Source organism: Vibrio sp. St2, from assembly GCF_947311885.1.
In the GTDB taxonomy this organism is placed as follows: domain Bacteria; phylum Pseudomonadota; class Gammaproteobacteria; order Enterobacterales; family Vibrionaceae; genus Vibrio; species Vibrio coralliilyticus.
On the sequence record NZ_CAMZNA010000004.1, the window covers coordinates 230,685 to 288,355 of the forward strand.

A 57,671-nucleotide genomic window follows, 5' to 3' on the forward strand; every position below is an offset into this window, starting at 1 on the left:
GCGCTACTTGCTGCTGGCTTTGCCTGCTTTTTATTAGTTGAGCCTTACATAAACTCAATTGTGATGGCGTTTATCATTTCTCTGCTAATGTTTCCTATCCATGAATGGATCGAAAACCGCATGCCGAATCATAGAAACATCGCGTCGTTGCTGTCTTGTACCTTACTCACTGTCATCATAGTGCTGCCCCTTCTTTTTGTTTTCGCCGCCATTGTCCAACAAGGTTCAGCATTCTCACAAAACGTCTACCAGTGGGTAACCCACGGTGGCATCCAAGCCCTGTTCGAACATCCATGGGTAGTAAAAGGCTTGTCTATCATTAATACCTACTTACCTTTTGATGAGATTCAACCTCAGGAAATCGGTCAGAAAGTGGCTCAGTTCGCCACCTCATTTGGCTCGAACTTAGTCGGTATCAGTGCAAAAATTCTTGGCGATGCGACGAACTTCCTACTCAACTTCTTCCTGATGTTGTTTGTTTTGTTCTTCTTACTTCGTGATCACGACAAAATCATTGCCGCGATTCGTCATATCCTGCCACTGTCTCGCAGCCAAGAAGACAAATTGCTGGATGAAGTTGAGCAAGTGTCCAAATCTGCCGTAATGGGCTCATTTCTAACCGCAATCGCGCAAGGTCTTGCTGGCGGTATCGGTATGTGGCTCGCTGGTTTCCCAGGGCTGTTCTGGGGTACGATGATGGGCTTCGCCTCCTTTATTCCTGTGGTCGGCACCGCATTGATTTGGATACCTGCGGCGGCCTACCTATTCTTGACTGGAGATACTACATGGGCGATTTTCCTGACCATCTGGAGTGTCGCTGTCGTTGGGTCAATTGATAACCTGCTCAGACCACTGTTAATGCAAGGCAGTGCAGGAATGAACACTCTAATGATCTTCTTCTCTCTATTAGGCGGCCTTCACCTGTTTGGCTTAATTGGCCTGATCTACGGCCCTTTGATCTTCGCCATCACTATGGTGCTGTTTAATATTTATGAAGAAGAGTTTCAGGACTTCCTCGACGAGCAAGATCAAAACTAAGATCTAAGGAACAGGAAAACTTCAAGAATGCGGGGGATTATGCGAAAATCCCCCGTCTTTTTTCAGCTAGAGTCCATTATGTCTGCCTATATTGCACCGAGCCAAATTGCACAACGACAACTCGCCTACTTTAAAGGTAAACATGTTCTTGTCGCTGGGGAGTCAGAAGACCTGTTCCCAGTAGAGCTCAGCAAACACTGTGAATCTGTCACCGTGTTTACCACCAACTATGGTTACTACCGTCAGTTAGAGTCTAACCCCCAAGTAACAACTGTGTTTGGCGCTGAGTTTACTGAGCAGACTCAAGCCGACATGATTCTACTGTACTGGCCAAAAGCAAAAGCCGAAGCCGAGTTTTTGCTGGCTATGTTGTTGGCCAAACTAGGCCCAGAGACTGAAGTTGTCGTTGTCGGTGAAAATCGCTCAGGTGTAAAAAGCATTGAAAAGATGTTTAAACCCTACGGGCCAATCAATAAGTTCGACTCCGCAAGACGTTGTTCTTTTTACTGGGGACAATGCCTTGAGCAACCTGCAGACTTTAATCTTAATGATTGGTTTAAGCACTATCAGGTCAGCTACCAAGGGCATGAACTGACGATCAAAAGCTTACCTGGGGTATTCAGTCATGGTCAGTTCGATATCGGTAGTCAATTGCTGCTAGATACTCTACCTGCTCTCTCAGGTAAAGTATTAGATTTTGGCTGTGGGGCTGGAGTAATTGGTTCTGTCATGGCGACGCTCAATGCTGAGATTAAACTCGAAATGTGCGATATCAGCGCACTGGCGGTCGAATCCAGCAAAGCAACCTTAGCAGCCAACGGTCTAAAAGGACGAGTATTTGCTTCAGACATTTATTCTGATACCAGCCAAGACTATCACTTTATTATCAGTAACCCACCTTTTCATGCGGGTTTACATACCAGCTACAGTGCGACCGAAACATTGTTAGCCGAAGCACCAAAACACCAAAGCTCGGGTGGTCAGCTACTTATCGTTGCCAATAGCTTTCTGAAGTATCCACCTATCATTCAGCAAGCATTTGGTAATTGTGAGACGCTAAATAAGACCAATAAGTTCGCAATATACTACGCAAAAAAATAGTCATTCAGCCCGATATAGTGCTTCATATCGGGCTCTGCTTCTCTCCTTCCGCAAAAATTGCGCATTCATCCACGCTTTAACTCAGACTTACTTGTCAAAGTAAAAAAACTCGTTAATTTTGTCATTCTAGGATAGTCACGTTTTTTACTGGGCATGTTATTGCCTGCCCTCATTACGAAAAGTCTAGTTAGCTCATGTTTAAGTTGTACCGAAAACAAAGATTTAAGCGCCTGCAACACACTTTAATGCTGGCATTTCTTGTATTGAGTATTACGCCACTCACGATCATCGCGATCTTTTTCCTCCAGTCTCATACCAAAGATTTACAGGAGCAAAGTACTTCACACCTAATCTCCGTACGAGACAGTAAACAGCAACAAGTCACTGACTACATGTACGCCAAAGAATCGGAAGTGATGGGCTTTGTTCGCTCTGAACTGGCTTATGCCAGTGGCGGGCGTTTCTACGGCTTAGTCAATGCGTTTCGCAGCTTAGGACTGGATATGGCTCAGGCGCGCGAGTACGCTCAGCGGCGCTACATTCCTGGCTCAGGCGATCAAATCAAAACCTCAATACTGCCTCAGTCCAATGTTTATACCGGTACGGAGCGATATCGACTGCTGCATAAACGCTATCACAGAGCCTATTTGGAACTGCTCAAACGTTCTGACTTTGACGACGCTTTGCTGGTTGATTTAGAAGGTAACGTCACCTACTCCATCTTTAAACACGACAACTACGGCACCAATCTGCTGACTGGCCGCTTTCGTGATACCAATCTAGGCAGAACCTTCCACAAGCTGAAAACTCAGGTTACTGAAAAGCGTAAATCCAATGAAGATTACACACCGGTGATCATTTCAGACTTTGAGATGGACAGAGGTAAACCTGTCGCTTGGCTCGGTGCTCCCATCGTTCAGCAAGGTTATCTTCACAGCTATGCCATGTTCCGTTTACCAAATAATGGCATCACTAAGCTAATAGCAGATACCAACAACGCTTCAGCAATGAAAACCTTGCTGGTCGGCGCTGACCATAAATCAAGAACCATGGCTTATGAGCAAAAAGACATCGATAAGAGCCGCGAAGTTGTTGATTTAGCATTGGAAGGAAAAACCGATGTTGGAACATACACAAACACGCTAGGAGAGGCGACCATCGCGGCTTACAGTCCGATTTCGTTTAAAGGTGTCGACTGGGCCATTGTGGTAGAAGTGCCAGAAAAAGAAGCTTTTGCACGCGTCCACCAACTCGAAACTCTGTTCGTATTTGCCATGCTATGTGCAATTGTACTGGTGGTTGCCGCGTCCCATTACTTGTCTAATTTTATTACCGCGCCTTTGTTGAAGCTGACGTGGGCGGCAGAAAAAGTCTCGGCTGGCGATCTCGATACAGACATCATCAATACAGAGCGAAAAGATGAGATAGGCCGACTGGCCATCAGCTTTGAGCGCATGCAACGCTCCATTCGCGACAAAATACTGCTCATAAAACAGCAAAATGAAGAGCTGGAAAGCAACCTAAAACTGATCCAAAAGCAAAATGACGAGCTGCAATTGGCGAACAAACTCAAAGATGAGTTCCTCGCCACCACCTCTCATGAATTGCGAACTCCACTCCATGGCATGGTAGGTATCGCAGAAGCACTAATCTCCGGAGCCAATGGGCCAATTACCGCGGATCACAAGTACCAGCTCGATATCATCATCAGTAGCGGCCAGCGCTTGGCCACCTTGGTTGATGACCTGCTTGATTACCACAAAATGCGTTACGGTAATCTCGATATTGAAACCCGAGCAGTGGACATCTCCGGTGCAACACGCTTGGTGCTCGAACTGTCTACTCACTTAGTGGGTAACAAACCCATTCGCATCATTAATCAGGTTCCTAACGATCCGCTATGGGTATGCGCCGACCCTCAACGCTTAGAGCAGGTGCTATACAACCTCGTTGGTAACGCCATCAAATACACCAGTGAAGGCAAAATCGTCATTTCCGCCACTCAGGTCGATGATAACATCCGCGTTCAGGTGGTAGATACTGGTCAGGGGATCCCTGCTGAGCAGCTTGAACACATTTTTGAACCCCTGATTCAGGCTGGCAGTGATAGTAGCCGTTATCGTCAAGGGGCCGGCCTTGGTCTATCTATCAGCCGTCAGTTGATTGATTTGATGCAAGGCACGCTCTACGTCAGCAGCCAACCTATGGTTGGTACGACCTTTAGCTTCACTTTGCCAATCGCCTCAACCGAGCAGATAGGCCTCGCAAGCCATATCGAAGGCGCGCATTTCATTGCTCCAGAAAACAATGACCTAGAAATAATCGAAGGCTCAAATTTACCGGAAAATCCAGACGGGCCATTGCTGTTAGTGGTCGATGATGAACCGGTCAATCTGCGTGTCTTAGACAGCTTCCTTCGCCTCGAAGGCTACCGAGTACGCACCGCGAAAAATGGCGAAGAAGCCGTTGAATCCGTTATTCATGAAAAACCAGAACTGATGCTACTCGATATCATGATGCCGGGAATGAGCGGCTACCAGGTGTGTGAAGTCTTGCGCAAAGACTATGACCATGCTCAGCTCCCCGTCATCATGCTCACAGCATTGAATCAGCCCGATGACCGAGTTCGAGGTTTCGAAGCCGGAGCCAATGACTACCTTTCAAAACCTTTTAACAAACAAGAGCTCGCCGCACGGATTACGGCGCATCTCACCGCGAGCAAAGCTGAACAGCGTCGGATTGAAAACCAGCAGCTACAAACTGAACTTAAACAGCGTGCCATGGTTGAAGCCAGTTTACTGGAAACTCAGGGGCGTTTATTAGAGCAATTAGAGTCAGCCCCAGAAGCGATTATCTGTGTACGTGACGACAATAAAATCCGCTTCACCAATGATGCTGCGTCTCGCCTATTTAAACGCACCACAGAACAATTACGCCGTTCTAATGCGGATGAATTGATTGCACCAAAATTCCTTAACGTAGAGCAACCACACTACTGTGGCGTCATTGATGTTTATGTCGAAGATGTCCGCCAGCACTTGTCCGCAGACATTCTCAAACTTCCAGAAGGCTCTGGACTCAAATCCATGTACATCTTTAACGTGGGGGGCAGTGTCAATGCCGCGCGGATCAATAACCTAGAAACCGCGGTTGAAGCCCTTTCCAGCTACGCGTTTGAAGGGGATAAGGCCAAGTTGCAAGAGTTAAAAGAGTTAGGTGGAGAGTTTACGCGTTTAGCCGATCGGGCTACCACTGACAGCAAATCCAAGCAAGAAGTCATGCGTGAAGTCTTAGTCGATGCAATGACAAGTGCGCTAACTTATTGGGAAAGCGTTACTGGTCAAAGCAAGTTTGCTTTCGCAGAGCAAAGCGGGTTATGGCGTGTGTACCTCGACCGTAGCACCTTACAGACTCGGACTCTGGACAAATACCTGCGAGTCGAAACGTTACCAAAAACACCGCGCTGGCGAACGGTACTGAGTTCTCTTGAGTACATCCTTGAACACTGTAAAGAGATGAGCCCAGAGCGCACTCATATTGAGAGCCTACGCGATAAGCTGCAACACCTCCTAACCAACTAAGTAGTCTCCATATTCCATATAAACCCGCTTTAAGCGGGTTTTATTTTGTCTCTCGCTACCTTTCTATAAATGGCTCTGTCCCATCAATAACCTGCTGCACTTTTTAGCCTTATAAAGTTTTTACACAATAGAAAACAACCTAATTTGGGCTCCACTAAGGCGGTCTAATTACATCGGGAAAGCCACTTAAAAACCGACTATTTAGCGTTATCTAGAAGAAAAGAACTCACTTTGCGAACACAATCACAACAAGACGGCAGAATTAATTTTCCGCAAGAAAATAACCTTGATAAAGACTAGTGATAATGATCTCATATAGCTAACAGTTTCTAAATGCTACTAATATAATTGGCCAACAAAGTAAGTAAACACTAACAAATAATAAGGCATAGCTATGGTAGTGCGAGTGAGTTCAAGTTTAGGAATAGCTCGATTGTTGATTAAAAAAAGGGCTAATTAACGTTATTGACGTCAATAAGGTACCTTTTAACGTTTTTGACGAGATAGGCAATTGCCAAATTTAACGTAAAGGTGTTTTCTTAACTTGCCTAAGGCCTACAGGCCACTCAATTCCCCTGCTCCTCCGGCATGGTGAAATAATACTTGAGGTAGGTTTTAGGGAGTGTCTATCAGTTGATGACATTCAATTCCATAAGTGAAATGAAAGCAAATAGTAAGGAACAGCTATGCTTGCCAACATTAAAAGAACAACACTAGCAACAGCAATTATTGCTGCAGCGACAACAGGATTTACTTCTGTCGCTACCGCCGCTGAACGCAGTGAACTAACAGTACACCCTAAAGAATTCACCACTTTTGTACGTAACTTTAACCCGTATTTAGGTGCCACTAACCTTCACACAACAACAGACTTCTTATACGAGCCTCTTGTTGTGTTTAACGAAATGCATGGTAACACTCCTGTATTCCGTTTGGCTGAAAGCTTCAAAATGTCTGATGACTTAATGAGCGTTACTTTCGATATTCGTAAAGGCGTGAAATGGTCAGATGGCGAAACCTTTGATGCTAATGACGTTGTTTACTCTTTTAACCTAGTAAAAGAGAAGCCAGAACTGGACCAAAGTGGTATCAACTCTTGGGTGGCTGGTGTTGAAAAACTGAACGACTACCAAGTCAAATTCCGCCTAACGGAAGCGAACTCTAACGTTCCTTACGAAATTGCTAAGGTGCCAGTTGTTCCTGAGCATATTTGGAAGGATGTTAAAAACCCAGCGACCTTCACTAACGAAAACCCTGTAGGTTCCGGCCCGTTCACTGAAATCGATACCTTTACAGCGCAACTGTACATTCAGTGTCGTAACCCGAACTACTGGGATGCAGACAACTTAGAAGTAGATTGTCTTCGTGTGCCTCAAATCGCGAACAACGATCAGTTCCTAGGTAAAGTGGTTAACGGCGAAATGGATTGGACGTCATCTTTCATTCCAGATATTGACCGTACATATGCGGCTTCAAGCCCTAGCCACCAATACTGGTATCCGCCAGCGGGTACTCAGGCATTCGTCATCAACTTCAAGAACCCAGATGCAGCTAAGCATGAAGCGTTGAACAATGTTGATTTCCGTCGCGCGTTCTCTATGGCACTGGATCGTCAAACCATCATTGATATTGCTTACTACGGTGGCGGTACAGTGAACGACTTTGCTTCAGGTCTTGGCTACGCATTTGAAGCTTGGTCTGACGAAGATGTTCACAACAAGTACAAAGCGTACAACACCTACAATGTTGAAGGTGCAAAAGAGCTGCTAAACAAAGCGGGCTTCAAAGATGTCAATAAAGATGGCTTTGTAGACACGCCATCAGGTAAATCATTTGAGCTTCTGATTCAATCACCAAACGGTTGGACAGACTTCAACAATACTGTTCAGCTAGCGGTAGAACAGCTCGCTGAAGTGGGCATCAAAGCCAAAGCTCGTACACCAGATTTCTCTGTGTATAACCAAGCAATGCTGGAAGGTAGCTACGATGTCTCGTACACCAACTACTTCCACGGCGCGGATCCATACACTTACTGGAACAGTGCTTACAACTCAGCATTGCAATCTGGTGATGGCATGCCTCGCTTTGCCATGCACTTCTACAAAAATGACCAGCTAGATGGCCTACTTAACAGCTTCTACAAAACAGCTGATAAAAACGAGCAGCTAGAAATTGCTCATGGCATCCAGCAAATCATTGCCGCAGATCAAGTGACTGTACCTGTGATGTCTGGTGCTTACATGTACCAATACAACACAACTCGCTTCACTGGTTGGTGGAATGAAGAAAATCCGAAGGGCCGTCCAAACATTTGGGCTGGTATCCCTGAGCGTCTACTTCACGTTCTGGACCTAAAACCAGTTAAGTAAGCGTTCTATCTATGCGGCGTACATTCCGTACGCCGCTTTATCCCCAAAAGCTTTGACCTATTAAAGTGTGGCGCCAGTCGTCAGGGGATTGTTCGCTCTCAATTTTGACTTTCGCTAGGAGCGACCTGAAACCAGAAACAGGGAAAATCTGGGTGAGTAAGGTGTAAGTTATGGGTTATTTTTTAAGACGTTTGTCATTTTACTTTGTCGCACTTTTAGTTGCCGCGACACTTAATTTTATTATTCCGCGTGCAATGCCGGGTGATCCGGTCACCATGATGTTTGCTAACGCATCTGTCCAGGTGACGCCTGAGCGCATTGCCGCCATGAAAGAACTACTGGGCTTTGTCGATGGTGGACTCTTTGTCCAGTACATCGCCTACATGAAGAATATACTCAGTTGGGAACTGGGCACCTCAATCCAGTTTTACCCACTCGCTGTTAATGACTTGCTAGGCAGTGCCTTTGGCTGGTCACTGTTCCTTGCGGGTACAGCGGTCATTCTGTCTTTCTCGATCGGCTCTATTCTAGGTATCTACGCAGCTTGGAAGCGCGGTAGCAAATACGACGCATTCATTACACCGGGCATGCTCATCATCCAAGCCGTGCCGCAAGTCGTTATTGCCATGATTGCCATGTTCATTTTCGCGATTGGCTTGAAATGGTTCCCGACTGGCTACGCTTATACCGCTGGTACATCTCCAGATTGGACGAGCTGGGCATTCATTAAAGATGTGGCTTATCACGCCGTCCTACCTCTTTTTTGTGCGTCTGTAGTTCAGATCGGAGGCTTCCTTGTCAACATGCGTAACAACATGATCAACCTACTCGCAGAAGACTACATCACAATGGCCAAGGGCAAAGGCTTAAGTGAAAACCGTGTGGTCTTCAATTACGCAGCACGAAATGCCTTACTACCTAGTGTAACCGCCTTATCCATGGCACTAGGTATGGCGATTGGTGGTCAGCTGATCATCGAAATCATCTTCAACTACCCAGGTTTAGGCTCAGTACTTTTCAATGCAATTAAAGCTCGTGACTATCAAGTTCTTCAGGGCCAGCTACTGATCATGACGCTGTTCATGCTGTTCTTTAACTTATTGGCTGACATGCTTTATGTCGTGCTTGACCCTCGCCTACGTAAGGGAGGCAAATAATCATGAAGGGATTCATCAAACTCATCATAGGTAATCCAATCGCTTTGATTGGTAGCATCATCATCGGCATCTTTTTGTTTATTGCACTTGCAGCACCTCTGCTCACTAAACACGCACCGGACAAGCGTACAGGTAACCCACACGAGTACCCAGCGTTCATCGTGAAATCAGCACAAGCGAACCCAGACGGTTGGGTAGCAGAAAACCTAGCGACAGACCGTCGCACGCTGTTGATGTCGAAAAATGCCGATCACACACTTGGCACCACCCGCATGGGACGCGATGTCTGGTCACAATTTGTCCATGGTGCTCGAGTATCACTTGCCGTCGGTTTTGGTGCCGGTATTACCGTGTGTTTCCTTGCGACTGTGATCGGTATTTCCGCAGGTTACTTCGGTGGTCGTGTCGATGATTTTTTAACTGCAGCTATGAATATCATGCTGGTCATTCCACAGTACCCTTTACTATTCGTACTAGCCGCTTTCATTGGCGAAGCTGGGCCATTAACCATCGCGCTGATCATTGGCCTGACTGCCTGGGCCTGGGGCGCTCGGGTAATTCGCTCACAAACTTTAGCTCTACGTGAGAAAGAGTTCGTTAAAGCCGCAGAAGTACTCGGAGAATCGTCTTGGCGCATCATATTTGTCGAAATCCTGCCTAACCTAATCCCAATTGTTGGCGCAAGTTTCATTGGTTCAGTGATGTACGCCATCATGATGGAAGCGACGATTTCCTTCCTTGGATTAGGTGACCCTAACACTGTCAGCTGGGGCATCATGCTCTACAACGTTCAGACCTCCTCCTCAATGCTAATTGGCGCTTGGTGGGAACTGTTTGCACCATGTGCCGCCCTTATCCTACTCGTTACTGGATTGGCATTACTTAACTTCGCTGTAGACGAAATTGCTAACCCGCAGCTGCGCTCGCACAAAGGGATGAAGCGTTGGAAAAAGCTAGCCCAGCAAGACAAAAAAGAACGTGAGCCAGAACTGGCACCACAAAATGCACTTTGGAGCGGAGATAAATAATCATGACAGCACCACTCATTTCTATCCGTAACTTATGTGTTGATTACATCACAGCCGCAGGCGACGTGCGCGCCTGTAACAATGTCAGCTTTGATATCGCTCCGGGAGAAGTCTTTGGCTTAGCGGGCGAATCAGGCTGCGGAAAATCAACAGTCGCGTTCTCGTTAATGCGACTGCACAAGCCGCCAGCATTTATTACCGGTGGAGAAGTCATCTTCAATGGCGAGAACATCCTCAATTACAGCGATGAAAGAATGCAAGCCTTTCGCTGGAGTGAGATGTCAATGGTGTTTCAGAGTGCAATGAATGCGCTGAACCCAGTGTTGCCAATGGAAGAGCAATTTTGCGATGTGATTATGCGTCATACTAACATGACGCGTGAGCAAGCACGTAAACGCGCAGAAGGGTTACTGGAGATTGTAGACATTCACCCGAGCCGTTTGACTGACTACCCTCACCAGTTCTCCGGTGGTATGCGCCAGCGCTTGGTCATCGCCATTGCCCTCGCACTGAATCCTAAAATGATCATTATGGACGAGCCAACCACTGCTTTAGATGTTGTGGTACAACGCGAGATACTTCAGAAGATCTACGCTCTGAAAGAAGAATTTGGTTTCTCTATCTTGTTCATTACTCACGATCTATCACTGATGGTCGAATTCTCAGATCGCATCGGCATTATGTACTCCGGTGAATTGATCGAAGTCGCGCCATCGAAGCAAATTTTAGAAAGCCCTTACCACCCGTACACCAAAGGGCTGGGAAGCTCTTTCCCTCCACTCACTGGTCCAAAAACGAAGTTGACTGGTATTCCTGGCAACCCACTCAACCTGCTGGAAATTCCACAAGGTTGTCGATTCCAAGCACGATGCGATCGTGTCCACGAAGCCTGTACCAAGATACCAACTCAACTGAAACAAATAGAGCCAAGTCGTTTCTCAAACTGCCACCTATATGGTGAGCCAATAGCCCAAGCCAAACTCTAGCGCTGGAAGACAAAAACATAACGATTACTGGAGACAATGATGAGCAAAGAATTTGGTGAACTACTAGTGGAAGGGAAAAATCTAGTTAAAGACTTCCCGATTAACAGTAATGCGCTGCAGCAACCCATGATGCGCGCGATAAACGACGTATCTTTTAAAATGTACAAAAGCCGTGGCCTGTCAGTGGTTGGTGAATCAGGCTCAGGCAAATCGACCACTGCCAAGATGATCGCAAAGATGTATGCCCCAACCAGCGGCACCATTGAATACAAAGGGCGTGATATCCAGACCATTGGCTCTCGTTCTGATCTGATGGCCTATCGCGAAGGCGTGCAAATGGTCTGGCAAGACCCATTTGGATCTCTAAACCCAACCCATAATATTTTCCATCATATTGCCCGCCCATTACTGATCCATAAAAAGGTCAAACCGGGAAATAAGAAGGAATTGGAAGAGCGTGTCTACGACTTGCTGGAACAGGTGGGGCTTATTCCTCCTAAGGAAACCGCGCAAAAATTCCCGCATCAACTTTCCGGCGGCCAGCGCCAAAGGGTTAACCTAGCGCGTAATATTGCCGTGGGTGCAGAGGTCGTGCTCGCTGATGAGCCGACGTCCATGTTGGATGTCTCGATTCGAGCTGGCGTTCTCAACCTGATGGAAGAGATGAAATTTGAAAAGCAGATGTCACTGCTCTACATCACTCATGACATCGCAACTGCGCGCTACATCGCTGAAGATCTTGCCGTAATGTACGTCGGTCATATGGTCGAGTGGGGAGACACAGAAGAGATCATCCACAACCCTCAACATCCATACACTCAGTTACTGGTTTCCGCTGTACCGGATCCAGGCAAGTCGATCCATGAGCAGCTAAAAGGCAATAAAGGTGAGATCCCTCTTTGGACACCTAATTCCTTAGGCTGCCCGTTTGCTGGACGCTGTCAGCATGCAACTAGCCAATGCCGTGAACAATTACCAGAAGTCACTCAACTGTCAGACAACCACTTTGTGCGTTGTTATCTATATCAAAGCTAAAACCATACTGAAGCCAGCCTAAGAAGCTGGCTCATCAGATTCACTCGGAGATTTTAATGCTGCTACTTACTAACCACATTGGTTATGAATCCCTGGGACCAAAACAGGCTATTCTGATGGCAGATGTACCCAACCTACCATCTTCCACTGCCCTTTTGGTGTGTGCAGATAGTCATCAGACTGTTGCGTCACTGGATGTCGAGACTGGCACTCGAGTCGCAAATTGGCACCAGGGATATTTTTTTCGCATTGATTTTTCCAACATGAAAACGCTAGGACGCTACTACCTCAAATACAATAGTTGTCAATCCTCTATTTTTTTGATCGATCAAGATCTGCTCTTCACCTCCACACTGTCCGACGTACTGCACTATTTTAAATCCCAACGCAGCAGCGGCATCTACGATCGTCAGGATCAAAACATACCGCTATTAAACAGCAGTCAAACTGTGGACGTCCGTGGCGGATGGTACGATGCCTCGGGTGATGTCAGCAAATATTTAAGTCACCTCTCTTATGCCAACTACTTGAACCCACAACAAATTCCAATGGTGGTGTGGAATATACTCAAAGGTCTTGAGCTATGTGGGACCAGCTCAAAGCTGGCAGCATTTACGCAACTGCGTCTCAAAGAAGAAGCTTTGTTTGGTGCCGACTTTCTAGTCCGAATGCAACACGAGTCCGGATTTTTCTATACCACAGTATTTGATAAGTGGTCGAAAGATCCAGAGCAGCGTGAGATATGCTCTTACGCAACGCAAGACGGCCACAAATCAGACGACTTTCAGGCCGGCTTTCGTCAAGGCGGAGGTATAGCCATCGCAGCATTAGCGGCAGCAGCACGTTTGGATATCCATGGCGACTTTATCACTCAGCAATACCTTGATGCTGCTGAGTCTGGTTACCACCACCTGAAAGAACTCAATTGTCACTACCTCAATGATGGCGAAGAAAATATCATTGATGAGTATTGCGCACTGATGGCCTGCGCTGAACTGTACAAAACGACACAAAATCATCTTTATCTTGAAGAGAGCCGCTACTGGACGGCACGTTTAACGCAGCGACAGCAATCGGATGAATTTATCCAGAAATTCTGGTCAGCAAATAAAGACGGCTCACGTCCTTATTATCATGCGGCGGAGGCCGGATTACCTGTCATTGCTCTGTGCCTATATTTAGAGATCGAAGATGATCCACAACGACGCCAATCAACAGTCGACACCATCACACATGCCTGTCAATTTGAGCTGTCGATCTCCACGAAAGTCGCCAACCCTTTTGGCTATCCGCGTCAGTATGTAAAAGGCGTCAACCAAGCAAAACAGGACGCTTTCTTCATCGCTCAGGATAATGAGAGTGGCTATTGGTGGCAGGGAGAAAATGCCCGTTTAGCGTCATTGTCCGTGATGGCGTACCTCGCTCAGCCACATCTATGCGACGTCGAGCAAAAACATAAGCTCAGCCAGTTTTCCCAAAATGCTCTCAATTGGATTCTCGGCCTCAACCCGTATGACATGTCCATGTTAGATGGGCACGGACGCAACAACCCCGACTATTTACCACACCTTGGATTTTTTAATGCCAAAGGAGGGATTTGTAACGGCATAACGGCAGGCTTCGATGATTCAGAGGATATTGCATTTAACCCGGCCGGACACAGGGACGACATGCTACAAAACTGGCGCTGGGGCGAGCAATGGATTCCTCATAGTGCGTGGTACTTACTTGCCATCATGGCTCAGCAAGCTCATTTCAGTCGCGTAGAGGGGCAGTAACATGACTCAGTATTTTGTCGGAATTGATGGTGGAGGTACATCTTGCCGAGCACGCATCAGGGATCAACACGGTAAACAACTTGGAGAAGGTAAAAGTGGCAGCGCCAATATTCTTTTAGGGGTCGATGTGGCACTTCAGTCAATTGTCGATGCGGTCACAACTGCTACTCAAAAAGCCGGACTCGACTCATCTCAACTAAAGCACATGCATTTAGGGTTAGCCTTGGCTGGTGCAGAACAAAGATCCGCTTGGCATGAATTTATGACTCAAGCCCACCCTTTTGCTTCCATCGTACTCAACACCGATGCTTATGGGGCTTGCTTAGGCGCTCACAATGGTGACAGTGGAGCGATTATGATTGCTGGAACAGGATCTTGTGGCATTTATTTGTCCGGCAATGAGCAGCACGTTGTAGGAGGGCGAGAGTTTCCTATTTCCGATCAAGGCGGTGGCGCCGTGATGGGGCTGACACTGATTCAAAAAGTGCTCCTTGTTGAAGATGGTATTGGTGAAAAAACACCTTTATGCCAAGAAGTTATGACCCACTTCTCCAACGATGTCGACCAAATTGTTAGCTGGTCGAAAAACGCTTTACCCCGTGACTATGGCCAGTTTTCGCCAATGATTTTTCGCCATGCGGCTCAAGCCGATTCATTAGCTATCTCGTTGCTTCAGCAAACTGCAGCCGACATTGAAATGTTCATTCTCGCCTTACATAAAAAAGGGGCCAACCGAATCTGCCTAATGGGCAGCATAGCAGAGCGTATGCATGACTGGCTTTCGCCTCCCGTTCAACAGTGGATTGTTGAACCCCAGTTTGATGCCATTGAAGGGGCATTAATGTTTGCTGGCAAACCAGAGCATAACCTGTATTAAAGGGGATACCATGAGTTATCGTATTGACCTCACCGTTCTGTCAGAGCATAAGCAATACTGTCGATTTGGTCTGACGCTGCACAATCTGTCGGATCAAGCACTAAACAATTGGCATTTGCAGTTCATCATTGACCGCTACATCCTTCCTGATAGCTTTAGTCATGGTTCGATCAAACAAACAGGCAGCTTTTGCGTTGTTACTCCGGATAGCTACACACTCGACGCAAATCAGCATTATTACTGCGAATTTAGCATCAATACAGCGCCATTGCGCTTTTACACTGACGGCCTCAAAGATGCTTTGATTGTCAGTGACAATGGTGCAAGTGAGTTAGCAGTGACGTTGACGCCTATTGCTCTCGCCTCCCCCTATCAAGAGCGCACCCAACTTGACCCGATACCTGCTGCAGAGCACTCACTGATCCCGGCACCCAACCAGATCAGTTATCAGGGTGGTACCTTTCATTTATCGACCAACAGCCAGATTACACTACAAACTGCGCAAGCGGAAAAAGCCGCGACTTGGCTGGAGGAAGAGCTGACCAATCTATTCGGCTATCAGGCCAAGGCCATTGGTCAAAGCGAAATCCTGTTTCGCAATAATCCAACGCTGGATGAAAGTCAGTATCAGCTGATCGTATCCGCTACAGGTGTCAGGATTGAATCGGCATCGGCAGAAGGTTTCGTACATGCCAGTGCCACGTTAATGCAACTCATAACACAAGATAATGACCAATTATCAGTGCCTTATGTCAAAGTAGTGGATAAGCCTCGCTTTAAATACCGAGGCATGATGCTCGACTGTGCTCGCCATTTCCATTCAATCGACGATATCAAACGGCTAATTAACCAGCTCGCCCACTACAAGTTCAATACTTTTCACTGGCATTTAACCGATGATGAAGGCTGGAGACTGGAGATCAACGCCTTTCCTCAACTCACACAAGTGGGGGCATTTCGGGGAAGAGAGTCGGCACTCAAGCCGCAGTTTAGTCATCTTTCGCCAGTATATGGCGGGTATTATTCTCAGCATCAGGTAAGAGAAGTGATTGCTTATGCTCAAGAGCGAGGCGTTACCGTGATTCCTGAAATTGATATACCGGGTCACTGCCGAGCAGCGATTAAAGCCCTTCCTGAATTGCTTCTCGACCCGAGCGACAAATCGGAATACCGCAGTATTCAACATTACACCGACAATGTTCTCTCTCCTGCAATACCAGGGACTTATGAGTTTCTCGATAAAGTGCTTGAAGAGGTCGCCAGTCTATTTCCAGCCCCTTGGGTGCATATCGGTGCTGATGAAGTGCCTGATGGCGTTTGGCTTCAGAGCGCGAATTGCCAAGTATTGATGGAATCTGAAGGTTACCAGAATACCAAAGAACTTCAGGGGCACCTGCTGCGATATGCCGAGCAGAAATTACGCTCTTTGGGCAAGCGCATGGTCGGCTGGGAAGAAGCTCAGCACGGAGATAAAGTCAGCAAAGATACCGTGATTTATTCTTGGTTGAGTGAAGAAGCAGCCCTCAAGTGCGCCAAACAAGGTTTCGATGTTGTCCTACAACCGGCCCAATCCACTTATCTGGATATGGCACAGGATTATTCCCCGGAAGAACCTGGCGTCGACTGGGCGAATGTCATCCCTCTCGAAAGCGCGTATCGCTATGAACCTCTGGCTGATATTCCAGAAGAAGACCCAATCCGTAAACGTATTCTTGGCATTCAGTGCGCTCTATGGTGCGAACTTGTCTCCCACCAGCAAAGGCTGGACTACATGGTGTTCCCTCGCCTGACAGCAATAGCAGAAGCTTGCTGGACAATGAAACAACATCGCGACTGGCACGACTATCAAGCAAGGCTGAAAGGCCACTTATCTTTACTCGATAAACAAGGCATCAATTATCGCAACCCTTGGAAATAACTTTTGCTGACGGCCATAGCCCTTAGCAGTTTTCTCTAGCAAATACATTAGGCCGCTGTCTCAGTGGCTGTAGGAAAAGGAATAAAACATGAAATACGGCTATTTCGATAACGAGAATCGTGAATACGTCATCACTCGCCCTGACGTACCTGCGCCATGGACAAACTACCTAGGCACTGAGAAGTTCTGTACGGTTATCTCGCACAATGCGGGGGGCTATTCGTTCTACAACTCGCCAGAATACAACCGTGTTACTAAATTCCGCCCGAATGCGACCTTCGATCGCCCAGGACATTACGTTTATCTGCGTGATGATGAAACAGGGGATTACTGGTCAATCTCTTGGCAACCAGTGGCCAAAAGCCTAGATGAAGCAAGCTACGAAGTCCGTCATGGCTTGTCATACTCTAAGTTCAAGTGTGAATACAGCGGCATTACCGCGACGAAAACACTCTTCGTCCCTAAAGGCGAAGACGCAGAAATTTGGGATGTGGTGATCAAGAACACCTCTGACAAACCACGTACCATCAGCGCGTTCTCTTTTGTTGAATTCTCATTCAGCCATATCCAATCTGATAACCAAAACCATCAGATGTCTCTGTACTCCGCAGGTACGACTTACAATGAAGGCGTAATTGAATACGACCTGTACTACAACACCAACGACTTCGAAGGTTTCTACTACCTTGCTTCGACGTTTTCTCCAGATTCTTACGATGGTCAGCGTGACAGCTTCCTAGGTCTTTACCGCGACGAAGCTAACCCAATCGCCGTCGAAAAAGGCCAATGCTCCAACACGGCTCAGACTTGTTATAACCACTGTGGCTCTCTGCACAAGCAATTCACCATCCAACCGGGTGAAGAAGTTCGCTTTGCTTACATTCTAGGTATCGGCAAAGGCAACGGTGAGCGCCTGCGTGCTAAATACCAAGACCTAGCAGAAGTCGATAACGCCTTCGCTGATATCAAAGCCCACTGGGATGAGCGTTGTGGCAAGTTCCAAGTGAAATCGCCAAACCAAGGTCTAGATACCATGATTAATGCTTGGACACTATACCAAGCTGAAACCTGTGTCGTGTGGTCTCGTTTTGCATCCTTTATCGAAGTGGGTGGTCGTACTGGCCTTGGTTATCGCGATACCGCACAAGACGCAATTTCAGTCCCTCATGCCAACCCTGCAATGACACGCAAGCGTATCGTTGATCTACTGCGTGGTCAGGTGAAAGCAGGTTATGGTCTGCACCTATTCGATCCAGACTGGTTCGATCCAGAGAAAGCAGACGTGAAACCGTCTAAGTCACCAACGGTTGTTCCTACGCCATCCGACGAAGATAAGATCCACGGCATTGAAGACACCTGTTCGGATGACCACCTATGGTTAGTTCCGACCATCTGTAAGTACGTGATGGAAACCGGCGAGCACAGCTTCTTCGACGAAGTGATCCCTTACGCAGATGGTGGCGATGCCAGCGTTTATGACCACATGAAAGCAGCATTAGACTTCTCTGCTGAATACGTAGGTCAAACCGGTATCTGTAAAGGTCTACGCGCAGACTGGAATGACTGTCTAAACCTAGGTGGTGGCGAATCTTCAATGGTGTCGTTCCTCCATTTCTGGGCTTTACAAGAGTTCATCGACCTAGCTAAGTACCTAGGTAAAGACGCTGATGTTGAGAAATACACCGAAATGGCGGCAAATGTCCGCGAAGCGTGTGAAGCACACCTTTGGGATGATGAAGGCGGTTGGTACATCCGTGGTCTCACCAAGAGCGGTGACAAAATCGGTACAGCGCAACAAGCAGAAGGTCGTGTCCACCTTGAGTCAAACACCTTAGCCGTACTCTCTGGCGCGGTATCTCAAGAACGCGGCGAGAAAGCAATGGATGCCGTAGATGAGAACCTCTTCTCTGAATATGGCTTACACCTCAACTCGCCGTCTTTCGCCACTCCTAACGATGACATCGGCTTCGTGACTCGCGTTTATCAAGGCGTGAAAGAAAACGGCGCTATCTTCTCACATCCAAACCCATGGGCTTGGGTTGCAGAAGCGAAATTGGGTCGTGGTGACCGTGCAATGAAATTTTACGATGCACTCAACCCGTACAACCAAAACGACATCATCGAAAAACGGATTGCAGAACCTTACTCCTACGTGCAGTTCATTATGGGTCGTGACCACCAAGATCACGGTCGTGCAAATCATCCATGGCTAACTGGCACATCGGGTTGGGCATACTTTGCAGTAACCAACTTTATTCTTGGCGTACGTACAGGTTTTGACGGACTGACTATTGATCCGTGTATCCCAACCAACTGGCCGGGTTTCGAAGTGACTCGTCAATGGCTAGAGGCAACGTACAACATCAAAGTAGAGAACCCAGACTCAGTGAGTAAAGGGGTCAAATCGATCCTAATCAATGGAGAAGAAGTGTCTGGCTCCGCGATCCCCGTACAGCCAAAAGGCAGCGTAAACGACGTCGTCGTTGTACTTGGTTAACTACCCAATGAGCCTCTCTCGCAGAGGCTCTTTTGTTGAATAAAGGATTAAAGCAATGATTAAGTTTGGTACTGGTGGCTGGCGCGCATTTATCGGTGAAGAGTTTACCAAAGACAATGTTCGCTTGGTTGCCCAAGCGCTGGCAAACATCATCAGCCATGAGAAAGTCGCCGACAAAGGGTTCATTATTGGTTACGACCGTCGTTTTTTATCTGATAAAGCGGGTCGCTGGTTCGCCGAGGTGCTTGCCGCTAACAATATTCCCGTCAGCTTCATCGACAAATTTGTTCCGACTCCAATTGTGATGTTTAAAGCCAAATCGATGGGCTGTGCCTACTCGGCATGCATTACCGCGTCCCACAACCCGGCAGATTACAACGGCATTAAAGTCTTTATTGAAGGGGGCCGTGATGCGGATGAGATAATCACTGAAAAGATCGAAACTCAAATTGCAGCTTTAACTGGCGATAAAGTGCAAAGCGTAGAGTTTGATCAGGCGGTTGAAGATAAACTGATTACGATCATTAACCCAATGAACGAATTCGTTGACTCGATCATCGACTTTATCGACATAGAAGCGATCAAAAAAGCCAATTTACGTGTATTGATTGATCCTATGTTTGGTGTGGCTAAAAACGCGCTGCAAACAGTATTGATCAATGGCCGCTGTGACGTCGATGTGATTAACGATGGCAAAAACCCCGATTTTGGCGGCTTGATGCCCTCTCCCAGCGCTGCCACGTTATATCGTCTAAAACATCTTGTTGCAGAGCAAGGTTACGACATCGGCATTGGTACCGATGGCGATGCTGATCGCCTCGGCATCATCGACGAAAAAGGCCACTTTATTCACCCTAATGAAGTGCTGATCCTGCTTTACTACTACTTGCTTGAGTACAAAGGCTGGTCTGGCTCCGTAGTTCGTAACATTGCGACCACCCATATCCTCGACAAAATAGCAGCAGACCACGGTGAGAAAAGCTTTGAAGTACCCGTCGGCTTTAAACACATCAGCTCGCAAATGGAAGCCGATGATTCGTTGATCGGTGGTGAAAGCTCGGGCGGTTTGACCATTCGCGGCCATATCAAAGGTAAAGATGGCGTGTTTGCCTCCAGTCTTTTGGTTGAGATGATTTCAGTGACAGGCAAAAAGCTCTCTGAGCTTCTTGATGAAATCTATACCAAATACGGATACGCCTATACAGCTGAAGGAGATTGTAGCTTTAAAGCAGGACAAAAGCAGGCACTGCATCACAAGATATATGTCGAGAAGCAACTACCACAGTTTGAGTTTGAAATTGAACGTGTGAGCTACGAAGATGGCGCTAAAGTCTATTTCAAAAATGGCGGCTGGGTAATTGCCCGCTTCTCTGGTACCGAACCTCTTCTGCGTATCTTTGCAGAGATGGCGGACAAGGAGACCGCAGAAGGCATCGTTGAGCAGTTCAAAATATTCTTACAACTATAACTAGCCTAGAGATCAAAACACCCAGCGATTTGCTGGGTGTTTTGTTGTTTAAAAAGCCAATACGCCTTGCGTTTCAACTTTAACCGAGACAGGTTGACCTATCGACAGTGGCTCCGCTGAGCTGGCCAACAATCGGCTACCGCTGGCATCAATCACATAACGGCAATGGTCCCCCATAAACTGTTGCTCCAAGACCGTCACACTGCTCTCCTCAGTCGCACTGATCTGAACATGCTGTGGACGCAGCAACAGCTCACATTCTGCTTGTAGCTGAATTTCTTGCTGAGCTTGCGCCTCAACCAAGCCCAACTCAGTTTCAAACTCAGACTCAGACACACGCTTAGCAATCAGGTAACTGCCACCACCCAAGAAATCCGCAACAAATTTGCTCGAAGGCTGATAATAAAGCTCACTCGCCGTACCGTATTGTTCAATCACACCGTGGTTCATCACGGCCATCTTATCGGCGAAGGCAAACGCCTCTTCCCGACTGTGAGTGACAAAGATCGCCGTGACGCCATGTTTCTTGAAGATCTTACGGATTTCAGCAATCAACTCGTGGCGAACCTGAGTATCAATGTTAGAGAAAGGTTCATCTAACAGCAGTAAGTCAGGCTTGTATGCCAATGAACGAGCAATAGCAACACGCTGCTGTTGTCCACCGGACAACTGATGTGGATAGCGCTCTTCGAACCCTGTCAGGTGAACCAGCTCAAGCATTTCTGCCACTTTGGCTTTTCTGTCACCATTAGCCAATGCCTTCAGACCAAACGCCACATTTTCCTCAACGGTTAAGTGCGGAAAAAGAGCGTAATCCTGAAAAATCATACCAATATTACGCTGCTCAGGCGGCAGCCAGTGTTTACCGTCATCAATTGTCATGCAGTTCAAACTCATTGAGCCAGAACTGAGCGGTAATAAGCCCGCAATCGCTTTAAGTAAAGTGGTCTTCCCGCAGCCACTCGCGCCCAGTAAGCAAACAATCTCACCGTGTTCCACCTCTAGCGAAAGAGATTCCAATACGGTGGTCTGTTCATCGTACTTACAAGTTAAGTTATTGATTGATAATGCACAGCTCATCAGTGTGTATGCTCCAGTGAACGGTTAACCATAACTAAGGGAATCAATCCGACTAATACCAGCAGCACCGCAGGTAAGGCTGCCAATTCGAGTTGTTCGTCAGAGGCAAAGTTGTAGACATAGGTTGCCAATGTTTCGAAGTTGAAAGGCCTAAGCAGCAACGCGGCATTCAGCTCTTTCATTGATTCGATAAAAACCAACAAACCAGCAATTAAGGCACCACGGCGAATCAAAGGGAAATGCACTCGCCACAACATCTGATTGGAATTGCACCCCATAGTGCGGGAAGCCATATCCAGAGAGGGCGAAACCTTATTTAAGCTGCTTTCAATACTGCCGATTGCAACCGCTGAGAATCGAACGACCAAGGCAAAAATAAGCGCAAACATTGAGCCTGAAAAAACCAGCCCCGGCCTACCCCATTGCATAAATTTGGCAATGTCATTGACCAAGTGGTCCATAAACAAAACCGGGACCATTACCCCGATCGCCAACACGGTCCCCGGTACCGCATACCCCATCGAAGACAAGCGCATGAACGTCAGCCCCTGACGGTTGGTTGATAAGCGATTATAAAAATTCACAATAACCGCGACAATCACACCAATGACGGCCGCCGATAGCGAAACGTAGAGGCTATTGAGCGCATACTCTCGAAATTCCGGTGTCCAGCTCTGTGCAAAATACTTATAAGCGTAGATCACCAGTTGCATCAACGGGAACAAGAATGCAATCGCGACCAGTCCCCAGCACCAAGTCAGCGCCAGCCACTTCTTCCAGCCAGTTAACTCGTAGCGAAAGTCTTCTCGGCTACTGAACTGATTCTGGAATAGTTTTTGTTTACGGCGGCTGTAACGCTCTGCGCTAAGCAGGAGAATCACAAACACCAACATAATGGCGGAAATTTTAGCGGCCGCAGTCAAGCTTGAGTAACCAAGCCAGGTATCGTAAACCGCCGTAGTCAGCGTGTTGACGGCAAAATAGCTCACCGTACCAAAGTCACCAATGGTTTCCATTGCGACCAGTGAGAGGCCAACGGCGATTGAAGGGCGAACGAGTGGAAGCGAGATACGACGGAAACTTTCCCAAGGAGAGCATTTCAACAAGCGCGCTGATTGCAGCAAAGAGACGTTCTGCTCCATAAATGCAGCACGACACAACAGATAAACGTAAGGGTAAAGCACCAATGCCAGCACGATGATAGCGCCAGTCAAGGTTCTGATATCAGGAAACCAATAATCTCCGGGGCCCCAACCTGTTAAATCACGCAGCAAGATTTGCACTGGTCCGGCAAAGTCGAGCCAATCAGTAAAGATGTAACCAACGATGTAGCCCGGCATGGCCAGAGGCAACACCAAGGCCCATTGCAGAATCCGCTCGCTGGGTAACCGACACATGGCCATAATCCAAGCCGAAGGAATACCAAAAACTAGGGACAAAGCCATCGTACCTGCGGCCAAGACTACCGTATTAAAGGTATAGGTTGGCATTACCGTCGACATCAGATGCGAGAACAGGTCATCCGTCTCGCCGATAGAGGTAAGGAATATCGCTAAGATCGGCAAAACCAGTAGCAGGGCTAACGTCCCACTACTGGTTTTCCATAAATAATTATTTTCTTTCATCGCCTAACAATCACAGGTATACATCACTCAAATGCACTTGCTAATACATCTCATATACCTTTAATACGCTTAAGGGTCTGTTATACCCTTATAAACAAACAACCTCAAGTTACCCTTGTAAAAGAGCGACTTGAGGCTGTATATAAAGCGTCGAACGATTACAGGTCGAACTTCACTTCGTCAAGAAGCTTGATTGCTGCTGCATGGTGGTCAGCAATTTCATCTAGAGAAATCGTATCAGCTTTGAAGTCGCCCCAAGACGCAACTAGATCAGAACGCTTAACGCCTTCTTTCACTGGGTATTCGTAGTTCACTTCAGCGTACATGCTTTGTGCTTTATCACCAGCTAGGAATTCCATCAGCTTAAGTGCGTTCTCTTTGTTTGGAGAGAACTTAGCCATTGCCATACCAGAGATGTTTACGTGAGTACCAGTTGTGTTCTGGTTAGGGAAGTTAATGTAAACAGCATCAGCCCACGCTTTCTGCTCTTTATCGTTAACCATCTTACCTAGGTAGTAGCTGTTACCCAGAGAAACGTCACATAGACCTTCTTTGATCGCTTTAACCTGTGCACGGTCGTTACCTTGAGGTTTACGCGCTAGGTTAGCTTTAACGCCTTCTAGCCACGCTTTAGTTTCCGCTTCGCCTTTATGAGCAATCATAGAGGAGACTAGAGAAACGTTGTAAGGGTGCTTACCACTACGAGTACAGATTTTGCCTTTGAATTCAGGCTTAGCAAGATCAGCGTACGTGAAATCATCACCTAGCTTACCAACACGGTCACGTGAAGAGTAAACGCTACGAGTACGAGTTGTTAGAGCAAACCACTCATTGTCAGCATCTTGGTACTGAGCTGGAATGTTCTTTTCAAGAACAGCGCTTTCTACAGACTGAACCAAACCTTGCTTAGTTAGCTCAGACAAGCGGCTGATGTCTACGGTAAGAATCACGTCAGCTGGGCTGTACTCGCCTTCTTGAGCTAGTTTCTCTGCTAGGCCTTTCTTTGCGAACTTAACGTTTACTTTGATGCCTGTTTCTTTAGTGAACTCGTTGAACATAGGTTCAACTAGGAAAGGTTGACGGTAAGAGTAGACGTTCACTTCTTCAGCAGCCATCGCAGTCGGTGCTAATGTTGCACATGCTAAAGCAGAAAGAGTCAGCAGTTTTTTCATTGGTTCAGTCCTTTAACTTCGTAATGATAACGTTTATCAGTTGCGTTATTATATTCATGATGATTTAGAAAACAATGACACAAAACAAAAAAACCTGCCCAGTAGAGCAGGTTTTTGAGTATTTTATTTGTAACAGTTTATGTCTTGCTCTGACTTACTTCACAGTCACAAATTCAGGATATGCACCAACACCACAATCGTGCATGTCCATACCTTCCAATTCTTCATCTTCAGACACTCGGATTCCGATAGTTGCTTTCAGAACAGCCCATACAGCAAGACTTGCACCGAATACCCAAGCAAATATAACCGCCGCACCCAATAGCTGAGCACCAAACGTTGCATCACCATTACTCAGTGGCACAACCATCAGGCCGAAGAAACCACACACACCGTGCACCGAAATCGCACCCACTGGATCGTCAATCTTAAGCTTATCAAGAGCAATGATGCTGAACACAACTAGCGCACCTGATACTGCACCAATAGCTACTGCATAGATAGGAGATGGAGACAATGGGTCCGCAGTGATTGCAACCAGACCAGCCAGTGCACCGTTGAGGATCATCGTCAGGTCTGCTTTACCCCACGTAGTTTTACACACGAGAAGTGCTGCAATTGCGCCAGCCGCTGCTGCTGCATTTGTGTTGAGGAAGATTTGACCTACTGCCGTTGCATTCTCAAAGTCAGAAACCATCAACTGAGAGCCACCGTTGAAACCAAACCAACCGAACCAAAGGATAAAAGTACCCAGTGTTGCAAGAGGCATGTTCGAACCCGGAATCGGGTAAATCTCACCATTTTTACCGTATTTGCCTTTACGAGCGCCTAGTAGTAATACGCCTGCTAATGCCGCGGCTGCACCCGCCATGTGTACAATACCTGAGCCAGCAAAGTCACTGAAGCCCGCTTCTGACAGGAAGCCTCCACCCCAAGTCCAGTAACCTTCCATTGGGTAGATAAATGCCGTAAGTACCATTGAGAAAATAAGGAATGACCACAGTTTCATCCGCTCTGCGACTGCACCAGACACAACAGACATAGCAGTTGCAACAAACACCACCTGGAAGAAGAAGTCAGATTCTAATGAGTGGTCTGCACCTTCCCCTTGTGTTCCAATCAGTGCACCAAATGAAGGTAGCCAGCCGCCTTCGCCATTGTCGACATACATGATGTTGTAACCAACCACCAAGTACATGGTACATGCGATCGCGTATAGACAAACGTTTTTAGTTAGGATTTCAGTGGTGTTCTTTGAGCGAACCAATCCCGCCTCAAGCATGGCAAAACCGGCTGCCATCCACATTACCAACGCACCTGAAATGAGGAAGAAAAAAGTGTCCAGTGCGTAACGTAATTCCGTTACTGTAGTTGTTAATTCCATTTTAATGTCTCCAGTCCTTTGAATTCTTAAAGTGCCTCAGCGTCCATTTCGCCAGTACGAATACGCACTGCCTGGCTCAGGTCGTAGACAAAGATTTTTCCGTCACCGATTTTTCCGGTGTGCGCCGCTTTAGATACAGCTTCAATCACGCGATCTACATTTTCAGCTTGTGTCGCGATTTCTAGTTTTACCTTGGGTAAGAAATCCACTTGGTACTCTGCACCACGATAAAGCTCGGTATGGCCTTTCTGACGCCCAAATCCTTTCACCTCTGATACCGTCATACCTTCGATACCGACATCAGCAAGTGCTTCTCGAACATCGTCTAATTTGAATGGTTTGATAATCGCATTAATAAGTTTCATCGCATCCTCTCTGAAGCTGTCATCCTTTTTATTTTTATAATCCAAGTGACATGCCAACTTATTAAGAGACTGATAAATAATGATTTATTCATTACAAGACGCCGAATACGCAAAAAGGCGCACCGTTATGGTGCGCCTTTATCACAATAATGAGGCAATGATTTCATTCTTCACTATATCAGTGCAGATCTATTTGGTGGTCAGAAACTCTTTCCATTGTTCAATTAGCAGCTCAAAGTCATCTAAACCACAACTGGCCGTACTCTCACTGTCATAAAAATCAAACTCGCTGTCTTCTGCCATCGCTTCTCCATGCGCCAACACATTCTCCTGAATGGTGACTTCATCACCATGAATAGAGATGGAAATCTCAGTACCCAGCATAGTGTGTTCCTGAAGTGGAGACTGGTGTACAGCGACTAGCATAGACTCGACCTGCTCTATCTTCTGCCAATCCTTACCGATCTCTTCCTGCAACCAGCGACCAACAATTTCATGGCCCATACTTGACTTAACGTAGTATTCGCCCATCAATGTATTGCGGATAAATTCAAATTCCATCGTGCTGCCTCATGAAAACGGAGCGCAGAGTATATAGAGACAATCCTAAAAGCACAAAAAAAGCGCCTGCCGAGGCAGACGCTTTCATCATCCTTTTTTAAGCGCTTATGCAGGCTCTTGGAAAATCACTGAATCCGCTTTCTTGGTGTACTGATCCATCTTATGGAAGTTCAAGTAACGGTATGTGTCTGCTGCTGTCGCATCGATTTGTTTTGCATACTCTAGGTACTCTTCCTTAGTTGGAATCTTACCTAGAATCGCACCAACCGCCGAAAGCTCAGCAGAAGCAAGATAAACGTTAGCACCAGTACCTAAACGGTTCGGGAAGTTACGTGTCGAAGTCGACATTACTGTCGCTTTATCTGCCACACGTGCCTGGTTACCCATACATAGTGAACACCCTGGCGTTTCAATACGAACACCAGCACGGCCGTATATACCGTAGTAACCTTCTTCAGTTAGCTGATCGCGGTCCATCTTCGTTGGTGGCGCAACCCATAAGCGAGTATCCAACTGACCACCGAATTGCTCTAGCAGCTTACCTGCAGCACGGAAGTGACCGATGTTAGTCATACAAGAACCGATGAAGACTTCATCGATGTTTGTACCCTGAACTTCAGAGAGTAGACGGGCATCATCCGGATCGTTTGGAGCACACAGAATTGGCTGATCAATTTCTGCTAGATCGATTTCAATGATGTGAGCGTATTCTGCGTCTGCGTCTGCTTCCATCAACTCAGGATTTGCCAACCACTCTTCCATTGCCGTGATACGACGCTCAATAGTACGACGGTCACCGTAACCTTCAGAAATCATCCATTTAAGCATGGTGATGTTCGAGTTTAGGTACTCTTCAATCGACTCTTGAGACAGCTTAACTGTACAACCTGCCGCTGAACGCTCTGCAGAAGCATCTGAGAGCTCAAATGCCTGCTCTACGGTTAGGTGTTCAACACCTTCGATTTCAAGTACACGACCAGAGAATTCGTTGATCTTACCTGCTTTCTCAACCGTCAATAGACCTTGCTGAATTGCGTAGTAAGGAATCGCATGAACCAAGTCACGTAGTGTGATACCTGGCTGCATTTCGCCTTTAAAACGAACCAAGATTGATTCAGGCATATCCAGAGGCATAACACCTGTTGCCGCTGCAAATGCAACTAGACCGGAACCTGCAGGGAATGAAATACCCAGAGGGAAACGAGTATGCGAATCGCCACCTGTACCAACAGTATCAGGAAGAAGCATACGGTTTAGCCATGAGTGGATAACGCCATCGCCTGGACGAAGAGAGACACCACCACGGTTCATGATGAAATCAGGTAGTGTGTGGTGCGTGTTTACGTCAACTGGTTTTGGATACGCAGAAGTATGACAGAAAGACTGCATCACTAGATCAGCCGAGAAGCCAAGACACGCAAGGTCTTTTAGCTCATCACGCGTCATAGGGCCTGTTGTATCTTGAGAGCCTACAGTCGTCATCTTAGGCTCGCAGTATTGACCAGCGCGAACACCTTCAACGCCACATGCTTTACCGACCATTTTCTGAGCCAGTGTATAACCTTTGTTAGAAGCCGACGGGTCTACAGGCTTAGCAAACAGATCTGTCTCTTCAAGACCTAGTGAAGTACGAGCACGGCTTGTTAGACCACGACCAATGATCAGCGGGATACGACCACCAGCACGCACTTCATCAAGAAGTACCTTGCTCAGCTCAAAGTTTGAGATTTCTGCGCCATCTTTACGCACAACACCTTCATATGGGTAAATTTCAATCACATCACCCATGTTCATGTCTTGTACGTTCAGTTCGATTGGAAGCGCACCAGAATCTTCCATCGTATTGTAGAAGATTGGTGCAATCTTACCGCCTAAACAGATACCGCCTGTACGCTTGTTTGGAACGTAAGGGATATCTTCACCCATGAACCAAAGCACAGAGTTCGTAGCCGACTTACGTGAAGAACCTGTACCCACGACATCACCGACGTAAGCCAATGGAATACCATCTTTTTGCAGTTCTTCAATTTGATTAATTGGACCAACGCTACCCGGTTGATCTGGGTTGATACCGTCACGCTCCATTTTAAGCATCGCTTTCGCGTGCACTGGGATATCTGGACGTGACCATGCATCAGGCGCCGGAGACAAGTCATCAGTGTTAGTTTCACCAGTGACTTTGAATACTTTAACGGTAATTTTTTCTGCTACTTTTTCTTTAGAGGTAAACCACTCAGCATCAGCCCAAGATTGCAGTACTTGCTGTGCGTAAGTGTTACCTGCTTTCGCTTTCTCTTCTACGTCGTAGAAAGCATCAAACATAAGTAGAGTGTGAGACAGTGCTTTTGCAGCAATAGATGCCAAAGCGTCATCATCAAGAAGGTCAACTAGCGGAGCAATATTGTAGCCGCCCTGCATCGTACCCAACAGCTCAGCTGCTTTTTCACGACTTACCAGCGGTGATTCCACTTCGCCTTTGGTAATAGCCGTCAGAAAACCTGCTTTGACATATGCAGCTTCATCTACGCCAGGTGGGATACGATTCTCTAGTAGGTCAAGAATTACAGCTTCTTCACCTTGAGGGGGATTTTTCAGAAGTTCGACAAGACCAGCAACTTGCTCGGCGTCTAGTGGTTTAGGAACAACTCCTTCAGCAGCACGCTCTGCGACGTGTTTACGGTAGGCTTCAAGCACGACTTTTTCCTCTCATTGCGGTTCCTCCGTTATTATTACTATTATTCAACGTAACGAAGTGAACATCCTTGGAAACTTGGCTCTCCTTTTGCCATATTTTTCATTCATTTTGAGTGAGAAACAGTGCCAGAGAGGCCAAACTGTGGGCGGTAGAATAGCAAATTTAACGATAAATTAAAATCTCATCATTTTGACCAACATAGCAACTTAAGACTAAAGTTCTATGATTTTCCTTGCTTAATTCCGTCAATTCCCTGCTTTGAGAATGGGAGATTGACGAAATAAATTATTGAATAACTATTTAAAGCTCGTCCCTATAATCAGGTAGATAGAATCGAAATTTTGTTCTGTTCGACCATAACCAAACATGACTGGCCCAACGGGGGAGTCAACCCCCGCAAACACTGAGCCCGCAGCATATAGTGGTGCGGTATCAAGTTTGACGCTTGGATCTGACCACACACCGCCGTATTCAAACGATGCCCCTAAATAAAACGGGGAAGAGAACAGACCAAAATCATTGTCGAACCAGCGATAACGGTACACTAAACTACCAAATGCTTTGTTCTGACCAATCAAGCTGTTACGTGGAATACCTGATAAATTGAGAAAACCGCCGAGCTCTTTGGGGTCGATAATAAGAGAGGAGTTTTTACTTTCTACCACCCCAACGTCGAGGTTTGCGACCAAAGTATGGCGAGAAAAGCTATTGGCGTAGATGATCTTAGCGCCATATTCATAAGCCGTATCTTCATCATGACCATCGAAGACACTGCCTGGACTGCCGACGCTTTCATCATGCGACACTAAGTAATCCAGATTCAGGTACAAACCCCTACTTGGCAAACTGTAGTTATCTAAGGTGTCGATGCGATAATTGGCAAATGCGCCTAATCTCTTAAATGACACATCGCCTAGTGATGGCAGCGACGCGAGTTCTCCAGAACCATCGGTGTATCTGACACCGACTTTAAATCGGCGCCACAAGGTATCTTGGTAACCAATAGCCCACTCAGACTCCCATTCAGTGAAAGATATCGGGATAAAATCTTGAGTCGCTTTTAGTGACGGTATGTCGCCCCCATCTGGTGGCACATTAACCTTCTCATTGCTAAAAGTAATACCCAAAGTGGTAAAGAGATCTGAACTGGAAAATAACGGACTATAAAGCTCACCTTCTAAGAGTTTATCCGTGCCCATTTCAACATTGAGGGTAAACTCTGCACCGTATTCATTCAGATCAGTAAAATTGGTCGATATCCCTATCGCGTACTGGCTGTCAGTGTCAAAGTCATCTTCAAGGAAGAAACGGAAGTTCACATAGTTCGGCCCCCAAGACTTTTCTTTGACGTTAACAATCAAGGCATCTTGATCATCAATTTTGTCATAGCGATAAGTGATCAATTCAAAACGATCCAGCGCGTAAAGGTTCTGAACACCCTGCTCGACTTCGGACGTTTTATAGCGATGACCCGAATCAAGACCCAAGTGCTTTTTTAGTACATCATCACTGTAATGAGTGTGGTTATGGATAACGACTTTATCGACCTTAATTTCATCGCCATATCTCAGTTTTCTGCGTACATCCTCTTTGTGATCAACGTAATCCTGATACTCAGATGAAGACACGCTGTAGCGTTTGAGTAATTCTTGGTTTTGAATGGCAATTTGATAACCCTTTTTAAACGCTTCGGGCATCTTGTCAAACTCTGTCGTTTCCATATCGCCAACTTGAGGCTTAAGGAAAACATCGTCTTCCGTCAGCGTTTTGGCTTGACGATTAGTCGTGCTACGCACTAAATAATTCGACAGTTGATCCGCTACGGTGAACAAGGTTGTGAAGTCTTCTTCGTCTTTGTAATCGGTACTAATATCAACCGCAATAACGATATCTGCACCTAGATCTCGTGCAACATTGACAGGCATGTTGTTGGTTACACCGCCATCCACCAGAAGCTGACCATTGAGTTCGTAAGGCGGTAACGCCCCCGGAACCGACATACTGGCCATCATTGCATCAACGAGGTAGCCGTTTTTTATAACAACAGGTTTGAGCTCCAGAATGTCGGTTGCGACTGAGCGATAAGGAATGGCAAGTTCATCGAAAGACTCAAACGGTGGAAGGTTGCCAGACGATTCACGCAGAATTCTGAGCATTCCCTGCCCTTGCACAATACCGCGCGCGGCACGCACTCCATTCCAGCCGAGGCCTAAATCTGTCGTCAGCTGGAATCGGTCTTCGTATTCTTTGTCGCGTACACGACGTTGGCTACGATCAACCCGATCGCGGTAGCCACTGTTCCAATCTATGGTCTCAGTCAGGCTTTCAATTTCATCCGCACTCATGCCTGTTGCGTACAAGCCGCCCACGTAGGCCCCCATGCTGGTACCCGTGATATAGTCGACAGGAATTCTGAGCTCTTCAAGCGCTTTCAAAACACCGATGTGTGCCGCCCCCTTGGCACCACCACCTGCTAGAACCACCGCGATTTTTGGCCGTTCTGATGCAACATGCTCTCCTGTATCAGAAAACGCCATGCGTGGTAACACAACCGCAGATATAAATAGAAGCCAGACTAGTTTTTTCACTCTAGAGTTCCCGTCTCATTCGCAAACGTACAGAAGCCGATAGCTTTATATTATTGACACAACCAACTGTTTACCAACTAAATATTTTCTTAATCCATTGAGTGGGTTTGCTGTCACACTGCTGCTTGAGCACATTGTTTGTGTCCCAAACTGGCAGCTTAAACTGGTTATCGCAGTCCAGTTGCAGGCTGCCTTGTTCAGTATGAGAAAAACCAAGAGTACTGATTCCCTTTGGCCAAGGTAACGTCAGTTTTTCCGGTATGCGGTGGTTGAGATATTCTGCATAGACTCGTAACGCACCGCTGGAACCCGTAAGTTTTGTTGGCTTATTATCATCTCGACCAAGCCAGATAGTTGTTACTTCGCGTCCATCGACACCAACAAACCAGCTGTCACGCGTATCGTTACTGGTTCCCGTTTTTCCAGCTAACGCCGCCCAGCCAAACTGGCTGTTGAGATAACGGCCAGTGCCTTCTAAGACGCCGCGTTTCATAGCGTAGGTCGTCAGCCAAGCTGCTTGCTGGTCGATAGTTTGAGACATTCGCGGCAGTGACTGATATAGCGCATTACCTTCTAAATCGACCACCGAGCGCAGTGCAGACAACGGAGCGCGCTTACCTGAATTGGTCAACGTCTGATACATTTGAGCGACCTGGAATGGCGTTAATGTGAAGGAACCAAGGAACATTGATGGCACAGGACGAATTTCATTTCTGTCAACACCCAACTTCTCCAAAGTATTGACAACATTTGGAATGCCGAGCTGCATACCTAGCTGCACAGTCGGTACGTTGAGAGATTTTGCCAATGCAATGTACAAAGGCACATCCCCTCGAAACTTACGGTCATAGTTGCGCGGCGACCAAACACTGCCTTTTGAACCCTTAAGGCTGATCGGTTTATCGTGCAAAGTCGTAGCCAGATTATATTTGTCAGGCTGCTCCAAAGCGGTGAGATAGACTGCTGGTTTAGCTAACGAGCCTATCTGACGACTGGCATTCAGCGCACGATTGAATCCATCATAGCCTGTCCGTTTACCTCCGACCATAGCGCGTATTTCTCCGGTATGGCGGTCAACGGCGATTGCAGCTCCTTCAAGTGACTTGCCTGCGACTTTGCTAAGCTGAGGTATTTTCTTGGCAATAGCCTGTTCCAACTCTTGTTGAGAAACCGGATCGAGAGATGTAAACACCCTGAGGCCAATGTCCGACTGAAACGCATCACCAACTTTCTCTTTCAGCTCAATCTTCAACTGCTGAAAGTAAGCCGGCTGGCGGCTAGCAATACGAGGATTATCCTGAATGTCCAGTGGGCGACTAGCTGCCATATCGTACTGGTTAGCACTCAGGATCCCCTGCTGCATCATCAGACGAAGCACTAAATCTCGACGCTCTTTGGCTCGCTCAGGAAAGCGTACCGGGTTGTAATAGGATGGCCCCTTTACCATACCCACCAGTAATGCGAGCTGGTCAATGCGCAGTTCTTGAATCGGCTGCCCAAAGTATAAGCGGGAAGCTAATCCAAAGCCGTGAATGGCTTCTCCGCGACTTTGTCCTAAATACACTTCATTCAGATAACCTTCCAGAATACGATCTTTGCTGTAGCGATAATCAATGATCAATGCGATGTAGGCTTCACGGATCTTACGCCAAAGCGTTCGATCACTGGAGAGAAAGATGTTCTTCGCGAGCTGCTGAGTCAGGGTACTCCCCCCTTGCACCGTACGACCCGCTTTGACATTGGCAACTAATGCTCGGGCAATCGCAAACGGGGATACTCCATCATGCTGATAAAAGTCTCTGTCTTCAGTAGCCAGTAATGCATCAACCATGACTTCAGGAAACTGATCACGCCTCAAGAACAGACGCTGCTCATCATGATTCTTCTCCAGCATGCCCAACATCTTCGGCTCGATCCGCAAATAGCCCAGATCACCGGAGGATTCGAGCGACTGAATACGAAGTAAGCCAGAACGGTCAAAATGCAGCATCACATGACGATCAGGCTCCGGCCCATCAGTAAACTCAAACGGACGGCGAATCAGTTCAATTTTGGTTGACGACGACGAATACTCACCAGGATAACGAGGCTGGCGTACTTTACGGTAGTTGAGCACATCGAGTTCGTTGCGAACTTCCTGAATCGAAATCGAATCGCCCGGAGAAAGGTTAAGAATGCGAGCGTAAACCACGGTCGGCAGATCAAACAGCTGACCTTCGAAACGCTGTTTAACCACACTGTCTAGGTAAATACCGACAAACAGCAGTAAGGCAAACCCAGCAAGACCAAGCTTCCAGGTCACTCCCCATACAATTTTCAACCAGCTACGTTGGCCTTTTGGGGTTGGCTTGCGTCTCGCTGTCGCCCGTTTGCGAGCAGGTTTCTTGGTTGTTTTAGTTTTGCTGCTCGCCGGTGTTTTTTTCTTGGTCATTATTTCAGTTGTCGCTTAGTTTTGGTCGTTGCCATATGGTTAGCCGGATCGTCTGGCCAAACGTGCTTGGGATAACGCCCTTTCATTTCTTTTTGCACTTCTTTGTATGCTCCCGCCCAAAAGCTAGCTAAATCCTGCGTTACTTGCAGCGGTCGCTGTGCTGGGGATAGTAATTCCACCACTAAGGTTTTACGCCCCTCAGCAATGTGAGGCGACCTCTGTTCGCCAAACATTTCCTGCATTCGCACCGAAAGTACCGGCTCTTGACCAAATTGATAACGTATCTTCTTCTTCGAACCTGTTGGTACGATGTAGTGCGTCGGTAACCATTGGTCGATTTCCTGACTGAGTGGCCAAGCAATATAAGCCATTAGGGCAGGCTCCAAATCCACTTTAGCTAGCGCTTTAAGTGAACTTACTCCAACTAGATAAGGCTCTAACCATTGTTCTAGATTATCCAACAATTCTGCATCAGAAACACCGGGCCATTGATGTTCTGGTAACCATTCAGCTGCGCAGCGAATACGCTCTAAGGTTTCTAGACTGCTTGTTGACCAGTTTAATACGCCCAAGCCTTTTCGACGGACACAGTTGAGTAAAGCCTGAGTAATTTTTTGTTTATCTGGCTCAGGGAGTGGACGACGTTCAATCACCAATCGCCCAAGGTTACGTTGATGTTCTGCTATCAATCGCCCTTTGTTGTCGTCCCAATCGACACTTTCTTTCTCCTCAATCAAATGAGGAAGCCATTTCTCGATTGCAGTGATGTCCAGTTCCGCGGCGAGAAAAACTCTTGAGGCATCAGAGTGGCTACGCATCAAATCCGCCACCACCAAATACTCAGCGGTCGCGAGGCGTTCGTCATCGGCCATTTCAGCCCCATGACCGTTCGCCAATAAGAACTTACCCGCCTGCCCTTTTCTCAGTTGGCCAATACGGTCCGGAAAAGCCGTTGCCAAAATCACTGCGACTAGAAACTCATCAACGTCTTGAAGCGAAAAGTTCACAGATAACTTACGCGCCAAAGCTTGTCCACGCTGCAGCACGATTTTCTGTTTGCTGTGAAGGCCGCGCTTAAAGCGATCAATACTGTGCATGAAATCAAGCACGTTGCGCTCAGGCTCTTCTATTAAAGCAGCCACCGCTGAGGCGGTATTTTTCCAGCACTGTTGCTCAGAGTGCATCAACATCGCAGCGATTCGCGGCTCAACACCAAGCTCGCTTGCCAGCCGACCATGTTCGGTTAACTGGTGGTTGTCATCTAAAAGCCCCAGTTTGTTCAGTAAACGGCGAGATTGATTCAGGCTACTCTGAGGAGGGATATCAAGCCATTTCAGCTCAGTGACAGCCGCTGCGCCCCACTGTGCTAACTCTAATGTTAATGCAGCCAAATCTGAGTGAAGAATTTCCGCCGAAGGTACTTCTGGTTGCTGATTCAACTGGCTTTCACTGTACAGACGCAGGCAAATCCCCGGCTCAATACGCCCGGCACGCCCTGCACGTTGCTCGGCTGAAGATTGCGCAATTCTACTTTGATCCAGTTTTGTCACACCGCTTTTTAAATCAAACTTCGCCACTCGCTCTAACCCTGCATCCACAACCAAACGAATGCCTTCGATCGTTAATGACGTTTCAGCAATATTAGTCGCCAGCACCACCTTACGTTTACCCTTGGGTGCTGGCTGAATTGCCGTTTGTTGCTGAGCAAAACTAAGTTGTCCGTACAAAGGGCATACTTCGACGTTATCTGGCAGGTCACCCATTATCTCAGCCACACGCTTTATTGCCGCAACACCAGGTAAAAAAGCCAAAACAGAGCCAGATTCTTTGCTGAGCAGCGAAGCAATTTGCTTTGCCATCACCTCTTCCAATCGCTCATTCGGTTTTAGCGGCTGATAGCGATATTCAACAGGAAAACTGCGACCTTGAGACTCAATGTATGTCGCATCCGGCATCAGTTGGCTCAACGCCCGTTGATCAAGTGTTGCCGACATCACCACCAGTTTTAGATCCTCACGAAATGCTTCTTGAATCTCGAGGCTGAATGCCAATGCGGTATCGGCATGAATGCTACGTTCATGAAATTCATCAAAAATTAGCAGTGAGATACCATCGAGTTCAGGATCTGACTGGATCATTCGGGTCATAATGCCCTCAGTCACAATCTCCAACTTAGTATCTGGGCCTACTTTGGTTTCTCCCCGCACTCTATAGCCCACCTGCTGACCGACATTTTCTCCCAGTTGCTGAGCCAAATAACGAGCGATATTACGCGCAGCAAGACGTCTGGGTTCAAGCATGATGATTTTCCCTTCAACAACATTCTCACGAAGCAATTGCAGAGGAAAGTAGGTGGATTTACCGGCACCGGGCGCAGCTTTGAGGATAACTTGAGAACGAGTTCGCACGCTTGAGAGTAGCTCATGCATCACGCTCTCGATAGGCAGCTGTGACAATGGAAAAACCTTATGGTGTAATGATGTGAATATTGTACATAAATCCAGTTCTAAATGAAGTTTGATCCCCCACTCGAATCTGCAATCTTAATTAAGCGCTACAAGCGCTTTCTGGCTGATATTACCTTGCCAGATGACAGCGAACGTACCATTCACTGTGCCAACACAGGGGCAATGACCGGTTGTGCGACTGCCGGCAACACCGTTTGGTACTCCACATCCGATAACCCTAAACGCAAATACCCCAATAGTTGGGAGCTGACACAAACTTCGAATGGGCATCGTATTTGCATCAACACTGCACGTGCCAATCAATTGGCGGTTGAAGCAATTGAAGCGGGTGTTATTAAAGAATTACAAGGTTACGAGCAGCTCAAAACAGAGGTCAAATACGGTAGTGAAAATAGCCGGATTGATATCTTGCTCAAATCACAACACCAACCAACGTGCTATATAGAGGTGAAAAGCGTTACGCTACTTGATGAGGAAAAACAAGGACAAGGCTACTTTCCCGATGCTGTGACCACCCGTGGTCAAAAGCACCTGAGAGAGCTCACAGAAATGGCGCAAAATGGAAGCAGAGCAGTACTTTTGTTCACTGTTTTACATTCAGGGATTGAAAAAGTCTCTCCAGCACACCATATAGACGCAAAATATTCACAATTGTTGAAAAGCGCACAGGAACAAGGGGTGGAAGTTTTGTGCTACAAAGCGGAGCTTTCAAACACCGAGATGAAGCTGGTGGAACGTATCAATTTCACCTATTGAGAGAAAAAATGATGTCGCCTTCACATAGGCAGCAAGTTTACTCTCTAGAGTTTGCCTCGAATTGTTCTTTTTGCTATAGATAGCCGCCTTAAAATTTAACTGCGAGCGCAGTTGACTAGGTGTTAGTAGGAGATGCTGCATGCCAGAATCGAAGAAAAAAGCGCTAGGCATCCTAGCCATTGCAGGGGTTGAGCCATACACAGAGAAAGCTGGTGAAGAGTACATGTCACCAGAGCAACTGGCTCATTTCACGAAAATTTTGACAGCATGGCGCAACCAGCTCAGGGAAGAAGTTGATCGCACCGTTCACCATATGCAGGACGAAGCGGCAAATTTCCCAGATCCAGTTGACCGTGCGTCTCAGGAAGAAGAATTCAGCCTAGAGCTGCGCAACCGTGACCGCGAACGTCGCCTAATCAAGAAGATCGAGAAAACGTTGAACAAAATCGAAGAAGATGAGTTTGGCTTCTGTGACTCTTGTGGTATCGAGATTGGTATTCGTCGTCTGGAAGCTCGCCCAACCGCAGATCTGTGTATTGATTGTAAGACACTGGCCGAGATCAAAGAAAAGCAGATGCAAGGCTAAACCACTGCTTTTGACCAAAGAATCAAGGGAGCGTATGCTCCCTTTTTAGTTTTATTGCGACAAAAAGTGTATGAGTTATATAGGACGCTTTGCCCCGTCACCTTCAGGCCCGCTTCATTTCGGCTCTTTGGTTGCCGCGCTAGGCAGTTACTTACAGGCCAAATCTCAACAAGGACAATGGTTGGTTCGAATCGAAGACCTTGATCCACCGAGAGAAATGCCCGGAGCTTCCGACTTAATCCTCAAAACGCTCGACGCCTATCACCTTCACTGGGACGGTGAAGTGGTCTATCAAAGCCAGCGACACGCTTTGTATCAAGAACAGATAGAGCGATGGCTAAACGCACAGCAAGCGTATTACTGCAAATGCACGCGTAAGCAAGTCAAAGCAATGGGTGGCTTTTACAACGGAACCTGCCGTCAGCTCACACTGACGAATCATTCTGAGTGTGCGATTCGCCTCAAGATGACATATCCAGTCTACTATTTTGATGATCGCAAACACGGCCGACTCAACATTCCCTCGCAACTGGCAGATGAAGATTTTATTATAAAGCGCCGAGACGGATTATTTGCGTATAACCTTGCAGTAGTATTGGATGATATTGAGCAAGGTGTGACTGAAGTCGTCCGTGGCGCCGATTTGATCGAGCCAACGGGGAGACAACTCAGTCTCTATCAGATACTGGGGAAAATACCCATTCGTTATCTGCACCTGCCTTTGGCACTTGATGAGCATGGTCATAAATTATCCAAGCAGAACCATGCGCCAGCGATTGATAATGGCAACCCAAAACCCGCTTTGATTGAAGCCATGCGCTTCTTAGGTTTTGATATTAATAGGGAAATTGAACAGGCTGATATAGAAGATATCATAGAGTGGGGAGTCAAAAACTGGCATATCAACCAGTTACCTGACACGACTGAAATCAAAGCAAGATTCTCAAACCGCTCACTGTAAGCTATTATTAGCCGCAAATTCGCCCCAAGGGCATAAACGGAATCATCAGCAAGTCCTATACAGGCATACTCAACACTAGGTATTTCAAGACATGCCTCGCTAATGAGTAACAGATGCACATGACTAAAAACGACTATACACCAAGCGAAAAAGACAGTTATCCAGAGTTATCTCTGAACATTATTACTCGCCAAGAGCATAATATCTCTCGCAAGCAAATCAGCGACAATGCATTGAAGGTGCTATACCGACTTCATGGTGCAGGCTTTGATGCCTTCCTTGTCGGTGGAGGCGTGCGCGATCTGCTGCTTGCACAGAACCCAAAAGATTTCGATATCGCAACCAATGCCACACCTGAGCAAATTCGCCAGTTGTTCAAGAACTGCCGCCTGATTGGCCGCCGTTTTCGTCTAGCGCATATCATGTTTGGCCGCGATATTATTGAAGTAGCGACTTTCCGCGGTCACCATCAAGAAACCAGCAAAAATATTTCTCAGCAATCGAAAGAAGGCATGCTGTTGCGCGATAACGTCTATGGCACCATTGACGAAGACGCGGAACGCCGTGATTTCACCATCAATGCGATGTACTACAACATCGGTGATTATGCGATTCATGACTATGCTGGCGGTAATGAAGACTTAGAAGACAGATTAGTGCGCCTGATTGGCGACCCTGAAACGCGTTATCGTGAAGATCCAGTTCGCATGCTGCGTGCCATTCGTTTTGCCGTAAAGCTAGACTTCGATATCGAGGAAGATACAGCAGCACCTATTGAAGAAATGTCACCACTGCTACGTGATATTCCATCGGCACGCCTGTACGAAGAATCACTCAAGATGCTGCAATCAGGTTATGGTTTAGAAACCTACCACCTGATGCGTGAGTACAACCTATTCCAGCAACTCTTCCCTGTCATCTCTGAAGACTTCACAGAGGAATACTCCTCAAAAACCGAGCAGATGCTGGATCTCGTTTTAGATTCTACTGATCAACGCATTGAAGAAGGCAAACGAATTAATCCTGCTTTCATGTTCGCGGCTATGTTGTGGTACCCACTGCAAGCCCGTGCAGAATTACTGATGGAGAAGCGTAAGCTCTCTGCCTATGATGCCATCATGGAAGCCAGTAATTACATCCTTGATGAGCAGGTTCGTACTATTGCCATCCCTCGCCGCCATACCGCAACGATTCGCGAAATCTGGCAATTGCAACTTCGCATGCCACGTCGTAATGGCAAACGCGCTTTCCGCTTAATGGAACTTAACAAGTTCCGTGCTGGCTTTGATTTTCTTGAAATGCGCGGTGAAATTGAAGGTGGTGAAACTGAACAATTAGCCAAATGGTGGGAAACCTTCCAAAACGCAGGGCGCAACATGCGTCAGTCCATGGTGGCAGATTTGGACGCAGAGTCTCCTGAGCAGGGCAAAAAGCGTCGTCGTAAACCATTTCGCAAGAAAAAAACCAAGGCTTCAACATCATGAGCACTGTTTTTATTGCGGTGGGCAGTAATCTTGCTGATCCCGTTACACAGGCGAATGATGCTATCGAAGCGCTTAAGCAACTGCCAAAATCCCAGTTTAAGCAAAGCTCAAACTTGTATAGCAGTACCCCAATGGGGCCGCAAGACCAACCGGATTACATCAATGCGGTGGTCGAAATCACAACTGAATTAACGCCACTTGAACTGCTCGATTGCACTCAAGCTATCGAGCAAGAGCAAGGGCGTGTCCGTAAAGATGAGCGATGGGGCCCAAGAACCCTGGACTTAGATATTGTTCTTTACGGCAATGAGGTGATGGATTCCGAGCGTCTGACTGTTCCTCACTATGGAATGAAGGAGCGCGAATTCGTGCTCTACCCGCTCGCGGAAATCGCACCAAATTTAACCCTCCCATGTGGGACCAGACTGGAAGACCTATTAAAAGTCGTTGAGCAAAACGGTCTGCGTATTTGGCAATCATAGCCAACTCCTTAAAAGGAAAAATCATGAAAAAAATCACCATAAACGACCTAATGAACTGGAAGCAGGAAGGTCGTAAATTTGCTACTTCTACAGCTTATGACGCGAGCTTCGCTCAACTCTTCGAAAGTGAAGAAATGCCAGTACTACTGGTTGGCGATTCACTGGGCATGGTTCTGCAAGGCACACGTGACACACTCCCAGTGACAGTGGAAGAGATTGCTTACCATACTCGCTGTGTGCGTGCTGGCAGCCCTAACTGCCTGCTGATGGCTGATATGCCATTCATGAGCTACGCGACACCTGAGCAAGCGTGCGAAAGTGCCGCTCAGATCATGCGAGCTGGTGCAAACATGGTCAAAATTGAAGGCGGCGATTGGCTAGTCGATACAGTCAAAATGCTAACCGAGCGTGCCGTACCTGTGTGTGCTCACTTAGGTCTGACGCCACAATCGGTCAATATCTTTGGTGGTTTTAAAGTTCAAGGGCGTGATCAAGACAAAGCAGACCGTATGGTTCGCGACGCATTGGCACTCCAAGAAGCGGGTGCGCAGGTGATCTTGCTTGAGTGTGTACCACGTGATCTTGCAGCGCGCATTACTGAAGTATGTGACGTACCTGTCATCGGTATCGGTGCTGGCAATGCCACCGACGGCCAGATCTTAGTCATGCATGATATGTTTGGAATTTCAGCCAATTACATGCCGAAGTTCTCAAAGAACTTCCTTGCTGAAACGGGCGACATGCGTAAAGCTGTAGCTATGTACAAAGACGAAGTTGAAAGTGGCGCATTCCCAGGTGAAGCCCACACAATTGCGTAAGGATTTGACTGATGCAAACTTTTGCTGAAATTGCCGCTCTTCGCGAGCAAATCAAACAGTATAAGCGTGACGGCCGCAAAATCGCCTTTGTTCCGACAATGGGGAACCTGCATGAAGGTCACCTCACTCTAGTTCGTAAAGCGCGTGAGCACGCTGACGTCGTCGTGGTAAGCATTTTTGTCAACCCGATGCAGTTTGACCGCAGTGATGACCTTAACAACTACCCACGTACCCTGGAAGATGACCTCAGCAAACTGAGTGGTGAAGGCGTTGAGATTGTTTTCACACCAACCCCAGAAGTAATTTATCCAGAGGGTCTAGACAAACAAACTTCAATCGAAGTCACTGGGTTGTCGAATATCCTTGAAGGTGCCTCGCGCCCCGGTCATTTCCGTGGTGTTGCGACAGTGGTAACCAAGCTATTTAATATTGTCCAACCCGACGCCGCTTGCTTCGGTGAGAAAGACTTCCAACAGCTGGCTGTCATTCGCAAAATGACTGAAGATTTGGCAATGGACATTAATATCGTTGGCGTCACTACGGTACGTGAAATGGATGGTCTAGCGATGAGCTCACGCAACGGCCTGCTGACGATTGATGAACGACAACGTGCGCCGGTACTCGCACGTACAATGCGTTGGATCAGCAGCGCTATACGTGGTGGACGTGATGATTACGCTTCTGTGATTGAAGATGCCAGCGATCAGCTTCGTGCTGCTGGGTTACAGCCGGATGAGATTTTTATTCGCGATGCACGCACTCTCCAAGCCGTCACAGCAGAGACGACTCAAGCGGTGATCTTAATGTCCGCTTTCTTAGGCAAAGCCCGTTTGATCGATAATCAAGTCGTTGAAATGGTGGTAGAGGCGAAGGAAGAGGAAAACACTGAAGCCTCGTCAGAAAGCGCTGAATAGCGAGAAGCAAGCACAAAAAAGGGTTGACGTTAAAGCGTCAACCCTTTTCTTTTTGGTTCAATAAGCGATTTGACAATTAGCTTCGCAGACCAATGCCTTTAGTCACCAAGTAGTGGGCTACTGCATATAAGGCAACGACAAATACACCAAGCACACCGAATGAGGTCACAATCCCAACATCCGAAACACCCAAGAAACCATAACGGAACGCATTGACCATATAGACAATCGGGTTGATTTTCGACACGCCTTGCCAGAATTCAGGCAACAGACTAATCGAATAGAAGACACCACCGAGATAAGTGAGCGGAGTCAGCACAAAAGTGGGGATGATCGAAATATCATCGAACGTCTTCGCGTAAACCGCATTGATCAAGCCACCTAATGAGAACACCACTGACGTCATAAAGACTGTTGCGATGATAATGCCCCAGTGATCTACTTGCAGATCAACAAAGAACAGCGACACAAAAGTCACAATAGTACCGACCAGTAAACCACGTACTACTCCGCCCATGACAAATCCCCAAATGATCACATAATTAGGGACAGGAGCCACCAATAGCTCTTCAATATTTTTCTGAAATTTAGCACTGAAAAAGGACGAAGCCACATTGGAATATGAGTTGGTGATGACAGACATCATGATCAAGCCCGGCACTATATATTCCATATAGCTAAAGCCGTTCATTTCACCAATTCGAGAACCGATCAGGCTACCAAAAATAATGAAGTACAGAGTCATAGTGATCGCCGGTGGCACTAGTGTCTGAACCCAGATTCGAGTAAAACGATTAACCTCTTTGGTCAATAGGCTACAAAAAGCAGTCCAATAAATACGGTACATTTTACTGGCCTCCTTCGCGGACAATATTCACAAACAGCTCTTCTAATCGATTGGCCTTATTACGCATCGACAGCACTTTGATGCCCTGCTCCGTCAATTGACTAAAAATGGCATTGAGCCCTTCACTCTTCTCGATTTCAATTTCCAGTGAACCGTTGACGACACTCTGGCTATTCACGCCTTTCAGAGGAGGCACTTCCACTCCATCTTCCAAATCAAGAATGAAGGTTTCCACATGAAGTTTGTTCAACAATGCTTTCATTGTGGTGTTTTCTATCAGCTCACCTTTACTGATGATCCCTATGTTGCGACATAGCATTTCAGCTTCTTCAAGGTAATGAGTCGTCAAAATAATCGTGATGCCTTCTTGGTTAATTTCCTTAAGAAACTCCCACATAGAACGACGCAGTTCAATGTCGACTCCAGCAGTCGGCTCATCCAGAATCAACAACTTAGGCTCGTGGACCAAAGCACGAGCGATCATCAGGCGACGCTTCATTCCGCCAGATAAGTTTCGTGCACGTTCGTTACGTTTTTCCCACAAATCGAGCTTGGTTAAATACTTTTCGGCTCTTTGTTTCGCCAAAGTGCGGGATACGCCATAGTACCCTGCCTGCTGTAGCACGATTTGTTCAACCGTTTCAAACTGATTGAAGTTGAACTCCTGAGGTACTAAACCTAAATTCTGCTTGGCCAGCTCCAAGTTCTGATCAATGTCGTAACCAAACACTTTGACCTTACCAGACGTTTTGTTGACCAGAGAGGAGATCACCCCAATGGTCGTCGACTTACCGGCACCATTAGGCCCCAATAAGGCATAAAAGTCGCCTTTGGCGACGTTGAGGCTAATACCCTTCAGCGCCTCAAATCCCCCCGCATAGGTTTTGCGGAGTTGTTCAATTTCTAATGCGTACATAGTTTTCAGTGTAATTGTTGGTTTTGTGCGGATGTGGGTAACGTGCGTATGCCGTTAGAGTGCCGCGAATGTAATTCAGTTTATCGTTGAATAACGATGAATACAATTACACGATTCGATTTATTTGGAAATATGAAGTGCTGTAACCTTGTTGCAAAAACGCCGCTGAGAGTCAGCGGCGTGGGTAGGTATTTATCAATTTAAACAGCTTGAAACTGATGCTCATCGCTCTCGACGTGTTTCAACGCCGCTTTGAGAGCCTCGTAGCGGAACCTGTAGGTGTTTTCTTCAGGGACTAAATCAATAACATGGAATTTTTCTAATTGCTGACGAGTGCTTTCATTTGGACACAGAAGATAAACTTGGCAATTCGCTTCAAGAGCATCTTTAATCGCATTTTCCAGCGCTAGTCCGACAGTTACATCAATCATAGGCACATCCGTCAGGTCGAGTATCATCACTTCATAATCGGAAATACTGCTATGCTGGCGTGAGATCGCTTTTGAAACGCTAAAAATCATCGGCCCAGACAAATAGAAGAACAGCACTTTATCATTCGCTCTATCCAGTAAGCCTCGTTCACTATCCGTAAGAGGGACGTCATCTTCGTCAGCATCACTGATGGCTTTGACCTGACGCGCTTGCTCACGGCTCAAACGCTCAATGATAATGATGTTTGAAATGAAGACCCCAAGTCCAACCGCCACAATCAGGTCGACAAACACCGTCAGCAGCATCACACCATACATAATAGCCATACCGGCAAAGCTGACTTTGTGCGCGCGCTGGATGAAACTCCAGTCTAGGATGTTGAAGCCAACGTAAACGGCGATACCAGCCAAAACTGCCATTGGAATCGGCTCTGTTAGGCCACCAGCGACCAACACCACCAGCGCCAGCATTAGCGCACGAATCACACCAGACAGAGGGGAACGAGCGCCGACCTGAATGTTAGTTACAGTCCCCATGGTTGCACCAGCCCCCGGCAGTGCACCAAAAAGGCCAGAGATCATATTCGCCAAGCCTTGACCACGCAGTTCTTTATCCGAGTTATGCTCTTTACGCGTCAGTGAATCTCCGATAACGGCGGTCAACAGAGTATCAATACACCCAAGTGTTCCCAACACTAGCGCATCAATAACCATCTCGGTAAACATCGAAGCATCGATATGCGGAATCACTAGTGACGGCAAACCTGCAGGTATCTCGCCAATGCGACGGATAGCCTCAGTATCAAAGATAATAACGGATAGCAAAGTAACGGTAATTAATGCCACTAGCTGAGCCGGAACGTATTTACGGTATTTTTTCGGGAAGAAGAACAAGATCCCTAAGGTCAGCAGGCCAAGAAATAGCTCGCTAAACTTCATGTTGGCAACGGTGTCAGGGAGCGCGGATAAGGTTCCTAATACACCACCTGAAGGAGCAGCATGACCAAGTAGTGGAGATAGCTGTAGGATAATCAGGATGACGCCGATTCCTGACATAAAGCCAGAAATCACGCTATACGGCATCAAGGTAACATACTTTCCGAGCTTCAATGTTCCAAGTAATATCTGAAACGCACCGGCCATCATCACAACCGTGAACGTCATCGCCATCCCTGTCTCAGGATATTTGGCCATCATACTGGTAAGGACGGCTGTCATTATCACCGTCATTGGACCTGTAGGCTCGGAAATCAGCGAATTGGAACCACCAAATAAAGAGGCAAACAATCCGACCAAGATAGCGCCCCATAAGCCAGCTTCAGCGCCAGCACCAGAGGCAACACCAAACGCCAATGCCAATGGCAGAGAAATGATCGCGGTGGTGACACCACCAAAGACATCCCCTTTTATATTGATATCTTCAAAACGACTTCCAAACACAATTCAGCCCCACTGCTTAATTAATGCTACTTTGATACTCGGTAATGAGAGCTACTCATAAAATAGACGGCCTTCCGAATAACCCCACCAAAAGTAGTTAATTTGGGCAAACATTGACGCCATCTTCTGAGAAACACCATCGAAAATTAAATTCTAGCAAATACCCTAGGTCAAAGTTAGTGCCATTCTAGTTCCAACAGGCACACGTTATAACTCTTTGTTAGGTTCGCTACTAAGTTTATGGTTTTTAACGATAGAACACGTCAGATGAGTACCTTTTTACACAGTTTTGACAGGAACGAAATTGTAACATTGTGTATAGTAGCGAAAGAATTGTTAAGGATTGATTGTAAGATGCCGGAAATAAAACAGCTTTTTGAAAACAACTCAAAGTGGTCTGAATCCATTAAGGCTGAACGACCAGAGTACTTTGCAAAACTTGAAGAAGGCCAGAACCCTGGATTCCTTTGGATCGGTTGCTCTGACAGCCGAGTGCCTGCTGAGCGCCTAACCGGCCTGTATTCAGGCGAGCTATTCGTTCACCGAAATGTCGCAAACCAAGTTGTCCATACGGATCTGAACTGTTTATCTGTTGTTCAGTATGCAGTGGATGTACTGAAAGTAAAACACATCATCATCTGCGGTCACTATGGCTGTGGAGGAGTGAACGCAGCAATCGATAACCCTCAGTTAGGGCTGATCAATAACTGGCTGCTGCACATTCGTGATAACTACCTCAAATACAAAACAGAAATCGAGTCGTTGCCACGTGAGCAGTGGGGCGACAAACTGTGCGAAATTAACGTTGCTGAACAGGTATACAACCTTGGCAACTCAACGATTTTGCAGGGAGCTTGGGAACGCGGCCAGGAGATTCAAATCCACGGGGTTGTTTACGGTATCGGCAATGGCAAGCTGCAAGATTTAGGTGTGCGATGCTCAAGTAGAGAAACGTTAGAAAGCAGTCATCAGGAAGCCTTAGATAAAATCCTATCTTCACCTGTACTAGGTTAGATAACAAAAGACCCGCACAAGGCGGGTCTTTTTACATTCGTATTAGATGGCTTCCATTTATTCCTGAGGAACCACTTTACCAATGTAAGGTAGGTGACGGTATTTCTGCGCGTAATCAATACCCACACCAACAACAAACTCATCTGGGATAGCAAAGCCAACCCAATCGACCGGAACTTCCACCTCACGACGAGACGGCTTATCAAGCAGAGTACAAATCGCAATTGACTTAGGTTCACGCAGAGTCAGGATCTCTTTGATTTTATTTAACGTGTTGCCCGTATCAATGATGTCTTCAATGATCAGCACATCTTTGCCTTTAATGTCATCATCCAGATCTTTCAGAATGCGCACATCTCGCGAACTTTCCATCGTATTGCCGTAACTAGAAGCAGTCATGAAATCAACTTGGTGAGTCAATTCAATCTTTCGAGCCAAGTCTGCCATAAAGACAAATGAGCCACGTAGCAGGCCAACCAGCACCAAATCTTCGCTGCCTTGGTAGTGAGCGGTAATCTCTTTACCTAATTCACTTACGCGTTCCTGAACTTCTTGCTCAGAAATCATTACTTCTACTGTATGTTTCATACCAATCTCATTTTCTGCATTAGCGAATACTCACTAAATACTAGTTTATATACCGCCAGATGATTTTAAGCGCGTAGTTTAACACCACTATGCAGCAGGAGAAACGTTTGCTTGATTAAAGGCTGCAATAAACATATGCAACTACATGATCATTAGCACGGTATTAATAAAAATGATTATTAAATGAACTGAAATCGTTGACCTAATTCATATGCACCATTACACTCATTACTGCGAAAGCAATAATAAAATACTAATTAGGGCAAAAGCCCACATATACAACTCAATTGGCAAGGAAATATAACTATGGATTCTATAGCTAAGAGACCGCGTACGCGTCTTTCACCACAAAAACGTAAACAACAACTGATGGAAATCGCATTAGAGGTGTTTGCTCGTCGTGGTATTGGTCGTGGTGGTCATGCTGACATTGCAGAAATCGCTCAGGTTTCTGTTGCTACTGTTTTTAACTACTTCCCAACCCGCGAAGACTTGGTTGATGATGTACTTAACTACGTAGTTCGTCAGTTCTCAAACTTCCTATCAGATAATATCGATCTTGATATTCATGCAAAAGAAAACCTACGCAACCTAACTTCGGCAATGGTTGACCTTGTTGTCAATGACTGCCACTGGCTTAAAGTTTGGTTCGAGTGGAGTGCATCGACACGAGATGAAGTATGGCCGCTGTTTGTTACCACAAACCGCACCAACCAGCTTCTAGTTCAGAACATGTTTATCAAAGCAATCGAGCGCGGTGAAGTATGTGATGATCACGACCCAGCAGACCTAGCGACACTATTCCACGGCATCTGCTACTCACTGTTTGTGCAGGCTAACCGTACTCAAGATGATGAGTCTGTAAACCGCCTGACACAAAGCTACCTAGATATGCTTTGCATCTACAAGTAGATTAACCAGTGTCATCGTAAAGCCGGGTTCACCCGGCTTTTTTGTGTCTGCAAAAAACCTAAAATGAAAAAAGCCGCTGATTACTCAGCGGCTTTTGTTATTCAGTCTTCAGAGAAATTATTTTTTCTTTTTGACTGCTTTTTTGTTTGGAAGGTCAGTGATAGAACCTTCGAATACTTCAGCAGCTAGGCCGACAGACTCATGTAGAGTTGGGTGAGCGTGGATAGTCAGCGCGATATCTTCTGCATCACAACCCATCTCGATAGCTAGACCGATTTCACCTAGTAGTTCACCACCGTTAGTACCAACGATCGCACCACCAATAACACGGTGAGTCTCTTTGTCGAAGATAAGCTTAGTCATACCGTCTGCACAGTCAGATGCGATTGCACGACCTGATGCAGCCCAAGGGAAAGTAGCCACTTCGTACTTGATGCCTTCTTCCTTCGCTTCTTTCTCAGTCTTACCAACCCATGCAACTTCTGGCTCAGTGTAAGCGATTGAAGGAATAACTTTAGGATCGAAGTAGTGCTTCTTACCAGCAATAACTTCAGCAGCAACGTGGCCTTCATGCACACCTTTGTGCGCAAGCATTGGTTGACCAACGATATCACCGATAGCAAAGATATGAGGTACGTTTGTACGAAGCTGCTTGTCTACATTGATGAAGCCACGCTCATCAATTTCTAGACCTGCTTTCTCACCATCAATAAGTTTACCATTTGGTACACGACCGATAGCCACTAGAACTGCATCATAGCGCTCTGCTTCAGCAGGTGCTTTCTTGCCTTCCATTGACACGTAGATACCGTCTTCTTTCGCTTCAACTGCTGTCACTTTCGTTTCTAGCATTAGGTTGAACTTGTTCTTCACACGCTTAGTGTAAACTTTAACGATATCTTTATCTGCCGCAGGGATAACCTGGTCGAACATCTCAACAACGTCAACTTTAGAACCTAATGACTGGTAAACTGTACCCATTTCTAGACCGATGATACCACCGCCCATGATAAGTAGTTTTCCAGGAACTTCTTTCAGCTCTAGAGCATCAGTAGAGTCCCAAATACGTGGGTCTTCATGTGGGATGAATGGCAGTTTGATAGGACGAGAACCCGCAGCAACGATAGCGTTATCGAAGTTTACTGTTGTTGTCTCACCTTCGCCTTCAACAAGGATAGAGTTAGGGCCAGTAAATTTGCCGTAACCGTTAACAACAGTCACATTACGCATCTTAGCCATACCGCTAAGACCGCCAGTCAGTTGATTAACAACTTTCTCTTTCCAGATACGAATTTTGCTGATGTCAGTTTGCGGCTCACCGAACACAACGCCGTGATCTGCCATAGCTTTCGCTTCTTCAATTACTTTAGATACGTGAAGAAGTGCTTTAGATGGGATACAACCCACGTTTAGACATACACCGCCAAGAGTGCTATAGCGCTCGATTAGTACAGTTTCAAGACCTAAGTCTGCACAACGGAAGGCAGCGGAGTAACCAGCAGGACCAGAACCAAGTACAACAACTTGGGCTTTAATTTCTTTGCTCATTTTGACCTCTTGTAGTCATTATCCCTAACAGGCTGAGTGGGTATTGATTCTTTTGTTTAAGAGTGGTTGGTTTTAAACAGTTATTTTCAGACCGCCAACAGTTTACAGAGATGTTAATGGTGTGAAAAGCAATTCCATTTAGCCTGTGAGCTAGCCAACAATTAAGTAAGGAAAACGTTCTCCTTCACCCAATTGTCAGATGTTTCTATTAACAGAGGCGGCTAAAAAGGCCGCCTCTCAATCATCTCAGTTCAATTAAAGAACCAGACGACGGATATCTGATAGTGCACCGTTTAGGAAGGTAATGAAGCGCGCACCTTCAGCACCATCGATCACACGGTGGTCGTATGATAGAGACAGTGGAAGCTGTAGGCGAGGTTCGAATTCTTTACCGTTCCATACAGGTTTCATTTCAGACTTAGACACGCCAAGGATGCCGACTTCTGGTGCGTTTACAATTGGCGTGAACGCAGTACCGCCGATGCCACCTAGGCTTGAGATAGTGAAACAGCCACCTTGCATGTCAGCCGCAGTTAGCTTACCTGCACGTGCTTTCTTAGAAACAGCCATTAGCTCTTCAGATAGCTCGTAGATGCCTTTCTTGTTCACGTCTTTAAAGACAGGAACAACTAGACCGTTTGGCGTATCTACTGCGATACCGATGTTCACGTATTTCTTCAGAATGATGCTTTCGCCATCTTCAGACAGAGAAGAGTTGAACGCTGGGAACGCTTCAAGCGCTTTAGCAGCAGCTTTCATGATGAACACAAGTGGTGTGATCTTCATGCCCGTGTCTTTCTTCGCTTCGATAGCGTTCTGCTCTTTACGGAACGCTTCTAGCTCAGTGATATCAGCGTTGTCCCACTGTGTAACGTGAGGGATCATCACCCAGTTACGGTGTAGGTTTGCACCCGAGATCTTCTTGATCTTAGAAAGCTTCTGAACTTCAGTTTCACCGAACTTGCTGAAATCAACTTTCGGCCATGGTAGTAGACCAAGCGCTGCGCCATCGCCTTTACCAGATGCTGCTGCACCTGCGCCAGACTCAAGACGCTTAAGTGCGTCTTTCACGTAGGCTTGAACGTCTTCTTTCAGGATACGACTCTTACGGCCAGAACCTTTAACTTTGGACAGGTTAACACCAAACTCACGCGCTAGACGGCGAACAACTGGAGATGCGTGTGCGTACTCGTTGTTCTCTTGGAAATCGCCAGTCGTTGCTGGAGCTGCTGCCGCTGGAGCTTCTGCTTTAGGAGCTGCTGCAGGTGCCGCCGCTTGAGCTGGAGCCGCTGCAGGAGCAGGTGCTGCACCCGCCACTTCGAAGACCATGATTAGTGAGCCAGTAGACACTTTGTCGCCAGCTGCAATCTTGATTTCTTTAACCGTACCCGCAAATGGTGCTGGAACTTCCATTGAAGCTTTGTCGCCTTCAACAGTGATTAGAGATTGCTCTTCTTCCACTGTATCGCCAACTGCAACCATGATTTCAGTCACTTCAACTTCATCGCCACCGATATCTGGAACGTTCACTTCTTTCGCTGCAGACGCCGCTGGAGCCGCTGCTACTGGAGCTTCTGCTGCAACAGGTGCCGCTGGAGCGCCAGAGCCTGCTGTTTCGAATACCATGATAAGTGAGCCAGTCGATACTTTATCGCCTGCTGCAACTTTGATCTCTTTCAGCGTACCAGCAAATGGTGCTGGTACTTCCATAGATGCTTTATCGCCTTCTACAGTGATTAGAGATTGCTCTTCTTCGATGCTGTCGCCAACTGCAACCATGATTTCAGTGACTTCAACTTCATCGCCACCGATATCTGGAACGTGAACTTCTTTCAGTTCTGCCGCTGCTGCTGGAGCTGGAGCCGCTGCTGGAGCCGCTTCTGCTGCAGGAGCAGGTGCAGCAGCTGCTGCACCCTCGGCTTCGAAAATCATGATTAGAGAACCAGTAGAAACTGAGTCACCTTCAGCAACTTTGATTTCTTTAACGATACCCGCTTGAGATGCAGGAACTTCCATAGAAGCTTTATCGCCTTCAACTGTGATCAGAGACTGCTCTTCTTCAACCTTGTCGCCAACGCTTACAAGAATTTCAGTAACTTCAACCTCATCCGCACCGATGTCTGGTACATTAATTTCGATTGCCATTTCTTATTTACCTTCTCAATTAAGCGTATAGCGGGTTAGTTTTTTCTGTGTCGATGTCGAACTTAGCAATCGCTTCTACGACTACTGACTTCTCAACATCACCACGCTTAGCCAGTTCACTTAGCGCTGCTACAACAACGTAACCTGCGTTCACTTCGAAGTGACGACGTAGGTTTTCGCGGCTGTCTGAACGACCAAAGCCATCAGTACCCAGTACTTTATAAGACTCAGAAGGCATGAACGCACGAACTTGTTCGGCGTAGTTCTTCATGTAGTCAGTCGCTGCGATTGCTGGCTCGCTGCCCATCACTTCTGCGATGTAAGGCACTTTTGCGTCAGCTTCTGGGTGTAGCATGTTGTCACGCTCTACCGCTTGGCCGTCGCGAGTCAGTTCGTTGAATGACGTTACAGAGAACACGTCAGACGCGATGCCGTACTCTTCGCTTAGGATAGTCGCTGCTTTACGTACTTCGTTCATGATAGTACCAGAGCCCATTAGCTGAACTTTAGACTTGTCACCTGCGTAAGACTCAAGCTTGTAGATACCCTTACGGATGCCTTCTTCAGCGCCTTCTGGCATTGCTGGCATTGCGTAGTTTTCGTTCATTACCGTTAGGTAGTAGAACACGTTCTCTTGGTTCTCACCGTACATGCGACGGATACCGTCTTGCATGATTACCGCAACTTCGTACGCGAATGTTGGGTCGTAAGAGATACAGTTAGGAACTGTGTTCGCCATGATGTGTGAGTGACCGTCTTCGTGCTGTAGACCTTCACCGTTTAGCGTTGTACGACCAGCAGTAGCACCTAGTAGGAAGCCACGAGCTTGTTGGTCACCCGCCATCCATGCCATATCGCCTACACGTTGGAAACCAAACATTGAGTAGTAGATGTAGAATGGAATCATTGGCAGATCATTGGTGCTGTAAGATGTCGCAGCAGCAACCCAAGAAGCCATTGAGCCTAGCTCGTTGATACCTTCTTGTAGAACCTGACCAGATGTCGCTTCTTTGTAGTAAGAAACGATGCCTTTATCTTCTGGCGTGTATTCCTGACCGTGCGGGTTGTAGATACCGATCTGACGGAATAGGCCTTCCATACCAAACGTACGTGCTTCGTCACAGATGATAGGAACGATGTTCTTACCAATGTTCTTGTTCTTAAGCAGGATGTTAAGCGTACGTACATAAGCCATAGTTGTAGAGATATCACGCTTCTGCTCGCTTAGTAGCGGCGCGAATTCTTCTAGCTCAGGTACTTTAAATTCTTGAGTAAAGTTAGGCAGACGCTGTGGCGTGTAACCTTTTAGCTCTTTACGACGAGCGTGTAGGTATTCGTATTCCGCAGAACCTTCTTCAAGTTTCAGGTACGGAAGTTCTTTAACCGCTTCGTCAGTTAGGATGTCTTGAAGACCTAGACGATCACGTAGGTGTAATACGTGAGTCATGTCCATCTTCTTAACTTGGTGCGCGATGTTCTTACCTTCAGCCGCTTCACCCATGCCGTAGCCTTTAACAGTCTTCGCTAGGATTACTGTTGGACGACCTTTAGTCTCTGCCGCGTTTTTGTATGCTGCGTACAGTTTAGAAGACTCGTGACCACCACGCTTAAGTGCGAAGATTTCGTCGTCTGTCATGTCTGCAACTAGTGCAGCTGTCTCTGGGTATTTACCAAAGAAGTGCTCACGTACGTATGCGCCATCTTTAGATTTAAATGTTTGGTAGTCACCATCTACAGTTTCGTTCATTAGCTGTAGAAGCTTGCCAGACGTATCTTTAGCAAGTAGTGCATCCCAGTTGCTACCCCAGATGACTTTAACAACGTTCCAGCCAGCACCTTTGAATAGGCCTTCTAGCTCTTGGATGATGCTACCGTTACCCATTACAGGGCCGTCTAGACGCTGTAGGTTACAGTTAACTAGGAAACATAGGTTGTCTAGTTTCTCACGCGCAGCGAAAGATAGTGAACCACGTGATTCTGGCTCATCCATCTCACCGTCACCTAGGAACGCGTATACGCGTTGAGCTGTCGTATCTTTCAGACCACGACCGTCAAGGTACTTGAGGAAACGCGCTTGGTAGATCGCAGAGATTGGGCCTAGACCCATAGATACCGTTGGGAACTGCCAGAACTCAGGCATCAGTTTAGGGTGCGGGTATGATGGGATACCTTTGCCGTCTACTTCTTGACGGAAGTTGTCTAGCTGCTCTTCAGTTAGACGACCTTCAACGAATGCACGAGAGTAGATACCTGGTGAGATGTGACCTTGGTAGTACACTAGATCGCCACCGTCCGTCTCATTTGGAGCGCGGAAGAAGTGGTTGAAACATACTTCGTAGAATGCAGCAGAAGACTGGAAAGACGCCATGTGGCCGCCTAGCTCTAGGTCTTTCTTAGATGCACGTAGAACGATCATGATTGCGTTCCAGCGGATGATGGAACGAATACGGCGCTCAAGTGTTGTGTCACCTGGGTAAGCTGGTTCTTGATCTGCAGGAATCGTGTTGATGTAGTTGGTTGTGATTCCAGTTGGCATGTCAACACCGTCTAGACGTGCTTTGTCCAGAACTTGCTCTAGTAGGAACTGAGCACGCTCTACACCTTCTTCACGTACAACTGACTCAAGGGCTTGTAGCCATTCTTGAGTTTCCAGTGCGTCTACGTCATGCTTCATATCAGACATGGCGATCTATCCTTCTGTTGGTTGGATCTACTTATTTAAGTAACGCTCTTACGAGTCGTTACCCTGCTGAATTCGACGCAAAGATCGCTCACGGCGAGACTCTTCACGACTCAAATCCAACAATGTTTCTTCAATATAAGCTAAGTGTGAGTGCGACATTTCACGCGCCTTTTCTGGCTGACCAGAAACGATCGCATCAACGATATTAGCTCGGTGTTTACTTACTTTTTCCACCACTTCATCGCGGCGGTGTAAGAGCTTAAGATTTTGAAGGACGTTTTGCTCCAGCAAAGGGGCCAAACTGCGAACAATATGAAGCAGGACAACGTTGTGCGCCGCTTCAGTCAAAGCGATCAAAAACTGCATGACTGCAGCCGCTTCCGCTTCGACGTTTTTCTTCGTTTGCTCTTCGCTGATGTTTTTCAGGCAAGCCTGAATACGGGCAAAGTCCTCATCGGTGCCACGAACTGCTGCAAAATAAGCAGAGATACCTTCCATCGCATGGCGCGTTTCCAGTAAATCCAGCTGTGTTTCCGAATGGCTAGACAATAAATTTAGCAGAGGATCTGAAAAACTCGTCCAGATATTCTCGCTAACAAATGTGCCACCACCCTGGCGACGAGTAAGAAGACGTTTAGCTTCGAGGCGTTGAATTGCTTCACGGATTGAAGGACGAGACACATCAAACTGCTTTGCCAGTTCTCGCTCTGGTGGCAACTGCTGCCCCGGAGACAATGTTCCTTCCACAATCAGCCGTTCTAACTCTTGTTCAATTACATCAGAGAGTTTTGGCTGACGAATCCTTTGATAAGCCATAGTTGTTGTTCTTCTACTCTTTGCAGTCAATTGGTATTACCAATTTTAAGTTGGCGACGAAATTAACATAATTAAAACGCAAGTTCCAGTCAAAAATTGACCCACATCATAGAACAAGCCATGCATCAACACTTTGATAACATTAGCTGATTAAAACAGCAATCAAATTGGTCAGACCAATTACAAAATATAAACAGATGGGAATAAATCGTGCTAGCAATCACACTTTAATTGGTCAGTTTTAAAAAAATATGAACGGAATATGTCGTGAAAAGATGGGAAGTTGCGGGATGCGGGATGCGGGATGCGGGATGCGGGATGCGGGATGCGGGATGCGGGATGCGGGATGCGGGATGCGGGATTATTCTATCCCCTTAGTGAAAAGTGCCGTCAACCACTTCCGATAAACCTACGGCACCTTACTCTAAAAGGACAAAGCACTGTCTTCCCTTCAAATTAGAATGCATTAGGGCGTAATTCGTTCTCAACTCCCATTCGGTAAGACGAACCTGTTCCCGCTTCCAGCAACAAAGCGCTCCCGTTATTCACAGAGCGCTGTCCAGGCCTTTATTTCGCTTCGATATGGTCAATCATCAATTGTAACGACTGATTACCTCGGAACTCGTTGATATCAAGCTTGTAAGCCAAACGTACGGTTTTCACTGACGCATCTGGCCAGCGACGCAGATCGACATTAAAAGCAATCCCATCAATCATGATGTTGGTCGGGTGACCTTTATGTAAAGGCTCCAGCATCAGCTTCAGGTGTTTATCTCCCACCAGCTTCTGATGCAGTACTTTAAACTCACCATCAAACAAGGGCTCTGGAAACGCTTGCCCCCATGGTCCACCAGCACGAAGCATCTCTGCGATGTGCATTGAAAACTCTTCTGGCTTCAATTCACCGTCAGACAAAATCACACCTTTGAGTACGGCGTCGTCCAACTCTTGTTTCACAGCCTCATCAAACAACTGAGCAAATCGTTCGAAGTCTTTTTCCATAATCGTCAGGCCAGCCGCCATGGCGTGACCACCAAACTTGAGGATCAGACCGGGATTTTGAGTATCAATACGATCGAGAGTGTCACGCATATGCAGGCCTGGTATCGAACGGCATGAGCCCTTAAT

41 protein-coding genes (2 of these 41 cut by a window edge) are annotated in these 57,671 nt (G+C 46.8%); 22 read left to right on the forward strand and 19 right to left on the reverse strand.

The features are described from left to right. The 13 genes from QMA41_RS14755 to QMA41_RS14815 form a co-directional block, all read left to right on the forward strand. Positions 1-1,038, forward strand: partial view of an AI-2E family transporter gene (locus QMA41_RS14755; protein WP_006958085.1) — the 3' portion only. Its footprint begins 48 nt before the window's first position; the window shows 1,038 of its 1,086 coding nt (coding positions 49-1,086); its start codon lies off the left edge, out of view; its stop codon occupies positions 1,036-1,038. Between the two features lie 78 nt (positions 1,039-1,116). Continuing rightward, positions 1,117-2,139, forward strand: a complete 1,023-nt coding sequence (gene rsmC / locus QMA41_RS14760; protein ID WP_281630048.1) for a 16S rRNA (guanine(1207)-N(2))-methyltransferase RsmC — start codon at positions 1,117-1,119, stop codon at positions 2,137-2,139. A 194-nt stretch (positions 2,140-2,333) separates the two neighbouring features. Next, positions 2,334-5,720, forward strand: a complete 3,387-nt coding sequence (locus QMA41_RS14765) for a response regulator (protein WP_281630049.1) — start codon at positions 2,334-2,336, stop codon at positions 5,718-5,720. A 686-nt stretch (positions 5,721-6,406) separates the two neighbouring features. Beyond that, on the forward strand, positions 6,407-8,089 hold the full coding sequence (locus QMA41_RS14770; protein WP_006958092.1) for an ABC transporter substrate-binding protein: 1,683 nt from the start codon (positions 6,407-6,409) through the stop codon (positions 8,087-8,089). Positions 8,090-8,259: 170 nt separating this feature from the next. Further along, a complete protein-coding gene (locus tag QMA41_RS14775; protein ID WP_006958093.1) occupies positions 8,260-9,246 on the forward strand; it encodes an ABC transporter permease in 987 nt (328 codons plus the stop codon). 2 nt (positions 9,247-9,248) lie between these two features. Beyond that, positions 9,249-10,274, forward strand: a complete 1,026-nt coding sequence (locus QMA41_RS14780; RefSeq protein WP_281630050.1) for an ABC transporter permease — start codon at positions 9,249-9,251, stop codon at positions 10,272-10,274. Between the two features lie 2 nt (positions 10,275-10,276). Next, positions 10,277-11,260 carry an ABC transporter ATP-binding protein gene (locus QMA41_RS14785; RefSeq protein WP_019276910.1) on the forward strand — a complete coding sequence of 328 codons (984 nt, stop codon included), beginning with the start codon at positions 10,277-10,279 and terminating at the stop codon, positions 11,258-11,260. A 39-nt stretch (positions 11,261-11,299) separates the two neighbouring features. Continuing rightward, a complete protein-coding gene (locus QMA41_RS14790) occupies positions 11,300-12,295 on the forward strand; it encodes an ABC transporter ATP-binding protein (RefSeq protein ID WP_281630052.1) in 996 nt (331 codons plus the stop codon). Positions 12,296-12,351: 56 nt separating this feature from the next. Then, positions 12,352-14,073, forward strand: coding sequence for a glycoside hydrolase family 9 protein (locus QMA41_RS14795; RefSeq protein WP_281630053.1), 1,722 nt, complete (start codon positions 12,352-12,354; stop codon positions 14,071-14,073). Between the two features lies 1 nt (position 14,074). After that, positions 14,075-14,950 (forward strand): N-acetylglucosamine kinase, encoded by an 876-nt coding sequence (locus tag QMA41_RS14800; RefSeq protein WP_281630054.1) that lies wholly within the window; start codon positions 14,075-14,077, stop codon positions 14,948-14,950. Positions 14,951-14,960: 10 nt separating this feature from the next. Further along, positions 14,961-16,868: a family 20 glycosylhydrolase gene (locus QMA41_RS14805; protein WP_281630055.1), complete on the forward strand. Its 1,908-nt coding sequence runs from the start codon at positions 14,961-14,963 to the stop codon at positions 16,866-16,868. 88 nt (positions 16,869-16,956) lie between these two features. After that, positions 16,957-19,365, forward strand: a complete 2,409-nt coding sequence (locus QMA41_RS14810) for a N,N'-diacetylchitobiose phosphorylase (RefSeq protein WP_281630056.1) — start codon at positions 16,957-16,959, stop codon at positions 19,363-19,365. Positions 19,366-19,420: 55 nt separating this feature from the next. Then, positions 19,421-20,833, forward strand: a complete 1,413-nt coding sequence (locus QMA41_RS14815; RefSeq protein ID WP_281630057.1) for a phosphoglucomutase/phosphomannomutase family protein — start codon at positions 19,421-19,423, stop codon at positions 20,831-20,833. A 48-nt stretch (positions 20,834-20,881) separates the two neighbouring features. Here QMA41_RS14815 and QMA41_RS14820 read toward each other — a convergent pair whose 3' ends face one another. The 10 genes from QMA41_RS14820 to hrpB form a co-directional block, all read right to left on the reverse strand. After that, positions 20,882-21,913 (reverse strand): ABC transporter ATP-binding protein, encoded by a 1,032-nt coding sequence (locus tag QMA41_RS14820; protein WP_038163360.1) that lies wholly within the window; start codon positions 21,911-21,913, stop codon positions 20,882-20,884. Continuing rightward, complete coding sequence (locus QMA41_RS14825) at positions 21,913-23,538, reverse strand: iron ABC transporter permease (protein ID WP_281630058.1); 1,626 nt, start codon at positions 23,536-23,538, stop codon at positions 21,913-21,915. The genes QMA41_RS14820 and QMA41_RS14825 overlap by 1 nt, the downstream gene beginning before the upstream one ends. A gap of 158 nt (positions 23,539-23,696) precedes the next feature. After that, positions 23,697-24,710, reverse strand: coding sequence for a Fe(3+) ABC transporter substrate-binding protein (locus tag QMA41_RS14830; protein WP_281630059.1), 1,014 nt, complete (start codon positions 24,708-24,710; stop codon positions 23,697-23,699). A 154-nt stretch (positions 24,711-24,864) separates the two neighbouring features. Further along, entirely contained in the window at positions 24,865-26,094 is a 1,230-nt protein-coding gene (locus QMA41_RS14835) for an ammonium transporter (protein ID WP_019276919.1), read from the reverse strand. A gap of 26 nt (positions 26,095-26,120) precedes the next feature. Continuing rightward, positions 26,121-26,459 carry a P-II family nitrogen regulator gene (gene glnK, locus QMA41_RS14840; protein ID WP_004742633.1) on the reverse strand — a complete coding sequence of 113 codons (339 nt, stop codon included), beginning with the start codon at positions 26,457-26,459 and terminating at the stop codon, positions 26,121-26,123. Between the two features lie 189 nt (positions 26,460-26,648). Further along, a complete protein-coding gene (locus tag QMA41_RS14845) occupies positions 26,649-27,020 on the reverse strand; it encodes a YacL family protein (RefSeq protein WP_281630060.1) in 372 nt (123 codons plus the stop codon). Positions 27,021-27,125: 105 nt separating this feature from the next. Next, on the reverse strand, positions 27,126-29,714 hold the full coding sequence (gene acnB / locus QMA41_RS14850; RefSeq protein ID WP_064488028.1) for a bifunctional aconitate hydratase 2/2-methylisocitrate dehydratase: 2,589 nt from the start codon (positions 29,712-29,714) through the stop codon (positions 27,126-27,128). 297 nt (positions 29,715-30,011) lie between these two features. Then, complete coding sequence (locus tag QMA41_RS14855) at positions 30,012-32,252, reverse strand: patatin-like phospholipase family protein (RefSeq protein WP_281630097.1); 2,241 nt, start codon at positions 32,250-32,252, stop codon at positions 30,012-30,014. 121 nt (positions 32,253-32,373) lie between these two features. Next, entirely contained in the window at positions 32,374-34,734 is a 2,361-nt protein-coding gene (gene mrcB, locus QMA41_RS14860; protein WP_171347472.1) for a penicillin-binding protein 1B, read from the reverse strand. After that, entirely contained in the window at positions 34,734-37,190 is a 2,457-nt protein-coding gene (gene hrpB, locus QMA41_RS14865; RefSeq protein WP_281630061.1) for an ATP-dependent helicase HrpB, read from the reverse strand. The genes mrcB and hrpB overlap by 1 nt, the downstream gene beginning before the upstream one ends. A gap of 54 nt (positions 37,191-37,244) precedes the next feature. On the opposite strand from hrpB, the gene sfsA reads away from it, so the two are divergent. The 7 genes from sfsA to panC all read left to right on the forward strand — a co-directional run bounded on the left by sfsA (position 37,245) and on the right by panC (position 43,203). Further along, positions 37,245-37,958, forward strand: a complete 714-nt coding sequence (gene sfsA, locus QMA41_RS14870; RefSeq protein ID WP_099607670.1) for a DNA/RNA nuclease SfsA — start codon at positions 37,245-37,247, stop codon at positions 37,956-37,958. A gap of 139 nt (positions 37,959-38,097) precedes the next feature. Further along, on the forward strand, positions 38,098-38,544 hold the full coding sequence (dksA, locus tag QMA41_RS14875) for an RNA polymerase-binding protein DksA (protein ID WP_006958112.1): 447 nt from the start codon (positions 38,098-38,100) through the stop codon (positions 38,542-38,544). Positions 38,545-38,614: 70 nt separating this feature from the next. Continuing rightward, the gene (gene gluQRS / locus QMA41_RS14880; RefSeq protein ID WP_229630146.1) at positions 38,615-39,505 is read left to right on the forward strand and encodes a tRNA glutamyl-Q(34) synthetase GluQRS; all 891 of its coding nucleotides are present in this window, start codon (positions 38,615-38,617) and stop codon (positions 39,503-39,505) included. A gap of 113 nt (positions 39,506-39,618) precedes the next feature. Next, entirely contained in the window at positions 39,619-40,989 is a 1,371-nt protein-coding gene (gene pcnB / locus QMA41_RS14885) for a polynucleotide adenylyltransferase PcnB (RefSeq protein ID WP_019276926.1), read from the forward strand. Continuing rightward, positions 40,986-41,471 carry a 2-amino-4-hydroxy-6-hydroxymethyldihydropteridine diphosphokinase gene (folK, locus tag QMA41_RS14890; RefSeq protein ID WP_019276927.1) on the forward strand — a complete coding sequence of 162 codons (486 nt, stop codon included), beginning with the start codon at positions 40,986-40,988 and terminating at the stop codon, positions 41,469-41,471. The genes pcnB and folK overlap by 4 nt, the downstream gene beginning before the upstream one ends. 23 nt (positions 41,472-41,494) lie before the next feature. Further along, positions 41,495-42,289: a 3-methyl-2-oxobutanoate hydroxymethyltransferase gene (gene panB, locus QMA41_RS14895; RefSeq protein WP_006958115.1), complete on the forward strand. Its 795-nt coding sequence runs from the start codon at positions 41,495-41,497 to the stop codon at positions 42,287-42,289. A gap of 11 nt (positions 42,290-42,300) precedes the next feature. After that, a complete protein-coding gene (panC, locus tag QMA41_RS14900) occupies positions 42,301-43,203 on the forward strand; it encodes a pantoate--beta-alanine ligase (RefSeq protein WP_019276929.1) in 903 nt (300 codons plus the stop codon). A gap of 76 nt (positions 43,204-43,279) precedes the next feature. Here panC and QMA41_RS14905 read toward each other — a convergent pair whose 3' ends face one another. From QMA41_RS14905 to QMA41_RS14915, 3 genes are all read right to left on the reverse strand, one after another. Continuing rightward, positions 43,280-44,050 carry an ABC transporter permease gene (locus tag QMA41_RS14905; protein WP_006958117.1) on the reverse strand — a complete coding sequence of 257 codons (771 nt, stop codon included), beginning with the start codon at positions 44,048-44,050 and terminating at the stop codon, positions 43,280-43,282. Between the two features lies 1 nt (position 44,051). Beyond that, positions 44,052-44,966 (reverse strand): ABC transporter ATP-binding protein, encoded by a 915-nt coding sequence (locus tag QMA41_RS14910; protein WP_021457059.1) that lies wholly within the window; start codon positions 44,964-44,966, stop codon positions 44,052-44,054. A 200-nt stretch (positions 44,967-45,166) separates the two neighbouring features. Then, a complete protein-coding gene (locus tag QMA41_RS14915; RefSeq protein WP_021457058.1) occupies positions 45,167-46,837 on the reverse strand; it encodes a SulP family inorganic anion transporter in 1,671 nt (556 codons plus the stop codon). Positions 46,838-47,191: 354 nt separating this feature from the next. Between QMA41_RS14915 and can the strand changes: the two genes are divergently transcribed. Next, positions 47,192-47,851 (forward strand): carbonate dehydratase, encoded by a 660-nt coding sequence (can, locus tag QMA41_RS14920; RefSeq protein WP_006958120.1) that lies wholly within the window; start codon positions 47,192-47,194, stop codon positions 47,849-47,851. A 57-nt stretch (positions 47,852-47,908) separates the two neighbouring features. Here can and hpt read toward each other — a convergent pair whose 3' ends face one another. Continuing rightward, positions 47,909-48,439 (reverse strand): hypoxanthine phosphoribosyltransferase, encoded by a 531-nt coding sequence (gene hpt, locus QMA41_RS14925; protein ID WP_006958121.1) that lies wholly within the window; start codon positions 48,437-48,439, stop codon positions 47,909-47,911. A 306-nt stretch (positions 48,440-48,745) separates the two neighbouring features. Between hpt and QMA41_RS14930 the strand changes: the two genes are divergently transcribed. Further along, the gene (locus QMA41_RS14930; protein WP_006958122.1) at positions 48,746-49,351 is read left to right on the forward strand and encodes a LuxR/HapR/OpaR family quorum-sensing transcriptional regulator; all 606 of its coding nucleotides are present in this window, start codon (positions 48,746-48,748) and stop codon (positions 49,349-49,351) included. A 117-nt stretch (positions 49,352-49,468) separates the two neighbouring features. Here QMA41_RS14930 and lpdA read toward each other — a convergent pair whose 3' ends face one another. From lpdA to recJ, 5 genes are all read right to left on the reverse strand, one after another. After that, positions 49,469-50,899, reverse strand: a complete 1,431-nt coding sequence (lpdA, locus tag QMA41_RS14935) for a dihydrolipoyl dehydrogenase (protein ID WP_006958123.1) — start codon at positions 50,897-50,899, stop codon at positions 49,469-49,471. A gap of 255 nt (positions 50,900-51,154) precedes the next feature. Beyond that, the gene (gene aceF / locus QMA41_RS14940) at positions 51,155-53,044 is read right to left on the reverse strand and encodes a pyruvate dehydrogenase complex dihydrolipoyllysine-residue acetyltransferase (RefSeq protein ID WP_172844807.1); all 1,890 of its coding nucleotides are present in this window, start codon (positions 53,042-53,044) and stop codon (positions 51,155-51,157) included. 19 nt (positions 53,045-53,063) lie between these two features. Further along, positions 53,064-55,727: a pyruvate dehydrogenase (acetyl-transferring), homodimeric type gene (gene aceE, locus QMA41_RS14945; protein WP_021457056.1), complete on the reverse strand. Its 2,664-nt coding sequence runs from the start codon at positions 55,725-55,727 to the stop codon at positions 53,064-53,066. Positions 55,728-55,775: 48 nt separating this feature from the next. Further along, entirely contained in the window at positions 55,776-56,543 is a 768-nt protein-coding gene (gene pdhR, locus QMA41_RS14950) for a pyruvate dehydrogenase complex transcriptional repressor PdhR (RefSeq protein WP_006958126.1), read from the reverse strand. Between the two features lie 567 nt (positions 56,544-57,110). Next, positions 57,111-57,671 carry the 3' portion of a single-stranded-DNA-specific exonuclease RecJ gene (gene recJ / locus QMA41_RS14955; protein WP_281630062.1) on the reverse strand. Its footprint extends 1,176 nt past the window's final position, so 561 of the gene's 1,737 nt are visible here — the last part of the coding sequence; its start codon lies beyond the right edge, outside the window; its stop codon occupies positions 57,111-57,113.

Excerpts from the sequence above, each read along its gene's own strand:
- rsmC (WP_281630048.1), top strand. The coding sequence starts at position 1,117 with ATGTCTGCCTATATTGCACCGAGCCAAATTGCACAACGACAACTCGCC.
- QMA41_RS14765 (WP_281630049.1), top strand. The coding sequence starts at position 2,334 with ATGTTTAAGTTGTACCGAAAACAAAGATTTAAGCGCCTGCAACACACT.
- QMA41_RS14770 (WP_006958092.1), top strand. The coding sequence starts at position 6,407 with ATGCTTGCCAACATTAAAAGAACAACACTAGCAACAGCAATTATTGCT.
- QMA41_RS14775 (WP_006958093.1), top strand. The coding sequence starts at position 8,260 with ATGGGTTATTTTTTAAGACGTTTGTCATTTTACTTTGTCGCACTTTTA.
- QMA41_RS14780 (WP_281630050.1), top strand. The coding sequence starts at position 9,249 with ATGAAGGGATTCATCAAACTCATCATAGGTAATCCAATCGCTTTGATT.
- QMA41_RS14785 (WP_019276910.1), top strand. The coding sequence starts at position 10,277 with ATGACAGCACCACTCATTTCTATCCGTAACTTATGTGTTGATTACATC.
- QMA41_RS14790 (WP_281630052.1), top strand. The coding sequence starts at position 11,300 with ATGAGCAAAGAATTTGGTGAACTACTAGTGGAAGGGAAAAATCTAGTT.
- QMA41_RS14795 (WP_281630053.1), top strand. The coding sequence starts at position 12,352 with ATGCTGCTACTTACTAACCACATTGGTTATGAATCCCTGGGACCAAAA.
- QMA41_RS14800 (WP_281630054.1), top strand. The coding sequence starts at position 14,075 with ATGACTCAGTATTTTGTCGGAATTGATGGTGGAGGTACATCTTGCCGA.
- QMA41_RS14805 (WP_281630055.1), top strand. The coding sequence starts at position 14,961 with ATGAGTTATCGTATTGACCTCACCGTTCTGTCAGAGCATAAGCAATAC.
- QMA41_RS14810 (WP_281630056.1), top strand. The coding sequence starts at position 16,957 with ATGAAATACGGCTATTTCGATAACGAGAATCGTGAATACGTCATCACT.
- QMA41_RS14815 (WP_281630057.1), top strand. The coding sequence starts at position 19,421 with ATGATTAAGTTTGGTACTGGTGGCTGGCGCGCATTTATCGGTGAAGAG.
- QMA41_RS14820 (WP_038163360.1), bottom strand. The coding sequence starts at position 21,913 with ATGAGCTGTGCATTATCAATCAATAACTTAACTTGTAAGTACGATGAA.
- QMA41_RS14825 (WP_281630058.1), bottom strand. The coding sequence starts at position 23,538 with ATGAAAGAAAATAATTATTTATGGAAAACCAGTAGTGGGACGTTAGCC.
- QMA41_RS14830 (WP_281630059.1), bottom strand. The coding sequence starts at position 24,710 with ATGAAAAAACTGCTGACTCTTTCTGCTTTAGCATGTGCAACATTAGCA.
- QMA41_RS14835 (WP_019276919.1), bottom strand. The coding sequence starts at position 26,094 with ATGGAATTAACAACTACAGTAACGGAATTACGTTACGCACTGGACACT.
- glnK (WP_004742633.1), bottom strand. The coding sequence starts at position 26,459 with ATGAAACTTATTAATGCGATTATCAAACCATTCAAATTAGACGATGTT.
- QMA41_RS14845 (WP_281630060.1), bottom strand. The coding sequence starts at position 27,020 with ATGGAATTTGAATTTATCCGCAATACATTGATGGGCGAATACTACGTT.
- QMA41_RS14855 (WP_281630097.1), bottom strand. The coding sequence starts at position 32,252 with ATGGCGTTTTCTGATACAGGAGAGCATGTTGCATCAGAACGGCCAAAA.
- mrcB (WP_171347472.1), bottom strand. The coding sequence starts at position 34,734 with ATGACCAAGAAAAAAACACCGGCGAGCAGCAAAACTAAAACAACCAAG.
- sfsA (WP_099607670.1), top strand. The coding sequence starts at position 37,245 with ATGAAGTTTGATCCCCCACTCGAATCTGCAATCTTAATTAAGCGCTAC.
- dksA (WP_006958112.1), top strand. The coding sequence starts at position 38,098 with ATGCCAGAATCGAAGAAAAAAGCGCTAGGCATCCTAGCCATTGCAGGG.
- gluQRS (WP_229630146.1), top strand. The coding sequence starts at position 38,615 with ATGAGTTATATAGGACGCTTTGCCCCGTCACCTTCAGGCCCGCTTCAT.
- pcnB (WP_019276926.1), top strand. The coding sequence starts at position 39,619 with ATGCACATGACTAAAAACGACTATACACCAAGCGAAAAAGACAGTTAT.
- folK (WP_019276927.1), top strand. The coding sequence starts at position 40,986 with ATGAGCACTGTTTTTATTGCGGTGGGCAGTAATCTTGCTGATCCCGTT.
- panB (WP_006958115.1), top strand. The coding sequence starts at position 41,495 with ATGAAAAAAATCACCATAAACGACCTAATGAACTGGAAGCAGGAAGGT.
- panC (WP_019276929.1), top strand. The coding sequence starts at position 42,301 with ATGCAAACTTTTGCTGAAATTGCCGCTCTTCGCGAGCAAATCAAACAG.
- QMA41_RS14905 (WP_006958117.1), bottom strand. The coding sequence starts at position 44,050 with ATGTACCGTATTTATTGGACTGCTTTTTGTAGCCTATTGACCAAAGAG.
- QMA41_RS14910 (WP_021457059.1), bottom strand. The coding sequence starts at position 44,966 with ATGTACGCATTAGAAATTGAACAACTCCGCAAAACCTATGCGGGGGGA.
- can (WP_006958120.1), top strand. The coding sequence starts at position 47,192 with ATGCCGGAAATAAAACAGCTTTTTGAAAACAACTCAAAGTGGTCTGAA.
- hpt (WP_006958121.1), bottom strand. The coding sequence starts at position 48,439 with ATGAAACATACAGTAGAAGTAATGATTTCTGAGCAAGAAGTTCAGGAA.
- QMA41_RS14930 (WP_006958122.1), top strand. The coding sequence starts at position 48,746 with ATGGATTCTATAGCTAAGAGACCGCGTACGCGTCTTTCACCACAAAAA.
- lpdA (WP_006958123.1), bottom strand. The coding sequence starts at position 50,899 with ATGAGCAAAGAAATTAAAGCCCAAGTTGTTGTACTTGGTTCTGGTCCT.
- aceF (WP_172844807.1), bottom strand. The coding sequence starts at position 53,044 with ATGGCAATCGAAATTAATGTACCAGACATCGGTGCGGATGAGGTTGAA.
- aceE (WP_021457056.1), bottom strand. The coding sequence starts at position 55,727 with ATGTCTGATATGAAGCATGACGTAGACGCACTGGAAACTCAAGAATGG.
- pdhR (WP_006958126.1), bottom strand. The coding sequence starts at position 56,543 with ATGGCTTATCAAAGGATTCGTCAGCCAAAACTCTCTGATGTAATTGAA.